General features: G+C 61.9%; 46 protein-coding genes, 1 tRNA gene and 2 pseudogenes (1 of these 49 only partly in view). 29 read left to right on the forward strand and 20 right to left on the reverse strand.

Features of this window, described 5'->3' with window-relative positions:
* Nucleotides 1-401 precede the first annotated feature (401 nt).
* The 14 genes from rpsB (at nucleotide 402) to ABGT79_RS01100 (ending at nucleotide 16330) form a co-directional block, all read left to right on the forward strand.
* The gene (gene rpsB / locus ABGT79_RS01035) at nucleotides 402-1151 is read left to right on the forward strand and encodes a 30S ribosomal protein S2 (protein WP_294488711.1); all 750 of its coding nucleotides are present in this window, start codon (nucleotides 402-404) and stop codon (nucleotides 1149-1151) included.
* Between the two features lie 27 nt (nucleotides 1152-1178).
* Nucleotides 1179-2009 carry a translation elongation factor Ts gene (gene tsf, locus ABGT79_RS01040; protein WP_346664603.1) on the forward strand — a complete coding sequence of 277 codons (831 nt, stop codon included), beginning with the start codon at nucleotides 1179-1181 and terminating at the stop codon, nucleotides 2007-2009.
* Nucleotides 2010-2134: 125 nt separating this feature from the next.
* A complete protein-coding gene (locus ABGT79_RS01045; protein ID WP_346664604.1) occupies nucleotides 2135-2965 on the forward strand; it encodes a glycosyltransferase family 2 protein in 831 nt (276 codons plus the stop codon).
* A 2-nt stretch (nucleotides 2966-2967) separates the two neighbouring features.
* Nucleotides 2968-3684, forward strand: coding sequence for a UMP kinase (pyrH, locus tag ABGT79_RS01050; RefSeq protein WP_294488701.1), 717 nt, complete (start codon nucleotides 2968-2970; stop codon nucleotides 3682-3684).
* A gap of 1 nt (nucleotide 3685) precedes the next feature.
* A complete protein-coding gene (frr, locus tag ABGT79_RS01055) occupies nucleotides 3686-4246 on the forward strand; it encodes a ribosome recycling factor (RefSeq protein WP_294488697.1) in 561 nt (186 codons plus the stop codon).
* A gap of 124 nt (nucleotides 4247-4370) precedes the next feature.
* Nucleotides 4371-5105, forward strand: a complete 735-nt coding sequence (gene uppS / locus ABGT79_RS01060; RefSeq protein WP_346664605.1) for a polyprenyl diphosphate synthase — start codon at nucleotides 4371-4373, stop codon at nucleotides 5103-5105.
* Nucleotides 5098-5919 (forward strand): phosphatidate cytidylyltransferase, encoded by an 822-nt coding sequence (locus ABGT79_RS01065; protein WP_346664606.1) that lies wholly within the window; start codon nucleotides 5098-5100, stop codon nucleotides 5917-5919. Before uppS ends, ABGT79_RS01065 begins: the two co-directional genes overlap by 8 nt.
* Nucleotides 5920-6023: 104 nt before the next feature.
* Nucleotides 6024-7280: a 1-deoxy-D-xylulose-5-phosphate reductoisomerase gene (gene dxr, locus ABGT79_RS01070; RefSeq protein ID WP_346664607.1), complete on the forward strand. Its 1257-nt coding sequence runs from the start codon at nucleotides 6024-6026 to the stop codon at nucleotides 7278-7280.
* 143 nt (nucleotides 7281-7423) lie between these two features.
* Nucleotides 7424-8518, forward strand: coding sequence for an RIP metalloprotease RseP (rseP, locus tag ABGT79_RS01075; protein ID WP_346664608.1), 1095 nt, complete (start codon nucleotides 7424-7426; stop codon nucleotides 8516-8518).
* Complete coding sequence (gene tsaB, locus ABGT79_RS01080; protein WP_346664609.1) at nucleotides 8519-9286, forward strand: tRNA (adenosine(37)-N6)-threonylcarbamoyltransferase complex dimerization subunit type 1 TsaB; 768 nt, start codon at nucleotides 8519-8521, stop codon at nucleotides 9284-9286. It begins immediately after the preceding gene.
* Nucleotides 9287-10602: 1316 nt separating this feature from the next.
* Nucleotides 10603-11823: an efflux RND transporter periplasmic adaptor subunit gene (locus ABGT79_RS01085; protein ID WP_346664610.1), complete on the forward strand. Its 1221-nt coding sequence runs from the start codon at nucleotides 10603-10605 to the stop codon at nucleotides 11821-11823.
* Nucleotides 11824-12135: 312 nt separating this feature from the next.
* Nucleotides 12136-14079: a MacB family efflux pump subunit gene (locus ABGT79_RS01090; RefSeq protein ID WP_346664611.1), complete on the forward strand. Its 1944-nt coding sequence runs from the start codon at nucleotides 12136-12138 to the stop codon at nucleotides 14077-14079.
* A 4-nt stretch (nucleotides 14080-14083) separates the two neighbouring features.
* Nucleotides 14084-15436 (forward strand): TolC family protein, encoded by a 1353-nt coding sequence (locus ABGT79_RS01095; RefSeq protein ID WP_346664612.1) that lies wholly within the window; start codon nucleotides 14084-14086, stop codon nucleotides 15434-15436.
* 123 nt (nucleotides 15437-15559) lie between these two features.
* Nucleotides 15560-16330: a hypothetical protein gene (locus tag ABGT79_RS01100; protein WP_294487997.1), complete on the forward strand. Its 771-nt coding sequence runs from the start codon at nucleotides 15560-15562 to the stop codon at nucleotides 16328-16330.
* 932 nt (nucleotides 16331-17262) lie between these two features.
* On the opposite strand, the gene ABGT79_RS01105 is transcribed toward ABGT79_RS01100, so the two are convergent.
* Nucleotides 17263-18201, reverse strand: a complete 939-nt coding sequence (locus ABGT79_RS01105; RefSeq protein ID WP_346664613.1) for a LysR family transcriptional regulator — start codon at nucleotides 18199-18201, stop codon at nucleotides 17263-17265.
* Between the two features lie 75 nt (nucleotides 18202-18276).
* On the opposite strand from ABGT79_RS01105, the gene ABGT79_RS01110 reads away from it, so the two are divergent.
* From ABGT79_RS01110 to ABGT79_RS01120, 3 genes are read left to right on the forward strand one after another with little or no spacing between them, the layout of a single operon-like run.
* Entirely contained in the window at nucleotides 18277-19074 is a 798-nt protein-coding gene (locus tag ABGT79_RS01110) for an aldo/keto reductase (protein WP_346664614.1), read from the forward strand.
* A gap of 11 nt (nucleotides 19075-19085) precedes the next feature.
* Nucleotides 19086-19595, forward strand: a complete 510-nt coding sequence (locus ABGT79_RS01115) for a flavodoxin family protein (protein WP_346664615.1) — start codon at nucleotides 19086-19088, stop codon at nucleotides 19593-19595.
* Between the two features lie 22 nt (nucleotides 19596-19617).
* On the forward strand, nucleotides 19618-20268 hold the full coding sequence (locus ABGT79_RS01120) for an SDR family NAD(P)-dependent oxidoreductase (RefSeq protein ID WP_346664616.1): 651 nt from the start codon (nucleotides 19618-19620) through the stop codon (nucleotides 20266-20268).
* A gap of 935 nt (nucleotides 20269-21203) precedes the next feature.
* Here the strand turns inward: ABGT79_RS01120 and ABGT79_RS01125 are convergent.
* The 4 genes from ABGT79_RS01125 to ABGT79_RS01140 form a co-directional block, all read right to left on the reverse strand.
* Entirely contained in the window at nucleotides 21204-22484 is a 1281-nt protein-coding gene (locus ABGT79_RS01125; protein WP_346664617.1) for a TRAP transporter large permease, read from the reverse strand.
* Between the two features lie 14 nt (nucleotides 22485-22498).
* Complete coding sequence (locus ABGT79_RS01130) at nucleotides 22499-23035, reverse strand: TRAP transporter small permease (protein ID WP_346664618.1); 537 nt, start codon at nucleotides 23033-23035, stop codon at nucleotides 22499-22501.
* An 81-nt stretch (nucleotides 23036-23116) separates the two neighbouring features.
* Nucleotides 23117-24127, reverse strand: coding sequence for a TRAP transporter substrate-binding protein (locus ABGT79_RS01135; protein WP_346664619.1), 1011 nt, complete (start codon nucleotides 24125-24127; stop codon nucleotides 23117-23119).
* Between the two features lie 166 nt (nucleotides 24128-24293).
* Entirely contained in the window at nucleotides 24294-27344 is a 3051-nt protein-coding gene (locus ABGT79_RS01140) for a hypothetical protein (protein ID WP_346664620.1), read from the reverse strand.
* Nucleotides 27345-27614: 270 nt separating this feature from the next.
* Here ABGT79_RS01140 and ABGT79_RS01145 point away from each other — a divergent pair, with 270 nt between their 5' ends.
* Nucleotides 27615-28376, forward strand: a complete 762-nt coding sequence (locus tag ABGT79_RS01145; protein WP_346664621.1) for a DeoR family transcriptional regulator — start codon at nucleotides 27615-27617, stop codon at nucleotides 28374-28376.
* A gap of 10 nt (nucleotides 28377-28386) precedes the next feature.
* On the forward strand, nucleotides 28387-29607 hold the full coding sequence (locus tag ABGT79_RS01150) for an MFS transporter (RefSeq protein ID WP_346664622.1): 1221 nt from the start codon (nucleotides 28387-28389) through the stop codon (nucleotides 29605-29607).
* 516 nt (nucleotides 29608-30123) lie between these two features.
* Here the strand turns inward: ABGT79_RS01150 and ABGT79_RS01155 are convergent.
* From ABGT79_RS01155 to ABGT79_RS01165, 3 genes are all read right to left on the reverse strand, one after another.
* Nucleotides 30124-30783 carry an alpha/beta fold hydrolase gene (locus ABGT79_RS01155; RefSeq protein ID WP_346664623.1) on the reverse strand — a complete coding sequence of 220 codons (660 nt, stop codon included), beginning with the start codon at nucleotides 30781-30783 and terminating at the stop codon, nucleotides 30124-30126.
* A gap of 359 nt (nucleotides 30784-31142) precedes the next feature.
* The gene (locus ABGT79_RS01160; protein ID WP_346664624.1) at nucleotides 31143-31598 is read right to left on the reverse strand and encodes a type III secretion system chaperone; all 456 of its coding nucleotides are present in this window, start codon (nucleotides 31596-31598) and stop codon (nucleotides 31143-31145) included.
* Between the two features lie 22 nt (nucleotides 31599-31620).
* Nucleotides 31621-33411 (reverse strand): hypothetical protein, encoded by a 1791-nt coding sequence (locus ABGT79_RS01165; protein WP_346664625.1) that lies wholly within the window; start codon nucleotides 33409-33411, stop codon nucleotides 31621-31623.
* Between ABGT79_RS01165 and ABGT79_RS01170 the strand changes: the two genes are divergently transcribed.
* Together ABGT79_RS01170 and ABGT79_RS01175 are read left to right on the forward strand one after the other, a co-directional pair.
* Nucleotides 33368-33706: a hypothetical protein gene (locus ABGT79_RS01170; RefSeq protein WP_346664626.1), complete on the forward strand. Its 339-nt coding sequence runs from the start codon at nucleotides 33368-33370 to the stop codon at nucleotides 33704-33706. The genes ABGT79_RS01165 and ABGT79_RS01170 overlap by 44 nt on opposite strands.
* A gap of 577 nt (nucleotides 33707-34283) precedes the next feature.
* Nucleotides 34284-34487 (forward strand): hypothetical protein, encoded by a 204-nt coding sequence (locus tag ABGT79_RS01175; protein WP_346664627.1) that lies wholly within the window; start codon nucleotides 34284-34286, stop codon nucleotides 34485-34487.
* Nucleotides 34488-35226: 739 nt separating this feature from the next.
* Here the strand turns inward: ABGT79_RS01175 and nrdD are convergent.
* The 5 genes and pseudogenes from nrdD to ABGT79_RS01200 form a co-directional block, all read right to left on the reverse strand.
* A complete protein-coding gene (gene nrdD / locus ABGT79_RS01180) occupies nucleotides 35227-35400 on the reverse strand; it encodes an anaerobic ribonucleoside-triphosphate reductase (RefSeq protein ID WP_346664628.1) in 174 nt (57 codons plus the stop codon).
* A 10-nt stretch (nucleotides 35401-35410) separates the two neighbouring features.
* Nucleotides 35411-35962, reverse strand: coding sequence for a glycosyl hydrolase 108 family protein (locus ABGT79_RS01185; protein ID WP_346664629.1), 552 nt, complete (start codon nucleotides 35960-35962; stop codon nucleotides 35411-35413).
* Nucleotides 35963-36482: 520 nt separating this feature from the next.
* A pseudogene (gene tnpA, locus ABGT79_RS01190) lies at nucleotides 36483-36932 on the reverse strand (IS200/IS605 family transposase); the annotation flags it as partial.
* A gap of 191 nt (nucleotides 36933-37123) precedes the next feature.
* Nucleotides 37124-38158, reverse strand: a complete 1035-nt coding sequence (locus ABGT79_RS01195) for an ADP-ribosylglycohydrolase family protein (RefSeq protein ID WP_346664630.1) — start codon at nucleotides 38156-38158, stop codon at nucleotides 37124-37126.
* 63 nt (nucleotides 38159-38221) lie between these two features.
* The gene (locus ABGT79_RS01200; RefSeq protein ID WP_346664631.1) at nucleotides 38222-38896 is read right to left on the reverse strand and encodes a hypothetical protein; all 675 of its coding nucleotides are present in this window, start codon (nucleotides 38894-38896) and stop codon (nucleotides 38222-38224) included.
* Nucleotides 38897-39049: 153 nt separating this feature from the next.
* Between ABGT79_RS01200 and ABGT79_RS01205 the strand changes: the two genes are divergently transcribed.
* Nucleotides 39050-40315 (forward strand): peptidase U32 family protein, encoded by a 1266-nt coding sequence (locus tag ABGT79_RS01205; RefSeq protein ID WP_346664632.1) that lies wholly within the window; start codon nucleotides 39050-39052, stop codon nucleotides 40313-40315.
* Here the strand turns inward: ABGT79_RS01205 and ABGT79_RS01210 are convergent.
* Complete coding sequence (locus ABGT79_RS01210) at nucleotides 40312-41124, reverse strand: ADP-ribosylglycohydrolase family protein (RefSeq protein WP_346664633.1); 813 nt, start codon at nucleotides 41122-41124, stop codon at nucleotides 40312-40314. The two genes, ABGT79_RS01205 and ABGT79_RS01210, sit on opposite strands and share 4 nt — an antisense overlap.
* Before the next feature lie 179 nt (nucleotides 41125-41303).
* Here ABGT79_RS01210 and ABGT79_RS01215 point away from each other — a divergent pair, with 179 nt between their 5' ends.
* A complete protein-coding gene (locus ABGT79_RS01215; RefSeq protein WP_346664634.1) occupies nucleotides 41304-41768 on the forward strand; it encodes a pyridoxamine 5'-phosphate oxidase family protein in 465 nt (154 codons plus the stop codon).
* A 185-nt stretch (nucleotides 41769-41953) separates the two neighbouring features.
* On the opposite strand, the gene ABGT79_RS01220 is transcribed toward ABGT79_RS01215, so the two are convergent.
* A complete protein-coding gene (locus tag ABGT79_RS01220) occupies nucleotides 41954-42493 on the reverse strand; it encodes an NAD(P)H-dependent oxidoreductase (RefSeq protein ID WP_346664635.1) in 540 nt (179 codons plus the stop codon).
* A gap of 222 nt (nucleotides 42494-42715) precedes the next feature.
* On the opposite strand from ABGT79_RS01220, the gene ABGT79_RS01225 reads away from it, so the two are divergent.
* The 4 genes from ABGT79_RS01225 (at nucleotide 42716) to ABGT79_RS01240 (ending at nucleotide 46643) form a co-directional block, all read left to right on the forward strand.
* On the forward strand, nucleotides 42716-43678 hold the full coding sequence (locus tag ABGT79_RS01225) for an NAD(P)-binding protein (RefSeq protein ID WP_346664636.1): 963 nt from the start codon (nucleotides 42716-42718) through the stop codon (nucleotides 43676-43678).
* Nucleotides 43679-43828: 150 nt separating this feature from the next.
* Nucleotides 43829-43904: transfer RNA gene (locus ABGT79_RS01230), tRNA-Ala, on the forward strand.
* 809 nt (nucleotides 43905-44713) lie between these two features.
* On the forward strand, nucleotides 44714-45811 hold the full coding sequence (locus tag ABGT79_RS01235) for an iron-containing alcohol dehydrogenase family protein (protein ID WP_346664637.1): 1098 nt from the start codon (nucleotides 44714-44716) through the stop codon (nucleotides 45809-45811).
* Between the two features lie 166 nt (nucleotides 45812-45977).
* Nucleotides 45978-46643 carry an FCD domain-containing protein gene (locus ABGT79_RS01240; RefSeq protein ID WP_346664638.1) on the forward strand — a complete coding sequence of 222 codons (666 nt, stop codon included), beginning with the start codon at nucleotides 45978-45980 and terminating at the stop codon, nucleotides 46641-46643.
* A gap of 102 nt (nucleotides 46644-46745) precedes the next feature.
* Here the strand turns inward: ABGT79_RS01240 and tnpA (ABGT79_RS01245) are convergent.
* The 4 genes and pseudogenes from tnpA (ABGT79_RS01245) to ABGT79_RS01260 form a co-directional block, all read right to left on the reverse strand.
* Nucleotides 46746-47199 (reverse strand): annotated as a pseudogene (gene tnpA / locus ABGT79_RS01245) (IS200/IS605 family transposase).
* A 189-nt stretch (nucleotides 47200-47388) separates the two neighbouring features.
* The gene (locus tag ABGT79_RS01250; RefSeq protein ID WP_346664639.1) at nucleotides 47389-51102 is read right to left on the reverse strand and encodes a hypothetical protein; all 3714 of its coding nucleotides are present in this window, start codon (nucleotides 51100-51102) and stop codon (nucleotides 47389-47391) included.
* Nucleotides 51103-51121: 19 nt separating this feature from the next.
* A complete protein-coding gene (locus ABGT79_RS01255; protein WP_346664640.1) occupies nucleotides 51122-51592 on the reverse strand; it encodes a type III secretion system chaperone in 471 nt (156 codons plus the stop codon).
* A 229-nt stretch (nucleotides 51593-51821) separates the two neighbouring features.
* The gene (locus ABGT79_RS01260; protein WP_346664641.1) at nucleotides 51822-53156 is read right to left on the reverse strand and encodes a 4Fe-4S binding protein; all 1335 of its coding nucleotides are present in this window, start codon (nucleotides 53154-53156) and stop codon (nucleotides 51822-51824) included.
* Between the two features lie 1090 nt (nucleotides 53157-54246).
* Between ABGT79_RS01260 and ABGT79_RS01265 the strand changes: the two genes are divergently transcribed.
* Nucleotides 54247-54705: a NapC/NirT family cytochrome c gene (locus ABGT79_RS01265; RefSeq protein ID WP_294487937.1), complete on the forward strand. Its 459-nt coding sequence runs from the start codon at nucleotides 54247-54249 to the stop codon at nucleotides 54703-54705.
* Nucleotides 54698-56233, forward strand: coding sequence for an ammonia-forming cytochrome c nitrite reductase subunit c552 (locus ABGT79_RS01270; RefSeq protein WP_346664642.1), 1536 nt, complete (start codon nucleotides 54698-54700; stop codon nucleotides 56231-56233). The genes ABGT79_RS01265 and ABGT79_RS01270 overlap by 8 nt, the downstream gene beginning before the upstream one ends.
* Nucleotides 56234-56855: 622 nt before the next feature.
* Here the strand turns inward: ABGT79_RS01270 and ABGT79_RS01275 are convergent.
* A protein-coding gene (locus ABGT79_RS01275; RefSeq protein WP_346664643.1) for a DUF3737 family protein crosses the window boundary here: on the reverse strand, nucleotides 56856-57533 show its 3' portion. It continues 207 nt past the right edge of the window; the window shows 678 of its 885 coding nt (coding positions 208-885); its start codon lies off the right edge, out of view — the gene reads right to left on this strand; it ends in the stop codon at nucleotides 56856-56858.

The raw sequence follows: 57533 nt of genomic DNA on the forward strand, positions 1-57533 counted from the left end.
CACGCAAAGGAACCTCCCGCCCGGCAAACGCGCCTTCTCCCCGCAAGCAGTCCCCCGCCCGCAGAGGCCGCGCGACGCCCGCCTCACGCTGCCGCCTCTTCCGCGCAACGCCTTTCCCGCCGCAGCTCCCTCTGCCGCCAAAAAATCCCCCGCGGGCAGACACTCCCCGCAACGCGCCCTGCCGACGTCTCTCCCGTCCCCGTTCCCCCGCCGCCGACACTGTCCCGCGCACGCCGCCCGGAAAACACTTGCCTTGCAGGGAAAAATAGGATAGACACCACAAGTTACACATAATGCACACATCGGCAGCGGCCAGGGTTCCCGGAGACGAAGGGCGTCAACGGGTGAAGGGCCAGGGGTCGATGTGGAAGACAAACCCTTTTTTCTCAAGGAGAATTACCATGGCTTACGTCAGCATGAAACAGATGCTGGAAACCGGCGTGCATTTCGGTCATCAGACCCGTCGCTGGAACCCCAAGATGCGCCCCTTCATCTTCGGCGCCCGCAACGGCATCCATATCATCGACCTCCAGCAGACTGTGAAGCTGTTCCGCACCGCCCATGACAAGATCGTGGAAACCGTGGCCAACGGCGGCAAGGTGCTCTTCATCGGCACCAAGCGCCAGGCTCAGGAAGCCGTGGCCGCCGAAGCCTCCCGCGCCGGTCAGCCCTACGTGACCAACCGCTGGATGGGCGGCACCCTCACCAACTTCGTGACCATTCAGAAGAGCATCGAACGTCTGAAGAAGCTCGAAGCCATGTTCGCCGACGGTTCCGTGAACCGCTATCAGAAGAAGGAAATCCTCAGCTTCCAGCGCGAGCTCGACAAGCTGAATCTGACCCTCGGCGGCATCAAGGACATGGACAGCCTTCCCCAGCTCGTGTTCATCATCGACCCGCATCGTGAAGAGATCGCCGTGAAGGAATGCCGCAAGCTCGGCATCCCGATCGTGGCCGTCACCGACACCAACTGCGATCCCGACGTCATCGACTACATCATTCCCGGCAACGACGACGCCATCCGCGCCATCAAGCTGTTCGTGAACGCCATGGCCGAAGCCTGCCTCGAAGGCGCCGCCCAGAGCAAGGAAGTGGCCGATCCCGAAGCTGCCATGCAGAAGGCCGCCGAAACGGCCGAAGCCGCTGAATAACCCCTTTTATTTGCAAGGAGCATAACAATGGCTATTACCGCTGCCATGGTGAAGGAGCTGCGCGACAAGACCGGCGCCGGCATGATGGATTGCAAGAAGGCTCTCACCGAATGTGAAGCCGACGTGGAAAAGGCGCTCGACTGGCTGCGTCAGAAGGGCCTGTCCAAGGCCGCCAAGCGCGCCGACCGCGCCACCTCCGAAGGCGTGATCGCCTCCGCCACCAGCGCCGACGGCAAGGTTTCCGCCATCGTTGAAGTGATGACCGAAACCGACTTCGTGGCCCGCGGCGAAAAGTTCCAGGACTTCGCCAAGCACGTGGCCCAGGAAGTGGCCGCGAACAACCCCGAAAACCTCGACGCCTTCCAGGACAGCATGAACGAGCTGGCCGCCTCCACCGGCGAAAAGACCGTGCTCGGCCGCTTCGTGCGCATGAGCATTGAAGGCGAAGGCGTCATCGGCACCTACGTGCACTCCAACGGCAAGCTCGCCGTACTCGTCGAAGTGGACACCGACAAGCCCGCCGACGCCGCCGTGGCCGACTTCGCCAAGAACGTGGCCATGCAGATTGCCGCTTCCAACCCCCTCGCCCTCGACGCCGACAGCCTCGATCCCGCGCTGCTCGAACGCGAACGCGAAGTGTATCGTCAGAAGGCCCTTGCCGAAGGCAAGCCCGAGAAGATCATCGACAAGATCGCCGAAGGCGCCGTGAAGAAGTACTGCAAGGAAGTCTGCCTGCTCGATCAGCCCTACATCCGCGACGACAAGATGAGCGTGCAGGACCTTCTGAAGGCCACCGCCAAGGCCGCCGGCTGCTCCATCTCGATCAGCAAGTTCGTCCGCATCCAGCTCGGCGCGTAATCGGGCCCGTGTTCGCGACTTTTATGGAAAAGTCGCGCTGCCGAGCTTGAATCCGACAAGAGTTCAGGATACAAGGGGAGAGAACATTCTCTCCCCTTTTTTATGCCCTTTTTACGGATCGCCTCATGGAAGCTCCCGTACGACTTACCGCCCTCATCATTACCCTGAACGGCGAACGCCTGCTGGGAAAGTGTCTCGAATCCCTTTCCTTCTGCGACCGCGTGCTCATTGTGGATTCCTTCAGCTCCGACAAGACGGAAGACATCGCCCGCTCTCACGGGGCCATCTTCATCCAGAACAAGTGGCCGGGCAACGCCAAACAGATACGCTACGGCATCGACTGGCTCGCCGCCAACGCTCCCACCGAATGGGTGCTCATGCTCGACTGCGACGAAATCATCTCGCCGGAGCTGAAAAAAAGCATTCTTGCCGCGCTGGAGAATCCGGGCGACAAGAGCGCCTTTTCCATGCCCCGCCGCACCTGGTACTTCGACAGATTCCTGAAACACGGCGGCTGCTATCCCGACAGGCTGTTCCGCCTGTTCCGGCCGGACGCCATCCGCATTGAGAACAGCGGCGCGCATCAGAAGTTCGTGCCCGCCGGCCCCTGGGGCGATCTCGACGGCGACATGCTGCACTACACCTATTGCAGCTTCCAAAATCAGCTCGACAAGCTCAACGACTACGCCGAACGCGGCGCGCGCGATCTCGAAGCGCAGGGCCGCAAAGGCGGCGTGCTCGTCGGCCTCGGCCACGGCCTGTGGCGCTTTGTCGACATGTATCTGCGCAAGCTCGGCGTGCTCGACGGCCGGGCGGGCTTTCTCATGGCCGCGCACACGGCGTTCTACACGTTTCTCAAATATGTCCGCATCCACGAGGGAGGCTGGGGCGCGCCCTACGATCACGGCCTGCCCAAGGCGGACGATTCCCGACACCCTGATTCCACAAGAGGATGACAATGAGCGAACTCAAATACCGGCGCGTGCTGCTCAAGCTGAGCGGCGAAGCTCTGGCCGGTGAAAAAGGCAGCGGCATAGATCCCGACACCGTACACAGCATCTGCAAGGAGATCGCCGACGTCGCCAAGCTGGGCGTGCAGCTCGCGCTTGTCATCGGCGGCGGCAACATCTTCCGGGGACTGTCCACCTCGGCCAAGGGCATGGATCGCTCCAACGCCGACTACATCGGCATGCTGGCCACCGTCATGAACGCGGTGGCGGTGCAGGACGCCCTCGAAAAAATGGACTGCCCCACGCGCGTGCTTTCGGCCATCGACATCCGCGAGCTTTGCGAACCCTACATTCATCGTCGCGCCATTCGCCACATGGAAAAGGGCCGCATCATCATCTGCGCGGCGGGCACGGGCAATCCCTATTTCACCACCGACACGGCGGCGGCCCTGCGCGGCACGGAACTCAAGTGCGACGCCATCATCAAGGCCACCAAGGTGGACGGCGTGTACGACAAGGACCCCATGAAATACAGCGACGCGGTACGCTTCGATCAGCTCTCCTACGATGAGACGCTGCGCCGCCACCTCAAGGTCATGGACGCCACGGCCATTACGCTGGCGCAGGAAAACAGCGTGCCCGTCATTGTGTGCAGCATGTTCGGCGGGCACATCAAACGCGTTGTCTGCGGCGAAGCGGCAGGCACCATTGTAAAGGGAGAATAATATGGATATCGAGACCTTGCAGCTCGACGCCGAAGAACGCATGGAAAAGGCCCTCGTCGCGCTCGACCGCGACTTCGGCAAACTGCGCACCGGCCGTGCCACCACGAGCCTTGTGGACAACATCAAGGTTGACTACTACGGCACGCTCACGCCCATTCAGCAGCTCGCCTCGGTGGCCGTGCCCGACAGCCGCACCGTCACCATTCAGCCCTGGGACCGCAATGCCTTCTCCCCGGTGGAAAAGGCCATTCTGAAGTCCGACCTCGGCCTCACCCCCATGAACGACGGCCGCATCATCCGCATCACGGTGCCGCCGCTCACGGAAGAGCGTCGCCGCGAACTCACCAAGGTGAGCAAGAAGTACACCGAAGACGCCAAAGTGGCGCTGCGCAACATCCGCCGCGACGTCAACGACGCCCTCAAGAAGCTCGAAAAGGATAAGGAAATCTCCGCCGACGAGCTCAAGAAGGCCATGGACGACGTGCAGAAGCTCACCGACGCCTTCGTGAAGAAGGCCGACGCCAAGGCTCAGGCCAAGGAAAAGGAAATCATGGAAATCTGACCCGTCAAAGTCCGCCGACGCCTCGAAGACAGGGGGCGTCGCGCGGACTTCGTCGGGCGGAAATCCTGTGCGGAAGAGCCGGGCGGCATGGTCCGGCCCGGCTTTTCGACATCATGGATGGCGCATGGAAGATCAACTGCCGCAGCACATTGCGGTCATCATGGACGGAAACGGCCGCTGGGCGAAGGAACGCGGTCTGCCCCGCTCGCAGGGACACCTCGCCGGCGTGGACGCCGTGCGCACCCTCGTGCGCGAATGTCGGAACAGGGGCATAGGCTACGTGACCGTGTACGCCTTTTCCAAGGAAAACTGGCGGCGGCCCGAAAAGGAAGTCAGCTTTCTCTTCGAGCTGTTTCTGCGCTTCATACGCGAAGAGATGCCCGAACTCATGGCGCAGGACATCCGCCTCGACTTCATAGGCGACAAAAGGGATCTGCCCTTTGCCGTGCGTCAGGCTCTCGACTACGCGCTCAGAAAAACCGCGTCCAACCGAGGCATGGTGTTCACGCTGGCCATCAGCTATTCCGGCCGGGAAGAAATTCTTCAGGCCGCGCGCCGCGCCATCGCCGACGGGCTGCGCCCCGAAGAGCTCGACGAAGCAACGTTCCGCTCCTACCTCTACGCGCCGAACACGCCCGATCCGGATCTCGTCATACGCACCAGCGGGGAAGAGCGTCTCAGCAATTTCCTGCTCTTCCAGAGCGCCTATGCCGAATTCTACTTCAGCCCCGTGCTCTGGCCGGACTTCGGTCCGGAAGAACTCAACAAGGCCCTCGGCAGCTACGCCGGACGCACCCGCCGCTTCGGCAGAACCAGCGAGCAGCTCCACTCGGCTACAGAAGGAAAATGCTATGAATGACAAGTTTCGCGCCGCGGGACTCGGCCTGCGGCTCATCACCGCCGCCGTGCTCGCCGTCGTGCTCATTGCGGCATGGGTCATGGGCGGATGGTACGTTTCCGGCCTGGTCGCGCTGCTCTCCCTCGTGGGTCTGGGCGAATTTCTCTTCCTGTTCCAGCCCTCCGGCGGATGGGGCATGAAAATCCTCGGCCTCGCGCTCGGCCTCGTCTTTCTCGCCGCAAGCGCCTTCTCTCTGCCCTCCGAGCCCGCGCTCGCCGTGTGCGCCATGCTCGCCGCCATCTACGCCCTCGTCGCATGGAGCCGCGAAAAATCGCTGGATCCGCTGCGCCGCGCCGCCGTCATGATCTGCGGCGTGTTCTACATTCCTCTGCTGCTCGCCCCGGCCATGCACTTCACCCGCTGGGAACAGCTCTTCGTCGTGCTGCTGCCCGCCGCTTCCGACATGGCCGCCTACTTTGCCGGCGTGAGCTTCGGCAAACATCCCATCTGGCCCGGCGTCAGCCCCAAGAAGAGCATGGAAGGCTCCATTGCCGGACTTCTGGCCTCCATCGTCGTGGCCTGCGGCATGGGCCTCTCCCTCGGCAGCGCCCCCCTCTGGGCCTTTGCCGCCCTCGGCGCGGGCATGGGCGTCATGGCGCAGCTTGGCGACTTCTTTGAATCCGCCCTGAAGCGCGCCGTCAACGTCAAGGATTCCAGCCACCTGCTGCCCGGTCACGGCGGCGTGCTCGACAGGCTCGACAGCATTTCCTTCTGCGTGGGAACCTACGCCGCCGCCTCGGCCCTGTATCCGTTCTTCGCCCAGGCCGCCCAGTAGTCGGCAGACGACAACTCTTTCCGGCGTTTTCCGGCCCGTTCGGAAAACGCCTGCCCTTTTTTCGGCAGCGCCTTTGCGCCGACCTTTCCAACAAGCGCTCTTTCATGAAGTACATCAGCAAGATTCCCGGCGAACTCGACGCCCTGCCCTTTCCCCGCCGCGTGGCCCTCATGGGCTGCACCGGTTCCATAGGCACCAGCACCCTGCGCGTGCTGGACGCCTGGCGCGACTCCGGCCGTTTCGAGGTGCGCGCGCTTGCCGCAGGAAGAAACATCGCCCTGCTCGCGAAGCAGGCGGAAGCCTGGCGTCCCCCCTGCCTCGCCGTGCTGGAAAAGGACGGCCCCCACGGCGTGGACGCCCTCGCCGCCCTGCTTCCTTCCTCCTACCGGCCCGAAATAGTCTGGGGTCAGGAAGGCTACGCCGCCCTCGCCGCCCTCGACGACGTGGACATGGTGCTCTCCGCCCAGGTGGGCGCGGCAGGCCTGCGCGCCACCGTGGCCGCCGCCGCGGCAGGCAAGACCATCTGCCTCGCCAACAAGGAATCGCTGGTGCTCGCGGGCGATCTCATCCGCAACATCTGCCGCCGCACCGGCGCGGTCATCCTTCCCGTGGATTCCGAACACTTCGCCCTGTTCGAGGGCATGGTCGGCCGCGGCGAAAACGACATCGCCCGCCTTGTGCTCACGGCTTCGGGCGGCCCCTTCCGCACCAAAGACGCCGCATTTCTCAAAAACGTCCGCCCCGAAGACGCCCTCAAACATCCCAACTGGTCCATGGGCGCAAAAATCACCATTGATTCCGCCACCCTCATGAACAAGGGGCTGGAAATCATCGAGGCCTGCCACCTCTACCACATGCCCGCGCGCGACGTCGTGGTGGTGGTGCATCCGCAGTCCATCGTGCATTCGCTCGTGGAACTCGCCGACGGAGCCCTCATGGGACATTTCGCCGTGCCGGACATGCGCGTGCCTATTGCCGACTGCCTTTCCTGGCCTTATCTTCCTGACGGAAGAGTTACGGGCATCCGGCCTCTCGATCTCGCCAAAATCGGCACCCTCACCTTCGAGGAGCCGCGTCTCGATCTCTTCCCCTGCCTCGATCTGGCGCGCCGCGCCCTGGCCCAGGGCCACACCGTGGAGCTCAACGCCGCCAACGAAGTGGCCGTGGCGCGCTTCCTTGCCGGAGACATCGGCTTCACCGACATTCCGGCTCTGGTGCGCGACATGCTCGACGACGCCTCCGACAGGCAGAACTTCGACCTCGACGACGGCCCCCTTGCTCCGCAGGCGGCCCGCGCCGTGGAGGCCGTGGAACAAACCGACAACGCCACCCGCCGCAAGGCGGAAGCCTGGCGGCCCTGACCTCGAGCGTTCCCCCGCAGGCGAGGCGCATACCCGCCCTGCGGCCGCGCCGGAACATCGCCTGCGGCGCAAACAGCACTGCGCTCCCGCCGCAGTCCGTTCAACCTCAACGGAGCGGACACTCTCCGCCCCATCGGGAAACCATGCAGTCACTACTCCATTATCTTTCCTACTGGGATGCCGCCCTCGCCGTGGTGCTGGTGTTCGGCGGACTCATCTTCTTTCATGAACTCGGCCATTTTCTCGCCTTCCGCGCGTTCAAGGTAGGCGTCATCACCTTTTCCATCGGCATGGGGCCGAAGCTGTGCAGCTTCAAGCGCGGCAAAACCGAATATCGCCTCTCCTGGCTGCCCTTCGGCGGCTACGTGTCGGGCGTGGGCGAGTACAGCAACGAAGTGGAAAGCCTCGGCTTCACCCAGGAAGAGGCCGTGAACAACAGACCCGCCTGGCAGCGGCTCATCATTGCCTTTGCCGGGCCGTTCATGAACCTCGTCATCGCCTGGATCATCTACTGGGGCCTCACCCTCAGTACCGGCCTCGCCATTCCGCTCCCGCAGGCCGGAGCCATCGTGCAGAACAGCGCCGCCATGCAGGCGGGCATGCTCCCCGGCGACATCATCACCGCCATCGACGGCGTCAAAATCGACCGCTGGTCCCAGGTGCCCGAAACCGTGGGCGCTTCCGGCGGCCGCACCCTCAAAGTGGACGTGCTGCGCAACGGCGAGCCCCTCTCCTTCGACATGACTCCCACCCGCAGCGAACGCGCCAACATCTTCGGCGAAAAGGAAATCGCCTGGCTCATCGGCGTGCAGGCCTCCGGCGCGGTGCGCTACGAGCCCAAGAACTTCCTTGAATCCGCGGCCCTCGGCCTGCGCCAGACCTGGAACATGATCGACGTCACCCTCACCGGCGTGAAAAAAATGATCACCGGTTCCGTGTCCGCCGATTCCGTGGGCGGCCCCATTCTCATCGCCCAGATGCTCGGCCAGCAGGCAGAAGCCGGCATCGTGCCCCTGCTGCTGCTCACCGCCCTCATCAGCGTCAACCTCGGCCTGCTCAACCTCTTCCCCATTCCCGTGCTCGACGGCGGAGCCATCCTGTTCTGCATCGTGGAAATCATCGTGCGCCGCCCCGTGCCCGAAAAAGTGCAGGAATGGTCCATGCGCGTGGGCGCAAGCCTGCTCATCGCCCTCATGATTTTCGCCACCTTCAACGACGTTATGCGCTGGTTCAAATAAATGCGTGAACTTACTCTTATTCTGAATACTGCGGAAAAGCGCGTCCAGTTCGCGCTGTGCGAAAACGGCGCTCTGCTCTGCGGGCAGAACTGGCTTGCACAGCGCGGCGGCACCGAACTGCTCGCCCCCGCCCTGCGCGAAGCCTGCTCCCGACTCGGCACGGCCCCTGCGGCCATCCGCCGCATTGCCTGCGTGGCCGGCCCCGGCAACTTCACCGGCCTGCGCATCGGCCTCACCACCGCATCCGGCCTCGCCCGCGCCCTGAACGCCAAACAGGCCGGCCTCAACTACCTCCAGTGCCTCGCCGCTTCCGCTCCCGCCCTCCCCGGCGAAGAAGTCCTCGCCCTCACCAACGCCCGCAAGGGACTCGCCTACGTCGCCCGCTTCCGCGCCGATGAAAACGGCATTCCCCAGCCCGTCGACAACACCTTCCTCATGCCCATTCCCCCGCTGCCCCAGGGCATCGACCTCGGCTCCCCCGCCTTCGTCATCGGCAGCGCCCTCACCAGCAACCCCGAGTGTCTGCGCAGCGCCCTCCCCGCCGCACGACTCCTCATCAATCAAACCGCCCCCTCCTTCGACGCCCTCGTCGCCCTGGAACAACACATCAACTGGGATACCCAGACCGACGCCGATATCCCCCCCCTCTACCTCCGCGACTGCGACGCCGTCGAAAACCTCGACGCCATCGCCCGCAGCCAGGGCCGTACCCCCGAAATCGCCCACCAGGAACTCCATCGCCTCACCCACGCCCCCCTCGCTGAGTGAAAGGAAAGGCAGAAAAGGCATCGGGGGAGATAATCTCCCCCGAACCCCCATAATTTGCGGGACGAACCCTGGCGGGTCCGTCCCGCAGATTTTTTGGGGAACGGAGAAAATTTATCCCTCCGCAAAATCCCTACGACGTTCCCCCTCCATTCCATCACTGCGGCCCTTACCATTCCATCGTCTATTCCCCCACCTTGCATCCTCTTCCTCAACATCTGGAAATCCTTCCTTAATCACGACTGTCCGGCGCAGGCCGGACAGGAGTCGGCCACCGCAGGTGGGTCCGAAAGGACACACCTGCACTGAGGCAGCAGACCGAACCGCGCACGCCAAGCACTCCCGAGCCTCGCAGCCTGCCCTGCCGGACATCGCTTCGGCAACTCTCCCTGCCCCTGAACTCCCGCCCTGCCGAACCGGCGAAGCCGGGAGGCAGAATCAGGGGGGGGCGCGGGGGGAATTATTTCTGACCTTGCAGACTTCCGAAAAACGCACAGCCCCGTTTGCACAAGACACACTGTACGGACTGCAAAACCTGCACGACGGCGGCTGCGTTAACGCCGGAAGTGAATTCCGGCTACGCTCCTGCCGTCGGCCGGGCTCCTGACGTCGCCCGGGGCCCCCGAGCGTTGAGAAGCGGCCTTCCGGCTGCCCCCCCTTCGCCCTTTGCCTCGGCCATAATCTTCCCGTTCACCCTGTCCTGCTGAAGCAGCGTTAGCTGCGAAGCAGAATCAGGGGGGTGCGGGGGGAATTATTTCTGACCTTGCAGACTTCCGAAAAGCGCACAGCCCCGTTTGCGCAAGACACACTGTACGGACTGCAAAACCTGCACGACGGCGGCTGCGTTTAACGCCGGAAGTGAATTCCGGCTACGCGCCTGCCGTCGGCCGGGCTCCTGACGTCGCCCGGGGCCCCCGAGCGTTGAGAAGCGGCCTTCCGGCTGCCCCCCCCTTCGCCCTTTGCCTCGGCCATAATCTTCCCGTTCACCCTGTCCTGCTGAAGCAGCGTTAGCTGCGAAGCAGAATCAGGGGGGTGCGGGGGGAATTATTTCCCCCGCATGCCTTTCCTGCCTTTCCTGCCTTTCCTGCCTTTTCTGCCTTTCTGAAAAAATGTTTCTGTGTGTTACAGTGTTATGGGTTGAAAACACAGGGGATTTGGCAGAGGGCCGGGGCGGCGCTGCGGGGCTGGAGCAGCCGGGCGGGGCGGGTGCAATGATTTGAAACAAAGTTTCATTTACCAGCGGCGCATTTTTTGTTTATATCCTTTTTTGCGGAGTGGTTCCGTCATTTCATGTTGAACATTGCAAAGTGAGCCTTTCCATGAACAAAAAGCTCCTCATTCCTGTTATTCTGATTGCGCTTGCGGGCGTCGGCGGCTACTGGTGGCACATGCAGCGCAGCAATGCCTCGCAGATTCACTATCTTACGGAAACCGTCGTGCGGGGCAGCATTCGCAAGACGGTCAACGCCACGGGCGAGGTGGACGCCGTGCAGCTGGTCACGGTAGGTTCGCAGGCTTCGGGCAAGATCATGGAGCTGAACGCGGTGATCGGTCAGAAGGTGAAGGAAGGCGAGCTTATTGCGCAGATTGATCCCACCACGCGGCAGAACGATCTCGACACCGCCCGCGCTTTGCTCAAGACGTATCAGGCGCAGCTTGAGTCGCGCAAGATTGCGCTCAAGGTGGCGCAGACGCAGTACGACCGCGAAGTGAAGCTGAGAAAAAGCGATTCCACCTCGCGCGCCAATCTGGAAGACGCCGAAAACACGCTGGCCGCCGCCCGCGCGAGCGTCACGGAAATGGAATCGCAGATTCTGCAGCAGGAAATTGCCGTGAACACGGCGGAAACGAATCTCGGCTACACCAAGATCGTGGCTCCGCTCGACGGCGTGATCGTGTCCGTGCCCGTGAAGGCCGGTCAGACCGTCAACGCCAATCAGACCACCCCCACCATTGCCGAAATCGCCGATCTCACCGACATGGAAATCAAAATCGAGGTCTCGGAAGGCGACATTCCTTTTATTCAGAAAGGCATGAAGGTGCGCTACACTCTGCTCGGCGCGCCCGACAAGGTATATACCACCACCATTTCCTCCATTGATCCGGGCGACACCACGCTTTCCGACGCCACGTCGTCCTCGTCGGGAGCGTCATCCTCGAGTTCGTCGAGCTCGTCGAGTTCGTCGTCGAGTTCCGCGGTGTACTACTACGCCAAGGCCCGCGTGCCCAATCCCGACGGCGTGCTCCGCCTCAGCATGACCACCCAGAACGTCATTGAAATCGCCTCCGCCGACAACGTGCTTCTCGTGCCCAGTCTGGTGCTCGAAAACGACGGCCGCGGCAATTATTCCGTGCGCGTGCTCGGCAAGAACAACAAGGTGGAAGTGCGCAAGGTGGAAATCGGCCTCACCAACAACGTGATGACCGAAATCAAATCCGGCCTCAGCGAGGGAGAGTCCGTCATCGCCACGCAGATGTCGAGCTCCGAAATTCAGGACAGTCTTGCCAATCCCCGCAGCAACCGCAGGCCGCCCCGCTGATGCAGGGCCAGGCGGGAGCGCCGACGCCAGGCTGCGACATCCGCAAGGCGCCCGCTCCCGTTGATGCGCCGCCCCGCCTGAACCGAAGCTGACGCGCCGCCGGGCTCAAAGATGCGGCGCGACATGCCCGAGGCTCCGGAATCATCGCCCCGCACGACGCCCGGCACGAAGGCCGGGGGCAAGCGCTCCGAACTTCCGCTCCGGGAGGCCGGGGCCCGACGCCCCCTTCCGGCAGCCCCGGAGAATCCCCGCACGGCGCGCAAAAACGGCGCAGAGCAAAAAGCCCCGCTTTCCCCGAACAGAGGAACTTTCATGGTCACTCTCGAAGTACGCAATATCGGCAAGCACTACGGCAGCGGCGAAAGCCGCGTCCAGGTGCTGAAAAACGTCAGCCTGAGCATCGAACGCGGCGATTTCGTCGCCATCATCGGACAGTCCGGATCGGGCAAGTCCACGCTCATGAACATTCTCGGCTGTCTCGACACCCCTTCCGAAGGCGACTACTTCGTGGACGGCGTGTCCACGCGCGGCCTTTCCCCCGACGCTCTGGCCAAACTGCGCGGCGAAAAATTCGGCTTCATCTTCCAGCGCTACAACCTGCTCGCCAGTCTGAGCGCTCAGGAAAACGTGGCCCTCCCCGCCGTGTACGCCGGCATGGACGGACAGCAGCGCAACGCCCGCGCCCATGAGCTTCTGGTCAAGCTCGGCCTCGACGGCAAAACCAGAAACAAGCCCAACGAACTTTCCGGCGGTCAGCAGCAGCGCGTTTCCATCGCCCGCGCCATGATGAACGGCGGCGACATCATCCTTGCCGACGAACCCACCGGCGCGCTCGATTCCAAAAGCGGCGAAAACGTCATGGCCCTGCTCATGCAGCTCAACGCCGAAGGCCATACCCTCATTCTCGTCACCCACGACAGGCACATCGCCGAATACGCCAACCGCATCATCGAAATCAAGGACGGCGAAGTTATCAGCGATCAGCGGAAAAAGCCCATCGCCAACGCAGAGGGCGCAAAGCCCGCCGCCGCGCCCGCCGCTTCCTGGAAATATCTGCGCGATCAGCTCGCCGAAGCCTTCCGCATGTCGGTGCAGGCCATACTCGCCCACAAAATGCGTTCGCTGCTCACCATGCTCGGCATCATCATAGGCATTGCCTCGGTGGTCTCCGTGGTCGCCCTCGGCCGCGGCTCTCAGGAAAAAATTCTGGCGGGCATCAACGCCATGGGCACCAACACCATCGACATCATGCCCGGCCGCAGCTTCGGCGACAGAAACTCCGCCCGCTACACCACCCTCACCGTGGACGACTCCGACGTGCTCGCCGAACAAAGCTACATTGCGAGCGCCACCCCCTCCGCCAGTTCCAGCGGCAGCTTCGTGTACCGCAACCTCTCCGCCAACGGCTCCCTGAGCGGCGTGGGCGAACAGTACTTCAGCGTGAAGGGACTCGAACTCGCCCGCGGCAGACTCATCAACCGCGCCGACATCGACGAGGCCCGCGCCGTCGCCGTGCTCGACGACAACACCGTGCAGGAACTCTTTCCCAACGGCGAAGATCCCATCGGGGCCGTCATCCTGTTCAACAAGCATCCCTTCGAGGTGGTGGGCGTCACCAAAAAGCCCAACGCCACCTTCGGCCCCCGCAGCAACCTCACCGTCTGGACGCCCTACACCGCCTACATGGCCCGCGTGTCCGGCAGCCGCACCATTTCTTCCATCACGGTGAAAATCGCCGACGGCGTCTCCGCCCAGATCGCCGAAAAGGAACTCACCCGCCTGCTCACCTCGCGTCACCGCGGCGTCACCGACTTTTTCACCATGAACACCGACAGCATCCGGCAAACCATGGAAAGCACCACGACCACCATGCGCCTGCTCATTTCCTGCATCGCCTTCATCTCCCTGCTCGTGGGCGGCATCGGCGTGATGAACATCATGCTCGTTTCCGTCACCGAACGCACCAGAGAAATCGGCGTGCGCATGGCCATCGGCGCACGGCAGTTCAACGTGCTCCAGCAGTTCCTCATCGAAGCCGTGCTCATCTGCGTCATCGGCGGCGTCACGGGCGTGCTGCTCTCCGCAGGCATCGTTCTGCTGTTCAACTCCTTCATCTCGGACTTCCCCATGTCGTTCTCGTCGGGGTCCATCGTGCTGGCCATCACCTGTTCCACCTTCATCGGCATTATTTTCGGCTACATGCCCGCCCGCCGCGCCGCCACGCTCAATCCCGTGGACGCGCTCGCCCAGGAGTGATTCCATGAAACACACCGCTCTTTTGTGCGCCGCCCTGCTTCTTCTTTCCGGCTGCGCCACCCGCGACGCTCAGATTCCCGACGAAGGCATCCTGTCCGAAGCCCAGATGCAGCAGCACTACCAGATCGACCGCCAATGGTGGACGCAGTACAACGATCCCTCCCTCAACAAGCTCGTGGACATGGCCCTCGAACGCAACATTGATCTCGCCCGCAGCGCCATCACCGTGAACCGCGCCCTGTATCAGGCCCGTCAGCTCGGCGCCGAGCTCGTGCCCTGGTTCTCCGGCTCCGGCGACGCCGGTTCCCGCACCGCGCTCGACAGCGGTCATGCCACGCGCAGCTTCGACGCCTCGTTCGGCCTCTCCTACGAACTCGATCTGTGGGGCCGCCTGCGCGACGCCGCTTCGGCGCAGTCCTGGGAATTCCACGCCACCGAACAGGACAGGGAAGCCACAAAGCTCGCCCTCGTCAACAGCGTGGTGAACACCTGGTACAGCATGGCCTACACCTCGCGCGCGCTGGAACTCAGCCGCCAGAGCCTCGCCTACTACGAACAGCTCCTCACCATCATGCGGAACAAGTTCCAGGCCGGTCAGACCGACGGCCTTGATCCCGCCCAGACCGAACAAAGCCTGCTCGCCCAGAAAACCACCGTGCTCACGCTGGAAGAACAGCTCCGCGAAGAGCGGCAGACCCTGCGCGATCTGCTCAACCTGCGCCCGCAGGAAGAACTGAACCTGCCCCTGCCCGATCTGCTCGCGGTCAACGTGCCTGCCGTGGATCTCAACGTGCCTATCGAAGCGCTCGGCGCACGGCCCGACGTGAACGCCGCCAGCTTCCGCCTGCTCTCCGCGTTCCGGAATCAGCGCGCCGCCCGCGCCGATCTCTTTCCCACCGTCAGCATCGGCGGAACCCTGGGAGCCACGGCGACTTCGGCTTCCGATCTGTTCAGTTCCTCGTTCCTCAGCGGACTTGTCAACTTCACGCTGCCCTTCCTCGACTGGAATCGTGTAAAATGGAACGTGAAAATCGCCGAGGCCGACTACGAAGACGCAAAGCTCGCCTTCACCAAGAGCGTGACCACTGCCCTCAATGAGGTGTCGCTCTACTACAGTGCCCTGGGCAATGCTGAACAACAGTTTGAAAACATTAAGAAAAAATATGACGCCGATCTGCGAGTGGAAGCGTACCGCAAAGCACGATACGATCAGGGAGCCGACGAACTCAAGGACTGGCTTGAAGCGCTGAAGGCCTGCAACGACTCCCGACTCTCCGTTCTGGAGCGCAAATACGGCGTTATTTCCGCCTCAAACGCCATCTGGCAGGCCATGGGAGGACGAATTTTGTCCCGATAAAGAAATTCTTCATGAGATTGACCTTTCTCTTTTTTCAGCAGAGAATCGCCCCATCTGTTCCTATGTCAGGTGAGGCGCTTCTTTCCGTCCATGCTGAGATATTGAGATATAAGGAAATTGCCCATGAGTACCTTCCGTAATCTTTCCTATGCGCTGTTCTTCCTCTCCCTGCTGTCGCTCGCGATGATCTTTCCTTTCTCCCGTGCGACCTACGGCATGACCACGTTCACCTTCCTCGGCGTGTTCGTGGCCGTGTTCTCCGTCAGCCTGGTCGCCCTCATCGCCTCGCTCACCATGTATTTCCATTCCAAGAACACGGCCATCACCGTGCTCAAGCGCCGCGGCGGCCGCGTGTACGCCGAACTGCTGCATCACAAGATTCTGCTCATCAGCGCCATCGACGGCGACAAGCATGTTTCCGACTGGGATCACTACCTCTATAATCCCGACGAGTTCCCCCGCATCAAGAAGTTCCTCGGCGAGGAATACTTCCTCCTGCTCTCCTGCGATTCCTTCTTCTGCAACTCCGAAGCCGCCGCAGCCTACAACGCCTTCAAAACCCTCCACGACGACTTCGCCACCTTCATCCGCTCCGTGTCCTACGACCGCATCGAATGCGCGAAATTCAAAAAGCTCTACCTGCTCAAAACCGGCCACGAAATGACTTCCCATACCCCGGTCGAAGAGTTCCACAGCGAACAGTTCAGCGAAGCCTATGAAGCCCTGCTCGCCGCTAATGAACAGGCCCTCAATACCGTCGAAGGCCTCCTTACCAAAATCGAAAACTTTGAACTCAAACTCGACAAATTCTATACCGCCGGCATCTCCTGGACCACTACTAAAAAAAGCCTGAACGCACGTTACCAGGTCTGGCTCCACGCCACAGAAGTGTAAGCAAGAGAGAGAGGGAAGAGAGTTTGCGGGGGAAGGAGAAAACCCTTTTGTAAAAGGGCTTTTCTCCTTTCCCCGCACCCCTATCCTCTTTCCTAAAACTTTTATTATTTCAGGCTGATCTCTCTCTTTTCAAGGGCACACGGCGAAGATTTCTTCACTGTGCTGCCCTTTTTTGTGCCTGAGCGGCGCACACGATATCGCAGAGAGCAAACGTTCTCCCAGCGCTTCAATACTCGGCACTGAGATTTTCGGGGGCGTCGAGATGATAAAGAGTTGGCGGGGAAAGGGGAAAACCCTTTTGAAAAAGGGCTTTTCCCCTTTCCCCGCACCCCTATCCTCTTTCCTAAAACTTTTATTATTTCAGGCTGATCTCTCTCTTTTCAAGGGCACACGGCGAAACTTTCTTCACTATGCTGCTTTTTTTGTGCCTGAGCGGCGCACACGTTACCGCAAAGCGCAAGACCTCCCCGCCGCTTCAACAACCGTCATCGAAGTTTACCGTCGGCCGGGGGGCCTGATGTCGTCCGAGACCCCAGAGCGTGGAAAAGCAGCCTTCCGGCCTGCTTTTGCAGCCCGGCCCTCGGTGATCCCTCCAAAATATCCGGAAATCTCTTCCTTACTCACGACTGTCCGACTTTTGTCGGACAGGAGTCGGCCACCGCAGGTGGGCGCGACAGCGCACACCTGCACTGCGTCCGCAGACCGAACAGCGCCCCGCAGCCTCGCAACCGCTGCCGTTTCCCCTCTCCCGCGAGTCTTCGGCTACGCGCCCTGCTCCCGCGCTCCCGCCCCGCCGAACGGCAACACCGTCGGCGGAATCAGGGGGGCCCGGGGGGGGAATTATTTCCCCCGGCGGGGGCCGGGGCAGAGCCCCGCTGCTCCGGCTAGTCCACCTTCCTATCCTTCTCCGATGCTCCGGTCTGTCCGTCTTCCTATTCTGCCTTTCTTGAGGAGAGGTGTTTTTGAATTTTCTCTATGAATTGCCGCATGGCGTCGGAGGGGCGTTTTGCGTAAACGATGCCGTAGGGCATGTGATAGTTCCAGGCGACGGGCAGGGTTTTCATGGCGGGGTGGACGCCCTTCCAGATATCCAGCGTTTCCATGAGGCATCCGCGCTGTTCGCACTCATTGAATATGCCGACGTCGTAGAAATGCGGCGCATCGATGAGTGCTATATCTGGGTGATTTCTTTCAATATCGTCGCGCATGCTATTCAGCACGAGGGATTCTCCGCGGCGGACGAGGATAAGCGTTTCTCCGCTGAGGTCGTTCCAGGTCAGGGCGCATTTTTCTGCCAGCCGATGATTTTTCGGCACGGCGATGCAGCAGTTCACCGGCTCCAGCAGGAGCATGTTGTATCGCTGCTTCCAGGTGAGCGAGTCGCAGGGGCCGACGAAGCAGTCGATGTCTCTGCCCAGGGAGTCCAGCATAAGTTCCATGCTGTTCGGGCTGTCGTCGAACGGAACGATCTGCACGGAAAAGGCAATTTCGCCGTCATCAATTTCCGACCACAGATCCACCAGCGTTCTGCATGGGCGCAGTATCGACGTGCCCACGCGAACCGTCTGTCGGGCGTCGCCGGCAATGCGACGGGCACGGGCCATAGCCTGTTCCGACAACCTGATAATATTTTTGGCGTCCGTGTATATGGAGCGTCCTGCCGGGGTCAGGCGCACGCCCTGGTTGGTGCGCTCAAGCAACGCGACTCCGACTTCCGACTCCAGTTTGTTGATCTGATTCATGACGGAAGCAGGCGTCGTGTACAACGTTCTGGACGCCTTCAGAAAGCTCCCCTGCTCCGCCGCCGCAATAAACGTGGTCAGTTCCCGACTATACACAGCGACCTCGTTTTCAGATTTTCTAAAAACCATTTTAATATTTTGGTATCTTCTCTGTCAATTTTTTCTCCGCTACAACAGCATCATAACACCAGGCGGAGGAAAAGCATGAAAACAACCATTCTGAACAACGGCGTGTCCATGCCCGTTGTCGGCTACGGCACGTATCAAACGCCGCCGCGCCTGACGGAAGCATGCGTGGCCGCCGCGCTTTCCGCGGGATACCTTTCCATAGACACGGCGCAATGCTACGGCAACGAACGGGAAGTCGGTCTTGCCTGCCGGCGATCCGGAATTGCGCGCGAGCGGCTGTTCATCACCACCAAGCTGTGGGGCTGCCGCGGCTATTCGGACACGCTCCGCTCCATCGACGCCTCTCTGAACGCCCTGGATCTCGGCTATATTGATCTTCTGCTGATTCACGAGCCCTCGGGAGACACGCACGAAATTTATCGCGCCATGGAAACCGCCTATGGAAAAGGTCTGCTTCGAGCCATCGGCGTTTCCAACTTTCTGGAAGAGCGCTATTTGGATCTGACGCGTCACTGCACGGTGATTCCGGCCGTCAATCAGGTGGAAACCCACGTTTTCCGCCAGCAGAAGAAGCTCCGGGAGCTGGAACAGCAACTGGGCACTATCCATGAAAGCTGGTCGCCGCTGGCCTGCGGGCGTCACGGCATACATCAGCAGCCCGAGCTGCTCGACATGGCCGCGCGATATGAGAAAACCGTTGCACAGATTGCGCTGCGCTTTCTCACGCAGCAGGGAATCGTGGTCATTCCCAAGAGCACCGATCCGCGGCACATGCGGGAAAATCTGGATTCCCTGAACTTTGATATGAGCACGGAAGACATGCAGACCATCGAAGGACTCGACGAAGGTCGGAGTCTGTTCGGCTGGTGGTAGGAGAAGAAGTCATGCCCAAAAACATTCTGATTTTAAACGGCGCGGCCAGAAAAAACGGACGCACAGCCGGACTGATTCAAGCCTTTGCGGAAGGCGCACGCCGCGCAGGACACCGGGTTCGCGAGTTTTATCTGACCGACATGAACATACACGGATGCCTGGGATGTCTGCACGCAGGACGGAACGCCCACAATCCCTGCGTGCAGAAAGACGACATGGAACAGATTTACGCCGCGTTTGCGGAATGCCATGTGGTGGCGTTTGCATCTCCCGTGTATTTCTGGACGGTGACCGGACCGCTGAAGACGGCGGCGGATCGCCTGTATGCGGAACTGGAATGTCTGGGATACGCGGGTTTTGCGCGGGAAAGCGTGCTGCTCATGACGGCCGGAGGTTCGGACTATTCGCAGGCGGTCACATGGTACCGCACCTATGAGCGGAATCTGGGCTGGAAGAACCGGGGCGAAATTCTGGGAAGCGGAAAAACGGACGCCGCCCGACGGCTCGGCGCTTCCCTCTAAGCTTCAAAAAAAGGAACATCACATGAAAAAGACACTGCTTGTGGTAGGTGCAGGCAAGGGGCTGGGCAACGCCGTTGCCCGGATGTTTGCGGAACACGATTTTCGCGTGGTACTGATGTGCCGCAACGCGGAACGTCTGATCGAATACCGGAACGCTTTGCGCGCGCAAGGCATGGACGTGGAAACGCAGGTCGCCGACGCCGCGGATCAAAGCGCTCTTGCCGCGTCTCTGCGGGAAGCCGTGCAGCGGTACGGCGTGCCGGACGTTCTGTTCTATAACGTCGGCACGACGACGGCAGACGCCGACCTTGCCGAGAACATGAACGCGGAAATCATGCGGCAGCGCTATGCCGGCGACGTGCTCGGCGCATACACCTGCATTCAGGAAATGAACTGCGAGGCCTTCCGCCAAAAGCAGGGAGCCGTTCTCATTACCGGCGGCGGCTTGTCGCTGTATCCCAGCGCGGATTATCTCCCCCTTTCCATGGACAAGGCCGCACTGCGCGCCATGGTGCTGGCACTGCATCCGGTCCTGAAGGAACAGGGAATCTACCTCGGTTCCGTTCAGGTCTGCGGCTTGATCGGTGGATCCGAAAAATACATGCCGAACAACATCGCCGAACTGTTCTGGAACCTCTATCAGGGCCGCTCGGAAATCGAAATCGTGTACTGATGAAGAGAGAAAGAGATGGCGGGGAAAGGGGAAAACCCTTTTGAAAAAGGGCTTTTCCCCTTTCCCCGCACCCCTATCCCCTTTCCTAAAACTTTTATTATTTTCAGGCTGATCTCTCTCTTTTCAAGGGCGCACAGCGAAACATTCTTCAACCGTGCCGCCCTCTTTGGAAAATGAAAAGGAAAAAAAGGAAGAGAGCTTGCGGGGGAAGAAGAAAACCCTTTTGTAAAAGGGCTTTTCTCCTTCCCCCGCGCCCCCATCCTCTTTCCTAAAACTTTTATTATTTCAGGCTGACTCTCTGTTTTCAAGGGCACACGGCGAAGCTTTCTTCACTGTGCTGCCCTTTTTTGTGCCTGAGCGGCGCACACGTTACCGCTGAGCGCAAACTCTCTCCCAATGCTTCAACAGCCGTCATCGAAGTTTGTCGTCGGCCGCAGTTCCTGATGTCGCCCGGAGACCCATGAGCGTTGAGAAGCAGCCTTCCGGTCTGCTTTTGCAGCCCGGCCTCGGTGATCCCTCCAAAATATCCGGAAATCTCTTCCTTACTCACGACTGTCCGACTTTTGTCGGACAGGAGTCGGCCACCGCAGGTGGGCGCGACAGCGCACACCTGCACTGCGTCCGCAGACCGAACAACGCCCGCAGCCTCGCAACCGCTGCCGTTTCCCCTCTCCCGCGAGTCTTCGGCAACGCGCCCTGCTCCCGCGCTCCCGCCCCGCCGAACGGCAACGCCTTCGGCGGAATCAGGGGGGCCCGGGGGGAATTATTTCCCCCGGCGGGGTCCGGGGCAGAGCCCCGAGTGCTCTTGCCTGGTCTCCCTTCCACTCAATCCCGGGGCAGCGCCCCGCTGCTCTGGCCTGTCCTTCTTCCTCTTTAAACGCCAAGGGGCGACCCCGTGAAGGAGTCGCCCCGAGAGTTCATCCAAGGTCAGGCCGTCAGATAAGCCAGCCCATGGGGATAAGGGACAGCTTGGGGAAGACCGTAAGCAGGAGGAGCATGACGACTTCCACAAACAGGAAGGGGAGCAGGTTCTTGACCAGGGCCGGCAGCTTGAGGTTGCCGATGCCGCACACCACATAGAGAACCGTGCCGACGGGGGGCGTGATGACGCCGATGCCGAGGTTCAGGATGAAGATGAGGCCGAAGTGGTAAGGATCGATACCGGCGTCCAGGATCAGCGGATAGAACACAGGCGCGAAGATGAGGACGTTGGGGGTAAGGTCCATGACCATGCCGATCAGGAACAGGAACACGTTGATGAGCAGCAGCAGGATGATCGGGGAATCCTTGAACGGAGCGAACAGGGAGATGATCTGCTGCGGGATGTCGGCGAGGGTGATGAAGTAGCCGATGGCGGTAGCGGTGGCCACGATCATCATAACGGCGGCGGTGGTACGGGCGGAAGAGGCGCTGACCTTGAGCAGGTCCTTGAGGCCGATTTCACGGTACCAGAGCAGGCACACCAGGATGGCGTACACAGCGGCGAAGGCGCCGCCTTCGGTGGGGGTGAACACGCCGAAGCGGATGCCGCCGAGCAGGAGCACGGGCATCATGAAGGCGGGGGTGGCGTCGATAAGAATCTTCTTCTTCTCTTCGCGGGTGAACTTGATGGTTTCATGGTAGCCGTCGAGGCGAACGATGAAGAACCACATGATCATCAGGGCGAGGCCGATGAAGAGACCGGGGAAAAGACCGATCATGAACAGCTTGGTGATGGACAGGCCGCTCACGCAGGAGCCGAGGATGATGAAGTTGGTGCTGGGCGGGATGATGGGGCCGAGGATGGCGCCCGAAGAGATGATGGCGCCCGCGCGGCCGGGACGATAGCCGACCTGCTTCATCATGGGCAGCAGCAGGCCGCCGAGGGCGGCGGCTTCGCCGACGGAGCTACCCATGAGGCCTGCGAAGATGACAGAAGCCACGATGGCGGCGTAGCCGAGGCCGCCGCGCACGCCGCCGATGAGAAGCTGGGCGAACTGCACGACGCGTTTCGACAGGCCGCCGGCAGCCATGATTTCACCGGCGAAAACGAAGAAGGGAATGGCCATCAGCGGATAGTTGTTGGCGCCGTCGAGCATGCAGGAAGCGATGGTCATGGGGTCCCACATGTCGGCGTGGAACATGAGGACCATGGCGCAGAGCACGAGCACCATGGCGATCGGAATGCCGAAGCACAGGAAAACGAAGAGAGATCCAAGAAAAAGAAAAAGTTCCATACTCTCTCCTCTTATTAGTGCTGAAGCTCGGACAGATCCATACCCTCGCTCTTCTTGAATTCAGAGGCGGGGGTGCGGATGACGGTGATGAGATCGCGCAGCTGCAGAACGATGGCTGCGGCGGCCATGATGGGAAGCGTGGAGTTGATGATGGACATATTGACGTACGTGGCGATGGCGTAGGTGTCAAGGGTCATCAGCACATAGGAGACGCCGCCCTGAAGCAGCACGACGAGGGCCGCGATGGACAGCAGAATGGCGATGATGTTCACCACCTTGCGGCAGTTGCCCTGCAGAAGATCCACCACCATTTCCACGGCGATGTGCTTCTTGCGGTAGAAGGCTTCGATGGCGCCGAAGAAGGTGATGTAGATGAAGAGGAAGCGCGCCCATTCCTCGCTCGGCGGATAGCCGGAGTTGAAGCAGTAGCGCAGAACGGCGTTAAGGAACACCAGGCCGATCATGCCAAGGAAGATGCAGGCGCAGAAGATCTGGAACGCGACTGCGCCGGCCTGGTTGGCCTTATTCCTGGTAGAAGAAGATTCACTCATAGAGACCTCAGAGAACCAGCCAGAGATTCAGAGACAAAAAGGGAGCCTGCCTCAAGACAGGCTCCCGGTTACAGGCAAAGACTACTTGAAGCTGGCGGCCTTGTCGAAGATGGCCTGAGCGTTGGGCACGTAGGTCTTTTCGTTGGAAGCGTCGGTGAACATGGTCCAGGTGCGCTTGGCGGCTTCGGTCATGAAGTCCTTCATGGCCTGAGTGGGTTCGGAAACGGTGCCGCCGTGGCTTTCGATTTCGGCGATGGACTTCTTGTCCATATCCTGCACGAGCTTCCAGATGTCTTCAGCGGCCATCTTGGCGGCTTCGTTGAACCAGGCCTTGTCCTGATCGGGCAGGGACTGATACAGCTTTTCATTGATGAAGAGGCTGTGGATGACGAGGATGTGACCGGTCAGAGTGATCTGGGGGCACTTTTCGTAAACCTTGGTGGAGGTGATGTCGGAGAGCGGGCTGTCGCCGCCGTCGATGACGCCCTGGTCAACGGAGCTCATGACTTCGGCGAAGGGCATGGCCTGGCCGTTGATGCCGCATTCCTTGGCGAAGGTGGTGTACAGGGTGATGTTCGGCACGCGGAGCTTGAGGCCCTTGATGTCGTCAATGCTGTGGACGGGCTTCTTGGTGTAGAAGTGGCGGAAGCCCAGAGGGAACATGTTGAGGGTGCGCAGGCCGGACTTTTCGGTAAATCCGTCGGTGAGGAGGTCGAAGATGCCGCCGTTGATGGCCTTGTAGGCGTGCTCATAGCTGTCGTAGAGCATGGGAGTTTCCATCATGGCCATGGCGGGATGGAACGAGGCAACCTGAGTGCCGGTGGCGCACATTTCAATGGTGCCGCGACGGGTGTCGGCGATATACTTGTCTTCCTTTCCGAGAGAGCTGTTGGGGTACACCTTGACCTTGTACTTGCCGTTGGAAAGCTTTTCAAGATATTCGCCGAACTTGTGCATGCCGATGGTTTCCGGTTCGCCTTCGGCCTTCATGCCGGCAATCTTGATGACTTTGGCGGCCTGGGCGGTGCCGACCATGGCGGTGGCGCCGATCATCAGACCCATGATCAGGGAAAGAGCAACAAAGCGTTTCATAAGTCCTCCTCAGAACTTGTTCGGATATGCCGCCTTGGCATATTGTGTTGCGCCGCCGACGTGAACCAACGCCGACGGCTCTCCCGCATGCGGCTTGTCCGCATATGCGAGTCTGTCTTTTGTGTACTATACTTCCGTGAGTTATGCAATATGAAGTCCTGTCTTTTTATGCCTGCGCGGAAGAAGGTTCCTTGGCCGAAGCGTTCGACGAGGGCTCTTCAAAGACAATGGAAGGCAGCGGCTGAACAGTTCTGCGGCCGGGTCGGCAGAGCTTCATCATGGCGTTGAGGTAGTCGCGGCGCTTGTCGAGATAGAAGGCCAGGGGCTGGGAGAAGTTGCGTCCCACAAGGCCGTCCACGAAAAGCTGACTGATGTCGCGTTCGCGCAGGAGCACGAGCTGCGCGCGTGCGAACACGGTTCTGTCGGCCTGACTCATGTTCTTCACCAGTCGGCGGAAGGCGTCCTGGGCGCGGGGCTGGTAGTACCAGAAGTACATGAGGTCGAGAGCGTTGATGATGAGCGCGAGCTCAAGCTTGCGGGCCTCGCCGGAAAGTTCGTCCACGCGGCCTTCGGAGCGGGCCAGCTTGATGAGGATGTCCTCTTCGGGGAAGAGGAGCTCAAGTCTGGTGTAGCAGGCGAACACGCGGGAGATCTTGCCGTCGTAGTCCCAGCGGCGCATGCGGCGGTTGTTCTGACTGTCGGCGTAGCCCTCGATGACGGCGGCCACGGTGTCGGAGGCGAGCTTGGAAATGATGGCCGCGCTCGGCACGGTGTAGAACAGCGGATCGGCCACGCCGGACAGCAGCAGGATGGCCACGAACGCCTGATTGTACCACGACGACACCGGAATGGCGAGCGCGCTGCGGAACAGGTTGCCGATGGCCGCCTCGCGGGGGAAGCCGCGATAGATGTTGTGGGCGCAGATGTAGATGGCGTTCACGAAGTTGAGCACGGCGAACACGATGCCGGGATGCTCTCGCACGCTGAGACCGCAGAGGTTTTCGAGGAACCAGACGCGCACGATGACCTCAAGCAGCGCCACGGATATGCCGGTGTACATGAGCGAATCGCAGATGCGGCTGATGCTCACGTGATCCTTCCATCGCAGCAGGGTGTTGCGCGTGGTGCCGTTGCCGGCGACGACCATCTGAATGATGTTGCGTATGCCCGTGATGCCGAACCATATGAACGTGCCGAACCAGGCGAGGAACCACCAGTCCTGGGTGTAGAGGAAGGAGGCCACCGAGGGAATGAAGCCCGCCATGACCTTGATCCAGTTGGTCACGGTGGTGCTGAGATAGGCGGAACCGGGCTTGTCGTCCCTGCGGGGCTCCCTGTCTTCGAGCAGGGCGTTGGCCGGAGGCGTGTTGATGCCGCCGAGGCTCACCACGTTGCCCGGACGCTGAATTTCGCTGTTGTCGTCGGGGAGCCAGGCGCGATGTCTGGCCTGCCGGAAGTGGCGAAGCCCCGGCACGTGACGGATGGCGCGGGTGAGACCGGAAACGTTTTCCCTGTCGTCCTCGTAGCTTACGCGTTCCTCGATGCGGGTGTGAACGGGAATTTCGCCCATGTACTCGCTATTTTCGCGCAGGGTTTTCTTGGCGCGGGAAGGCAGGGTTTCGGTATAGACGAAGCCCATGCCGAAGGAACGGCCGTTGTTGTCGCGCACGGAATTGGAACCGATGCGGCTTTTCAGCGGATTCTTGCGGTAGTATTCCCAGAGCGTGGGAATGTTGCTCTGAATGCTGCGGAACTTGGCGGCCCGTTCGACTTCGCCGCTTTCTTCCAGATTGTCGAGAATCTCGTGCACCATCTGCTTGATGCGGGGGCCGCGGCCTTCGTTGAGCACGCGCTGCAGCTCGTTGATGGCGGGCAGATCGTTGAGCAGACCTTCGTGCCAGTCCTTAAGATTAAAGAGCTCCAGATGCGTGATGCAGCAGTCGCAGTCGTAGAGCAGTTCGAGCACGTCGCGCACGTTGAGTCCGGCGAGGTTCAGAATGAGGCGGTAGCCGGTGTGCAGGGTGGAGAGCTCCTCCACCATCTGCGCGGGCGAGCGCGTGAACATCACGGGCACGTCCTTCTGATCCGCGCCGATTTCGGGCAGATCCGAACCCTCAAGCCAGTCTCTGGCAATGACCGTGCTCGTGAGATTCTCCAGTTCCAGAATCTCGCGTTCGGCGGCGCCGTCGTCGTCCTGACCGGCAACCACGCGTTCCTTGAGCTCTTGGGCCCGAATCTTCGCAAAGGGCAGCACGTGACCGTGCATGCACTCGGCCAGATGCTCGAACGAAGGCTGACCGAGGCCCACGCAGGCCATGAGGCGTCCGGCCTTGATTTCGGGTATTTCCGTGCCCCACGCCCGGGAAAGTTCCCTGCGCTTGCCCTCGTTCCAGCGATCGAGGGCGTCGAGCGTGCGGGCCTTGCGCCATTCCACGGCCTCGCGGCCCTGCGCGGTGAGGGCCTGCATCTTGTCCGACTCCAGAAATTCGAGGAAGTCTCCGGACGCGCTGAAGCCGCGCGGTACCCACACCATGCTCACGTAGCGCCCGCGGAACGGACAGCGCACCTCAAGACCCACGCGCACGTGAATGCCCATGATGGCCGCGGCGTCGAGAATTTCCCTGGCGGCCGCGTAGTCTATGTAGTTGGAATATACCACCGTGAGATAGCGCAATCCCTTGATCCAGGCGTCCATGATGAGATGCGTGGGCGTCTTGCGACCGCGCGAATGGGCGTCGTACACATGATCGTCGAAGGAAAGCTGATTCCATTCCTCCGGCATTTCCGGCAGATGATAGCGCGCGAGCATCTTGCGCACCACGCGCGGCGTGCCCTGCGCGGCCTTGCGGAAATCGTGCGCCAGCTTGAGCTGCGTGAGCGGAGAATCCTGCGCGCGCACGAGATCCTTCATGATCTGGAGAAGCACGCGGGCCGTGTTGCGCCGCAGCATGGAGTGCGCGCTGCTCATCACTTCGTCGTACAGGGCCTGAAGCGCCATGATGCGGTCGTCCGCCTGGCCGACTTCCAGATTGGTGAGCAGGTTGATGACGGCATAGGCCACCCGCGAAACGCGGGAAATCACCAGTCCCTTGATGCCGTGCGGATGCAGATTGGCGTCGAAAACGCGGCTCTGCGCCTTGTCCGGGCATTCCAGTATTCTGTTGACCAGAGTCAGGATTTCTCTGTCCTGCCTGTCAAAATAGAAACTTACCGACATGCTCCTCTCCATGTGTCGCTGTCGCGCCTGAGCGCGTATCTTCACCGGCGGCAAGTCCGCCGGGACGAATGCGCGGATTCTCCGGCAAAAGCTCTGCCCTGCCGAGAAACCGGACGCTTCTTCTACAATAAGACAGTGAGTGTAGTCTTTGTTACGTCAATGTGTCAATAGTGTTTTTTTTTCACACAATCATTTTCCGCAATATTCTTTTCTGCTTGCGGAAGCGTTCCGATGCTTTTATACTCCGGGCACTTCCCCGCAGGACCGCCTATGAACAAAGCAGACAGCCGCAAGAAAAATCTTCTGGAATTCCTCAACAAGCGCGGCTACGCGACCATTGAGGAACTCGCGCAGAATTTTTCCGTCACGCCGCAGACCATGCGCCGGGACATCAATCAGCTCGCCGACGAAGGACGGGTGCAGCGTTTTCACGGCGGCGTGGGCATGCCCCTCAGCACGGAAAACATCATTTACGATCAGCGCAAGCTGCTCTTCACCGACGAAAAGCGCCGCATTGCCGAGCTTGCCGCCCGGCACATTCCCGACGGGGCGTCGCTGTGCATCAACATCGGCACCACCACCGAGGCGGTGGCCTTCGCCCTGCTCGATCACAAGAATCTGCGCATTCTCACCAACAATCTTAACGTGGCGCGCATCTGCGCGGGCAACGAAACGTTCGAGGTCATCATTGCGGGCGGCACGGTGCGTTCCCACGATCTCGGCGTCATCGGCCCCGAAACCGAACAGTTCATCCAGGAATTCCGCATGGATTTCGGCATCATCGGCATTTCCGGCATCGACGGGGAAGGGAATCTGCTCGATTACGACTATCGGGAAGTTTCGGTGGCGCGCGCCATCATTGCGCATTCGCGGCGGGTGTTTCTCGTGTGCGACAAATCCAAGTTCGGGCGTCCGGCCATGGTGCGGGTCGGACATGTGAGCCAGCTCGAAGCCGTGTTTTCCGACGGGCCCCTGCCCTCCCGCTGGCAGAGTCTCATTCGGGATTCCGGCGCTCACCTCTATCTCGCCTGAGGAGGCCGTCATGCCGGAAGCGTGCGGGACGTCCCGCCGGGAAGTGCTGATTTTTGCGCTGCTCACCGCAGCCTGCGTGGCCGCCGACGCCATGCTCTACGTGACGCTCCCCGTGTTCTGGCGCGAAGCCGGTCTTGATTCGCTCTGGGAAGTGGGCGTGGTGCTGGCTCTGAACCGGCTGGCCCGGCTGCCGCTCAATCCGCTCATCGGCTGGGCGTACACGCGCCTGAACACGAAAACCTGCGCCGCGTTTGCCGCGCTGCTTTCCGCGCTCATTCCCGTGGGATACGCCTTCGCGTCCTCGCTGGCGGCGTGGGCTGCGCTGCGCGTGCTGTGGGGGCTGGCCTGGTCGCTTCTCAAGCTGGGCGGCCTGTTCACGGTCATGGCCGCGGCGGGTCAGAAGAACCGGGGCTACTTCATGGGCCTGTTCACCGGAACCTACCGCCTCGGCAATCTGGCAGGCATGCTGGGCGGCGGTCTTCTGGCCGACCTTGCAGGACTGCGCGTCGCCCTGCTCGCCGGCGCGGCTGCGGCCGCCCTAGCCCTGCCCGCGGCGCTTTTTCTGCTGAGGGGCGTGCCACCCTCTCCGCGCAAAAGCAAAAACGCCGCCGTTTCTCCCAAAGCCCTGCTGCACTCGCCGGAAATTTTCTGGGTGCTTGTCACCTGCATGGCGGTCACGCTCATCATCGAGGGGTTTTTCATGTCCACGCTGTCCGCGCTCATGGCCCATCACTGGGGCGAAAGCATCACCGTGCTCGGCGTCACGGCGGGATGCGCCACGGCCGCGGGCGTGATGCAGTCGCTGCGCTGGGGCTGGGATCCGCTGCTCTCGCCGCTCGTGGGACGCCTCTCCGACGGCCGCCTCGGCCGCGTGACCATGTTTGCCGCCGGATGCTGGACAGCCGCCGGACTGTTTCTGCTCATCGGCCTTTCGCTGCCCCTCGGCCCGTGGCTTGCCGCGATTGCGGCCGTGGAGCTGTGCTGCACCGCCATGACCACCCTTTCGGACGCCCTGGCCGCAGACGCGGCTTCGCGCTCAAACGCGGTGTTCGTCATGACCGCCTACACGCTGGCCATCGACCTCGGCGCGGCGCTCGGCCCTCTCGGCGGATTCGCCGCCATCTCCCTCTGGGGCATGAACGCCGCCTACGCGCTGGCCGCCGCCGTGCTCGCGCTCTTTGCCCTCAAGTGGACCTTCCGCCCGCCGGTCGGAACCTCGACGCCGTCCTGACCCCGACGCCCGCGCCAGCCGCGTCCGCCGGGCGCCTCTCCCCCGCCCCGCAACATCCCGACGCCGCAGTGCCGCCGCAGCTCCGTTCCGTCCGACATTCCTGCGCCCGCGAGGCGACGCTCATTGTCTGCGATGAAGGGAACGTCTTCGATGCCGGCATTCCTGCGCCGCGCCGGGCAACGCCCCGGAGCACAGTCCCTGCGCCGTACCAGCGCACTCGCCCCGCCCGCCCCGGCAAACACCCCGCGCAATTCGCAACGTGCTGTTCCACCGCCACGCAGACGGACGACCACTCCGGACGCCCTGCCCACTCTTTCCAGAACGCCCCCAAGGTCTCCCCGCGCCTTTCGCAACACACGTTTCCCCATTGCCCTCCGACACGCCCCGCGCGCTTCGCAACGCCCGCCCCCCCTTCTTCTGCCCCACCAAACAAAAGTTTTAGGAAGGAGGATGGGGGCGCGGGGGAAGGAGGAAAGCCCTTTTTCAAAAGGGTTTCCTCCTTCCCCCGCCTCTCTCCTATCTCTCCAGCAGCACGAGTCTGATGAAGCCTTCGCCGAAGGCGCGGAACATGCCGCGGGCGTCGGCGTGTCGGAGGGGCGGGAAGATGCGGTTGACGCCGGCCTGCCGCACGAATTCCCAGGGTCTGCCGAGTCTGGCGATATTGTTTTCACGGGACCAGGCGGCCTTGTCGTAGGGAACATAGACGTTCAGCCAGCGGCGGACCTGCGGCAGGAAGAGCGGGCCGCGCACGCCCACGGGGTCCAGGGTGACGAGGGCATCCACGCGAACGCTGCGGCAGGCGGGCACGACGTCCCGGGCGAGGGAGCTTGCGCCCCAGCTGTGTCCGATGAGCACCAGGCGGCGCGGGAGTCCGCCGTAGCGGCGAAGAAGGCGGCGGGCGGCGGCAATTTCATCGTATTCGCGGTAATAGATGTCGAAATCTTCGCCGAGGAGCGCGGGCAGGTCGCCGAGAATGGCGTAGGCCCGACCGAAAAAGGCGTCGGTAAAGCCGCCCATGACCAGGCAGAAATTGCCGAGTTCGTTGTCGGGCGCGGCATCCAGGCGGTCAAGAAAACGCTTTTCCTCGCGCGACGAGCGCACGCGCGCCCCCATGCCCCACGATCGGAGCAGTCGTTCGGGGTTCCTTCGCCATCGGTATGAAAGCACCACGGCCATGATGTTTCCTCGCTTTGCGTTGACGTTTGCGTTCGGCGCGCGAAAAACGCGTGTTTTTCAGTGAGCCACGGCAGCGGCGCGTTCGTCAAGTATGTTTCGCGAGCGACCCTCTGCATGCAGAAACGTTGCGGCCATCCGCGTTCAGAGAAGTTGCGCCCCTCTGCGGCAGGAGAGAAGCAGCGCCGAGGCGCGCGGAGTCGGGCTCTGCGGGAAAAGCGCTCATCCGCCCGGGGAAGATGCACTTCTTCATATTCAACAGCATGCACAAAAAAAGGCTGCCCGAAGGCGGCCTTTCTTTTTCCGGCACAGACGGTTGCAGGCGCTCCCTGCTCTTCGCCCGGCCGACGGATCAGTGCGCTCTACACCCGCAGCATGTCCTGCGGGAACACGGTCTGCGGCTCCGGCTGCGCGTCGGGCTGCGGCTCCTTCAGGCAGACGGCCTGCCACTCCGAAGCCACGTCCACAAAGTTCTGCACCCACTGCGCCACGTTCGAGCCGTCGAGCAGGCGCATGGACATCACGCCCTGAAGCGTCACTCCCGTGTCTTCCCGCGCGGCCAGCGTAAAGCCCTGCGTGCCGTGGAAAAACGTGTTGGCGTCCAAAAGCTCGGCGTAGAGCGCTTCCCGCCCCTCCAAGGGCAGCGGCGCCACCACGGTGAACATCATCACCATGTCGGCTTCCGGCAGCCAGCGCAGGCTGACTTCAAAATCGTCGATGACCAGAAGGCAGGAAGGGTCGTCCTCGCGCACGGTGATTTCCGGCAGTCCCAGCGCGGGAGCCAGCGCCGACAAAAGAGAAGTAAAGGCATCAGGCATGATTCATATCCTCAAATGAAGTTCAATTCCCCGCCGCGGCGGCCTGAGGCGCACGGGCCTGAATCCGGCAGGCCGTCAGCGTGCCGCGCCCGTCCGGCGTGATGGTGTAGGTATAGTCCATATCCAGCGGCGAGGCCGCAGGCTTGTAAAAGCGCATGGTGACGTTGCCGTTTTCCTCGCGGCGCACGTCGATGTCCAGCGGAGAATGTTCGGACTGGTAAATGCCGGTGAAATGACTGTTGGACCGCACCAGAAACGCGCCGCTCTGCCCCATGCTCAGAATGACCTGCCGAGCCTGCACGTCGTTGCCGTTGCAAAGCGCCACCGCGCGCCGCGCAAGTTCCGCGCTGACCGGCGACGTCGAACCCGCGTTGAAGCGCGCAAGTTCCTCTTCGGTGAGCGCCGAGGTGTCGTGAATATCCACGGTGTCCACAGGGCCGCCCGGAAGGCCGAAGGTCACGGCGGGGCTGTAGTCCGGCAGCGCGCCGTGCGTGCCGCGACGCTTGATGTCCTTGGCGAGGGAGGCTTCCACCTCGTCCAGCGTGCCCAGACTCCCGGGAGGCGTGAGCGACGGACGATTCACGAAGTCGTCGATGGACAGGGATACCGGGCCGCGCAGACCGGCCGCCGCCTTTTCCAGGGTCACGCCCGAAGAAAGCGAGGTCATGCCCGTCATGGCCGCCGTGGGATCGCCGGGCTTCGCCTGCTCGAACACGGCGGCAAGCCGCGCAAACATGGCGTCGTTGAAATCGCGCAGGCTTTCGTACTTTCGTTCGGCGGGCATGGATTCGTGGAAGCAGCCCTGCCAGATGGTTTCACGGGTGAGGGGGCCGTCGGGCTGGAGGGCCCGCATTTCTCCGAGACGCTGCGAAATCAGCGCCACGCAGCCCACGCCGCTGCCCGAAAAACGGCTGGTCACCACCGCCATGTCCGCCGCCGTGGCGGGCGTGGTCCAGGCCATGGCGTCCTGCGCCATGTGCGACACATCCACGTTTCTGCCGCAGGCGAAGGCGAAATTCCTCAATTCTTCAAGGGAGCCGTCGGCAATGCCGCGCAACATCGCCTGATCGTCGAACACGCGGTTGCCGTCGGCGGCAAGTTCCGCCTCGTGATGCACGGTCATGTTCACCGCGCGGCCGAGCTGCTGACGCTGCGCCGCATCGAGATTCAGGGAATCGGCGAGCGCGGAAACCGCGGCGTGCGTTGCGGGAGAGGCAAGAAAGGCTCCGGCCCGCACTTCGTTCCAGGCTCTCTTCAAATCGGGCGTGGAGGCCGTGCGCACCATGGCGCTCAAATCCTCGTAGCTCATCACCCTGCCGTTTTCGGCCGAGGCCGCCCGGATGACCGCCTCGCCGAACGCGGCCATGAGCGGCTGATGCGCCGCCGGATCCATGCCTTTCGCCGCGCAGAAATCGTTGAAGGCGTGCGAGATGTTGCGGGTGTCGCCCGGGCCGGTGTTGCCGAGCACGAAGTGACGGGCCATGTCGGCATTGATGCGGGAAAGGCCGTCGGCCATGTCGGCGGCGCTGTGGAGCACATCGCGCACGAGTCTCGCGCTGAGCGGACGCCCCTCTTCGCGCACGCTGCGCAGGCGGGGAGCCAGCGCGTCGGCCACGGTGTTGCCGTACTTCTGCCGCACCACGCTGAAGAGCGCGTCGCCGGCCTGTCTGTTGGTGGACTTGAGTGTGAAGAACGTGCCGACCTTGCCCTGCGCGGCAAAACCTCCGTTCTTCACAACAAGACTGGAATTATCGCTCAGCGAATCGGCCATGCTGCTGAACGCCGTGAAATTAAACGAAATGGATCTCGGCATGGTGCTGCTCCGTAGATTTTGGCAAAGGATGTCACGAAAGCGCCCGGCAGGCAAGAATGACGCAGGAAGCGGGCGGATTCCCCCTGCGTCTTTCATCATGCAAGAAGCATGCCATGCGCTTTCCCCCGCCCTGCCGTTCCAAAAGTCGGACGCAGACGGACAAATGCCCTGTGCCGGAAAAGTTTTGGACAGCGACGGCACGAACGACGCCCCGCAGAGTGCCAACTTTTATGGCGCTCTATCGAGTTTTATGCCAAAAATCGACCAATTCTTTTTCCAAAGAGAACAATGTTGACTTATCCGAAGCGACACGCGCAGAACGAAACACGCGCGCAGGCGGACGCTGCTGAAAAAACACGCAGTCCCCGCAGAACAGGCAACGAACGCGCTGGATTGACTGCCGAACTGCCGCTGCCCGTCCTGCACAGATTCCAGAGCCGCCGACGCGCAGGCGGGCGCTCGACGGATGAGAACGTTGCAACAGCAGGTTGGGAGCGCGCCCCCGCGAGAGTCGGACACTTTTCATCCGTCAAGCCCGAAAATCGCAACAGACGACCGCGCACAGGACTGACGCCCCGGCTTTGCCGAAGCGCCCGGCGCATCGGCGCTTTGGCGCTTTGGCCCTGTCTGCGGCGGGAGCAGTCGCGACGGCGGGGCCGTGCTGGCGCTCCGGGCCTTTTTGTGCCATGCTGCGCCTGCACAGGAGCGCGACGCAAAGGGGGAACGCCCGGCCTGTCGCAAGCGCCGGGTCGCACACACGAGGACCTCTCAGCGAAACTTCCGGCGTGACGTCTGCTCCCGAAGCCCCGCGCCTGCGCCGGCAACGCCCGCCCCCGAAGCGGCGGACAAAGCATGTTCGACAGGACGAAATCATGGAAGAAAACAAGAAGAAATATCCCTGCCCGCACGGCGAGCGTTCCAACCTTGTGGTGCTGTGCAAAATGCCCTGCGAGGAAACGGGCTGCCGCCCCACGGATCTGACCTACGAAAAGGACGCCTTTATCGTTACCGAATACTGGTGCCGGGAATCCTGCCTCTGGTGGAAGGCCAACGGGCACGAATGGGACAAGAAGTAGCCCACAAAAAAAGCCGGAAGCCCGCTGTGCTGCGGGCCCCGGCGATTCCTCCCCCGTCCTTTTCCCTCTTTTTCTCTCTTCTCCCTGCCTTCTTTCCGCCTCCCCGGCTCTTCCGAAGCGAAGCGTCGAAGGGCCTCTGAAAAAAGTTTTTTTCCACGTCCCGGAAACTCCTCAGCGGGCCCGGCGGAACGCGGATTGACCATCTCGGTGACGGCATCAGAAACAGGCTCTCCCAGCACGCCGTGCCCCCCCGCCTGCGCCGCCTCCATGCTGCTGGCCTGCCCAGACTCTCCCGCGCTGACCGCCTCCCCCAAAACTGCGTCGTCATGTCCCCAACCGGCCCAGACTCTTCCCCCGCCGGGAAAACTGCCATGAATACGGGAGAGCAGTACCCGCCGCAGAGTTCTCCCTGCACGCAAGATTCCCGAACATCGCCCGTTCCCGCCCATTCCGCCAAGCTCTCCCCCAACTCGCGGGAACCGCGGAAGAAAAATCGCCGAAACTGCGCTTCCGCGGCGAATCCCCCTCGCCCCGGAAACTCCACAACGCCGCCTGCCGACTCATCGACGTAAAGGCGCTCTTCCCCACGCGCCGGCCTCCCTGAAATCGTGAGGGACTCGGGGCCCGACTTGTCGGGGAAAACTTCCTCCCGACGGCGTTCGGGCAGGGCCCCGAGTCTCCGGCCCGTCATCCTTCTCCCTCCATCGGGGCAGCGCTCCGAGACTCCTCCCCTTTCTCTCTATTCCCTTTCTGCGGAGGAGTTCACGGGTTCGAGGGTGCAGTGTTTCACGCGGTCGCTCTCTTCTGCTCGTTTGGCGTTGTTGAATCTGTCCGTCGTGCCGACGAGGTAGCCGGTGATGCGGCGGATGCGCTCAAACGGCACGCCGCGGCCGATGCATGCAGCGTCATTCATGGCGTCTCCTTCAGCCGTTGGCGGCTTCCACGGTTTTTTCAAGGGAATCCACGCGACGGAGCCACCCGTCGAGAAAGGGTTTCAGGCTGCCGTTGCCGTTGACGAGTTCGTGGTAGCGGGCCCGGCGCAGGTGACAGACGGCCACGGCGGTCTTGCGGTCGCTGCAGGTGCGCAGCGCGGCAAGGGTCACGGGCCCCCATACGCCGTCCGCGCGCAGGCCGAGAGCCTTCTGCACAAGGCGACAGGCGCAGTCGGCCCCCATGTTCACGGCGGTGTCGTACATCACCACGGCGCAGAGCGGCTTCACGTCGTCGAGGCTCAGGGCGTCCCAGAACCTGCGGCGCATGCTCCTGACGGCGCCTTCCGGCGTGAGGGCAGACTCGTCGGCGTCGATATCGCCTTCAATGTTGTTGTCTTCGCCAGTATCGCCCTGATCTTCCTGCCCATGGAGAGCGGCCAGACAGCCGCCGTCATGTGCGGAGCCGCCGGAATCGGCAACATGCCCGACGCGTCCGCCTTCCCACAACGATGTGAAGTCATGTGCTTTTTCAAAATTTCCCATAAACAAGCTCCCTTTTTCCAGAGAACCTATCCGCCGCCGTCACTGCGGCACAGGGAAAAGAGAAAAAAGGAAGCCGCCGCATCGCAGAAGGAGCACGGAGGTCGCAGGCGTTCCCCCGGACGGGGCGCATCGTCGCCCGATGCCGCAGCATTGCCTGCGGCATGCAGACTCGCGCTGCCGAGGTGACGCCGCTGCACGATGGCCCGATGTCTGCCGAGAGGCGCAACAGGCCGCAACGTTCCGCGATGCATGCCGCCCGGCAAGCGGCGTCTCCGCCTCTGAAAGAACGACGCGCGCGGCCTCTCCAGCTGCGCTCCTCTTTTTGAAAAACTTAAAGCACTGCTTTAAAAATTCCAGCGGAATGCCTGTTTCGCGCCCTTCCGCCTCTGCCTTCCCCTCCCCCGAATGGGGCCCCACCGGCATAGCCGATGGTTCCTCTTGTGCGCCTGTAAGGCTTTCTTACCAGCCGCGCCCTAGAGGCGCATGTACGCTCTGACATCTGCATTTCTGTTGCCGACGGCCCGTAAAACGGGCTTCCGGCGTACGAGATGCTCAGCTGATCTTCAGTTTTATCCTCGGCCAGTTGATCCCTGATGTACTCGGCCATCTTTGCCTTATTCTTGCCCACCGTGTCGACATAGTAACCGCGGCACCAGAACTCCCGATTACGATATTTGAACTTCAGCTCACCGAACAGCTTATATATCATCTGGCTGCTCTTGTCTTTCAAATATCCGGCAAACGCCGATACACTCATCTTGGGCGGCATCTCAAGCAACATATGGATATGGTCGGGGCAGCATTCCGCTTCTACTATGCTCACGCTCTTCCACTCACATAATTTCCGCAAGATTTCTCCTATGGCCCTTTTCTTCTCACCATAGAAACTCTGTCGGCGATATTTTGGTACAAAAACCATGTGATATTTGCCGTTCCATTTCGTATGCGCTAACTTCTTTGCGTCACCCATTGTGACATCCTTTTGATTTGCTCATGGGCGCAGTCGCCAGACCGCACCCCTTTCTTGCCGAATCAAGAGGAGTGTTTATAACATATTCATAACTATAGGTTTTCGGAGGCCCCCAGCCTAGCTGGGGGTTTTCTTTTAACCAAAAAAGCGGAACCGCAGGGTCCCGCCTTTTCACGCTTTCATGCCGCGCGTCATCCCAGAAGTTTTTCCGCCAGAGGCATGAAGTCCAGCGGCCAGAACATTTCCGGCCTGGGCTGAGGCACGTCGGCGCGATCAGCCGTCGGACGACAGGCCAGCACGGCATCCGCCCACTGCGGCGGAAAAGAATCAATGTCCAGAGCCGCGCCGAGCAGCGCTCCGGCCACAGCGCCGTTGGCTGCGGCGTCGCCGCCCTTCATCACGGTGTCGCGCACGCCCTGCCCGGCGTCGGAAGCATGGAGAAGCTGCCAGAATCCGTTCTGCAGCGTGGTCAGCACGTGACTCATGTCGTTCTGATACTCGGCAGGGCGCTCAAACGCCGCGCGTTCCAGGCAGTCCAGTACGCGGGAGAGTTCTGCCTGCGGCATGTCGTCGTTCCAGCGGGAAAGAGCCGCCGTCGCCGTCAGCGCCGCACGATGCATGTCCTTCGGAGATCCGCTCCGCACGCCGTAGGCCAGCGCCGTCACGTATGCGACGTTCGCCGCCCGGCACAAAGGATGCGGACAGGTCAGCGCCGCTTCCTCCATGGCCCAGCGGGCAAGCGTTCTCATGCCGGCATCCTCGTTGAGCACGGCCATGTCGGGTTCTCCGCCGTCGTCGCAGGGAAGAGACGTTTCAGGAATGAACCTCGCGCCGAACACGCCCAGAGGACTGACGCGCATGAGCGCGCAGTTGGCCTCGCTTCGGGCATCCGGCTTGCCGTGAAGCGCCCGGAACACCGAATGCGCAAAATCCACGGGATGACTGCCGAGCCAGGATTTATAGGCCGCAAAAATCCGCCCGGCGTTGAACGTGCCCTCCTCGGCAAGCGTGCGGGCCAGCGCCAGCGCCATTTCCGAGTCGTCCGTAGGCTGTCCGGGCAGCGTGCGGTACAGGGCGCTGCCTTCCAGCTCGTCCATCCCGGCGGGATACATGGCCCTGACCTTTTCCTCGTCCTTGAATTCCACCTGACTGCCCAGAGAATCTCCGGCAATCTGCCCGAGCAGACATCCCCATGCGCGGCGCACGACGTCAGCGCTTCTTTCCATAGCTTTTCCTCGCACTCTGCGGACGGCCGCCGCTTCGACCTGGCGACCGCGCTCCGCGTCTCGTTATTCGGCCTGATTGTCGACGGCTTCTTCCTGCTGATCCTCGTCCATCTCTTCGAGCTGCTGATCGTCCCCGCCGTCGTTCTGCTGATTTTCCATCTGCCCCGCCTGATCGCTGAGCGCGGGATATTCCGGGCTCTCCAGATACAGCGTGCAGTAGGTCGCCTGAGCGCCTTTTTCGGTCTCGGAACCGGCCAGAAACACATACACCGCTCCCGGCCTGTCCGCCTTCTTTTCCGCGCCGGCGAAATTCCATTCCAGCACTTCCAGACCGCCTTCATCCGCAAGATATCCGCGCAGATCGTCTCCGGCGTCCTCCACGTCGTCCAGGCTGAGCGAGGGCTCGCCGTAGCGGCGCTCCAGTTCCTGCTTCAGGCCTTCAAGCACGTTCAGCGTGGAAGCGCCGTCCACACTGGCGTCGTCGGGCGACGAAGCCATGATGCGGATGATCCTGCCCTGATACGTGTCCACGGCATAGGTGTCGAATCTGGAATCCGGGGACGGAGGCGTTATCTCGTACATCTTGAGCTGCCAGCGCTCGGAAACGGGCTGACTGCCGTGCGCATACTGCGCCACGTCGGCGCCGAGCTCTATGCCGAAGGCTCCCGCAGCCAGCGCCCGGGCCGCGCCGGAAAAAACAAACAGCGCCAAAAACAGAACCGTTCGAATATATTTCATGAAAATCTCCTGTGCCGACCATGCGGCACCGGCCATAAGTAAGCACAGGCACAACTTTTGTCCAGCGCGCGGCGCTTGTCTTTCCCGGCAAGGGAGGCTAACTATCGGCAAGCGGCTCTTCCGCGTTTGTTCACTTCTTACCTTGTTAGCGCCATGACTCATTCCCTCCCGGAACTACTCGCCCCGGCCGGAGGTCGCGAACAGCTTGAGGCCGCCGTGCTCTACGGCGCCGACGCCGTCTATCTCGGCGGCAGCGCCCTTTCCCTGCGGGCAAAATGCCGCGGCTTCGACGGCCCGGAACTTGCCGACGCCATCGCCTTCGCCCATCGCTCCGGCGTGCGCGTCTATTACTGCCTGAACGCCCTGCCCTTCGACGAGCATCTGCCCGCCGTGGAAGAACAGCTTGAACGGCTGCCGGAACTCGGCGCGGACGGCCTCATTGCCGCCGATCCCGGCGTCATCCGTCTCGCCGGACGCCTCTGCCCCTCCGTCGAACTGCACCTCTCCACCCAGGCGCATTCCGTCAATGCCGCCGCCGTGGAATTCTGGAAGGAAGTCGGCGTCCGACGCATCAATCTCGCCCGCGAACTCGGCAAGGACGCCATGACGGCTCTCATACGCCGCTTTCCCGACATGGACTTTGAAGTGTTCGTCCACGGAGCCATGTGCCTTTCGCTTTCCGGGCACTGCCTCATTTCGGCATGGGTCAATAATCGTCCTGCCAATCTCGGCCTCTGCACCCAGCCCTGCCGCTTCGACTACCGCGGCATACGGCTCACCGTGGAAGAAGCCGTGCGCCGCGACGGGCCTTTTCTCGACGTCACGCAGGAAGAGGACTTCAGCGCCGTCTGGGCGCCCATGGATCTTTGCCTTGTTCGCTGGATGCGCGACATCGTCCGCATGGGGCCCTCCGCGCTCAAGCTGGAAGGCAGGACCAAAAGCGGCGGATACGTGGCGCAGGTGACCGACGCATACCGCACGGCCCTGAATCTTGCTTCATCCGAACAGGAAGAAATCTCTGCCGACGACTTCGTGACGGAGCTCTTTCACACGGCCTCGCGCCCGCTCTGCTCGGGCTTCTTTCTCCCGGAACGCCGGGTGGAACGGCCGCCCCGCAACTTCACGGCGCATCCCGTCGTCGCCCGAGTTCTGGCCCCCGCCGGAAACGACGGCTGGCGCATTCAGGCGCGCTCCCCCTGGAACGCCGACAGCGACGCCGAACTGCTGCTGCCCGGCATGAAGCGCCCCGTGCTTCGGGCAGGCTCCTACGCGCTGGAAAATCACCGCGGCGAAAAAACGGACAGGCTCAATCCCGGCATGGAAGGCGTCGTGCATCTCGACGCTCCCGATCTTCGCCCTGGCATGTACATCCGGCTCCGCCCCGAAAGCGCGCCCCACTCGCCGGAAGCCGAAGCCTAAACGCTCGGCGCTGCCGGAAACGACACGGGAAAACGCCGCTCGAAGCGCTCCAGCACGTCCACGAGCGGCGCGTCCAGATACGAGAGCGCCTGCGCCCGAAGGTCGGCAGGCACGCCGAACCTCGCTTCCGCCATGCTGCCCGCCATGGCGGCGATGGTGTCGCTGTCTCCGCCGAGGGAAACGGCGTTGCGCACCGCGTCCTCCACGCTTTCCGCTTCCAGGAACGCCTCAATGGCCTGCGGCACGGAGCCCTGACAGCTGACGTCGAATCCATAGTCATCCCGAATCTCGTCCAGAGTGAAATCGAGCCTGTACCAGGATTCCTCCACTATTTTGCGAATGGCCCCGGAACTTTCGCCCTTTCCGGCATACCAGATGACCGCCGTCACGGCCTCGGCTCCGCGCAGGCCCTCCGGATGATCGTGCGTCACGCGGGTAACCCGATCGGCCATGTCCAGCGCGTCCTCCAGCGAAGCGGCCGCCCACGCGCACGGGCTCACCCTCATGCCCGAACCGTTGCCGAAGCTCCCGTAGGGCTGCGGATGTTCGCTCATGAGCCAGCGGGAAAAGCGACCGCCGTAACAGCCGCGAGCCCAGCGTCTGCCGAAGGCCTGCATGGACTCCACGGCATGACGCGAAAGACTTTCCCTGTCTCCGTCGCTTTTCAGCAAGGCGTCGGCCACGGCCAGCGTCATCACGCTGTCGTCCGTCACGCGGCATTCCGGCGTCAGAAGCTGAAAATGCTTGCTCTTGCAGTTGCGCCATTCAAAACGGGATCCCGCAATATCGCCGATAATCGCTCCGATCATGTTTTCGTGCTCCTTGTTTCCGGCAAAACACCCCTCACAAACAACGCAGACGCCGCCGACAATCCCGCGGCGCGCCATCTCTCCGACCTTCGCCGCATCCGGCAGGCGCGGACGATTGACAAGGCGCGCGCCTTCTTTCAGAACAGACTCCATCCACAACCCTGTTTCAGGAGAACGCCATGCGACGCCACGACAGAGAATGCTGCGAACAGAGTTTTTTCACCGATCTGCTTGGTCGGGCCGACGTCATGACTCTGGCCTTTCACGCCGGAGAATTTCCGTACGTCATTCCGGTCAACTTCGTGTACATGAACAACGCCGTCTATGTTCACTGCGCCACGGAAGGCCGCAAGCTGGACTGCCTCACAAAGAACCCCTGCACGGGGTTTTCCGTGCATGAAGTTCTCGGCATCGACAGGGAACAGGCGACGACCCGATATCTGAGCCTTTACGGCGAAGGCCGCGCCGCCCTTGTTGAAGACGACGAGGAAAAACAGGCTGCTCTGGCGGCTCTGGCCAAAAAATACCGGAGCCGCTGCACGCTGCCCGTTCCCGCAGACATGCTGTCGCGCACCGCCGTGATCAGAATCAGCATCGTTTCCATGAACGGCAAGAAAAATCTTCCCCCGGAACACGCCGACTGAACGCATCAGACAGCGATTTTTGCAAAACGAACGTCGATGATTCGTGCGTCCGATTTGCAAAAATCGTCATGAAAACAACGCGTTGCTACAGGCAGGCGTTTCCGGCAGGCCGCGTCTCACGCGACCTGAGACAAAGAAACGCCGCCTGCCCCATCCTTGTGCCGCAACGGCAGCGGCGCCGCACTCTACGCCTGACCGCACAGCGCCTGCATGAGCTCGGTCACCTTGGCGCGAAGCGCCCGGCCGGCTTCCGTGTCGGCCACGGAGCCGTCCTGCGCAAAGGCGTCGGAATAGGCGTTGGAAAAAATTTCCGGCTTGTTCAGCACGCGCAGATCAAGATACACGCACGTCTGACGCAGATGATACTGCGCCCGGGACGTGCCCATGCCGCCGCCGGCTCCCATCAGGGCCGCCTTTTTCCCGGCCATGATGTTCCCCTTCTCCCGGGAAGCCCAGTCCAGCGCGTTCTTCAGCGCCGGAGCCACGGAATAGTTGTATTCCGGCACGGCCAGCACAAAGCCGTCCGCCAGCTTCACCTGGTCGAGGAACGCATTGACGGCCGGAGTTTTTTCCCTGTCTTCCGCATAAAAGGGAAGCTCTGAAATATCGGCAATCTCCAGCGTTGCGCCTTCCGGCATGACCTGCGCCGCACAGCGCAGCAGGCCCATGTTGCGGGAAGACGCCCGGAGGCTTCCGCAGATACCGAGAAATCTTTTTTCAGACATAGGTTCCTCCTGAAAAGTTCTGCTTTCATATAGCTCCGAAAAAAGCAGAAAAGCAATGATCTCCGCCGAGCGCCGACATGCTCCGGCATCTCTGCCCGCCCAGCGGCGTCTTGACGGAAACAGGATTATGGCTCTATGTGCAAATCATGCTGCGCCATGCACGCCCGGCCAAGAGACGCGCGTCCGAGGCCGCGCCACCTGAACTCAGAGGAATTCGCCTTCATGAACGCTCCCGAACCGCACGACTCTCTTTTCTCCGACGCCTGTGAACAAAAACGTCCGGAACCGATGCCGCCCTGCCTGCGCGGCTCCCTGCTCGGCATCAACTACGGCATGCCTGCCCGTCTCATGGCGGCAGGGCAAGAGCGGGAAGCCGCGCTTGCCCTGCGAAAAGAAACGCCGTTCGGAGGCATCCTCGCCGCGCTCGGCGATCCCGGAGCCCAGGCGACATGTCCCAAGGGAAGCGCTCACCCGTTCATCTCCCGCATGCTGAAGCATCTTTCGGAACACTACGGCGACATGCTGTTCCAGCCTCTCTCCCTGCCCTTTTCCGGAAAGCGCGCCGTCGTCATAGGCTCCGGCCCCGCAGGTCTTCAGGCCGCCTGGACTCTGCGCGAACAGGGATGCGCCGTCGTCGTGCTCGAAGCCGCGTCTTCGGCCGGAGTCACGCTGCTCCACGCGCCCGTGCAGGAATCAAGCTCGGCTCCGGCTGCGCCTTCTCCCGCGGTTCCCGCAGAAATCGTGGAGCGCACCCTGGCCATGCTCTCCCGCTCGGGCATTGAATTTCGCTGCGCCTCCCCTGTGGGACAGGCCGAACTCCACAAGCTCCGCAGCAGCTTCGACCTCGTTTTCTGCGCCTGCGGCAAGGGAGCGGTGCTGCCCGCAGACGCCGAAGGCCGTGTTGAAGGAAATCTTTTTGCCGCAGGAACCTGCGTAAAAAATCAGAAGGGCATGGGCGCGCTGCAGTCCATGGCTGCGGCCAGAAAGGCCGCGCTGGCCGCAGGCTCCGCGATAGGAGAAAATGCAGCGCCGTCCGGTCGGCCCAAAGATTCGACACCGTCACTCGCCAAGGAAGCCCTTTTCCCGAAAGACGCCCCCGCACAGGAGCTCCGGTTCCGGGAAGAGGCAGAGTTCTCTCTCCGCCGCGAGGCGCAGCAATGCCTCTCCTGCCTTCAAACAGTATGACACTTCGCCCTGCCCGTGACGCCCAGTTCCCGGCAGAGAACTTTCGGTCCACAGGCGCGCCTTTGTCTTTTTACGCAAAGTTTCAATTAACGCTTGACAATCCCGGCCGGCTTTTCTAGAGTCTGTCCCGTTGGCGCGAGGCCAGCATGTGGGGATGTAGCTCAGCTGGGAGAGCATTGCCTTCGCAAGGCAGGGGTCGAGAGTTCAAATCTCTTCATCTCCACCACCATGACGATCAGCGGTCGGACGTTGTCCGGCCGCTTTTTTATTTCCTGTTTTTCGTGCTTCCTTCACCCCTGCCCCTGGGAACGATTACCCCGCGGCGCATCCGCAAACTCCATTCGTCCGTCGCCAGACCCGCACCAGAAGAAACAACGCCCCCGTCCTGCGGACGCCAGCGCGCCAACGAGACGCCGGAACGCATGTCCGGCTGCCTCCGCGCTTCGCGTCTTCGTCAGCCCTCCTCTCGCCGACGCCCGGCCGCACACGCTCAACATGGCCGGGACCATCCGATCCCGTCGCATCCTCCCTCCGCCCATGCCGGAAGTCCACGCGGCAAGCCTTTTCTGCTCCCTGCCCCCTCCGACGCGCGTCTTTCAACCGACATGCCCCGACAGACGGCCATTTTCCCCGCATCTCCCCGACCTGCTTCCGTCTTCGCCGAGCCTGCCGCACTGCGTCGAAGCTTCCAGATACGCCCCGTTCGGAACATTTCCGTTTCATTGCTTTCCCCTCCAGAGACAAATTTCACTCTCCGAAGAAAGTGTCGCAAAAAATTTTTCTGCTGAATCTTCCCACCAGAACAGGTCGGCAGACCACAGACGTCTTTTCTCAAAAAGCCCTGCCGCACAAGCGATGTCAGACGTTTCAGGACAAAGCCCGCCGCAGAAAAGGACACGGAACATGGAAGAATATCCCCGGGTTAAAAAATGAAAACAGACAACAAATATTGACATCAGACATCAGGGCGGTTACATCAGAACCGTTCCGGGAACGCCGTTCCCCGGAACGAAAATGAAAACACAGGAGAAGGTCATGTCTCATTACAATATGTTTCTTCCGAACTACTCCATCGGTTCCGACTGCTACAACGAAATAGCTCACGTCACCCGCCATTACGGCAACACCGCCGTGGTCATCGGCGGCAAAACGGCCATGTCCAAGGCACACGACGCCCTGCTGAAGGCCGTGGAAGGAACCCATGTGACCATTACCGACTTTGTCTGGTTCGGCGGCGACTCCACCTACGAGAACGGCAAAATGCTCATGGAAACCGAATCCGTCAAAAACGCCGATATGATCTTTGCCGTCGGCGGCGGCCGCGCCTGCGATACCGGCAAATACGTGGCCAACGAACTCGACAAGCCGCTCTTCTGCTTCCCCACCGTGGCCAGCAACTGCGCCTCCGTCACGTCCATCTGCGTGATCTACAATCCCGACGGAAGCTTCCGTGAATACTACTATCCCAAGATGGCGAATCACACCTTCATCAATTCCGACATCATCGCCGATTCGCCCTATCAGCTTCTCTGGGCCGGCATCGGCGACGCGCTTTCCAAGGAATGCGAAGCCGTGTTCTCCAGCAAGGGCGTGGAACTGAGCCATACGCCGCTCATGGGCGTGCAGCTCTCCCATGTCTGCACGAGCCCGCTGATCCGCTTCGGCGCCAAGGCCCTCGAGGCCTGCCGCAACAAGAAGCCTTCCCACGAACTGGAACAGGTAACGCTGGACATCATCATTTCCACGGGTATAGTTTCCAACATGACCACGCATACGCCCGAGTACTATTACAACTCTTCTCTGGCGCATTGCGTCTATTACGGCGCCACCGTAACGAAGAACGGACACAAGCACCTGCACGGCGAAATCGTCGCTCTGGGCGTTCTGTGCCTGCTCACCTTTGACAAGAAGTATGAAGAGCGCGACGCCATCATGGCCTTCAACGCCAGCATGGGCTTCCCGGTGTGCTTCGACGACGTGGAAATCGACGAAAGCGAATTTGAAGCCATGGGTGAAAAGGTGGTGACTTCCACCGAATGGGCCTATCGTCCGAAGGGCGTGACGCTGGAAGCCTTCATCGAAAGCATGAGGGAACAGAACCGCTGCGGCCGGGAGTACAAGAAGAATCACTGATACCCCGGCAGCCTCCGCCTGCCCCTCATGAACACGCGCCTCGCGGCGCAGGCGAAAACGACCGGAGACGGAATCATGCCGTCCGTCCGGCCGTTTTCGCAAAGACCGAGCGGAAACGCTCTTGCCGGAGCTTATCTTGAAAAAAACAGAACGACTGTCCGACAGAGTGGCTGAAAGCATTCTGTCCATGATTACCGTGGACAGAACCCTCAAGCCGGGCGACAAGCTGCCCAATGAACTGGAACTCGCCAGCCAACTCGGCGTGAGCCGCATCACTCTGCGGGAGGGCATACGCATGCTCGCCGCCCGCAACGTTCTGGAAATACGACGAGGCCGAGGCACCTACGTGCGCGAAGACTTCAAGGAACGCTCGTTCCGCGAACTGCACGACGTGCCGACCGCCGAAGGCAGCGCCGAATCCGTGTATGAAATGCGCATGATCTTTGAACCCGAGGTCGCCTACTACGCCACGCTCCGCGCCACGGAAAGCGAAATGATGCATATCTGCGAGCTCGCCAAGCGCATCGCCTCCGGCGATCCCGAGGATCCGCGCCTGCTGGAGGACGAAAAAACCTTCCATCGCGCCATCGCCCGGGCCACGCACAACGAATTCATGAACCGGCTCATGCCCGTGCTCCAGGAAGCCTTCGAGCAGGCCATGGACCTCGCGCCCCGTCATCCCGAAGCCCTGCACCGCAGCCGCTACGATCATCAGCTCATTCTCGACTTCATGGTCAGCAGAAACGCCGAAGGCGCGAGGAGCGCCATGAAGATACACATTCTGCACATCATGGACGCCCTGAACCTGACGCCGGCAAGAATCGGCGAATAACCAGAACCGCCCCTTGAAGGGGCGGTTCTGGTTTGTCCCTGTAAAGGGTCTGTTACTCGGCGGCCCTCTTGGGAGGGCCCGGTCTCGGCTCCTGCCGCAGCGTTATTTCCTGCTGCTTGCAAACAAGCTGACGGGCCGTTCCACCAAACTATACTGATCAGTTGTCTCGCTCTTCCTGCCCCCGTACATATTGATGATCTCGCCTCATTTACTCCCACCGTGCTGAAAAAACAGCCGGTGCACCAGAAATGACGATTGCCGAACTTATGGCGCAGATGCGGAAAACTCTCGAATATCATCAGAGAGCTCTTCCTTTTCAAATCCCCCATTACCTGCGCCACGCTATACTCTGGTGGAATCTTGATGCGCATATGGTATGGTCCATACACGCATTTGCTTCTACTCTCTCTATTTCTTTGCATTCACAAAGTTTTCTCAGAATTTCTCCTTTCGTTCCGCGATACTTTCCGTATATCGGCTTGCGTCTGAATTTCGGAGCGAAAAGTATATGATACTTGCAGGTCCAACGGGTATGATTTAAACCCTGGTCATTCATTGCTGGGTTCCTTTGTGCATGGATTTCGAGTCGAGACAACTTGTTATCTCACAAAGGAACCCTCTTTTTAACTTATTTAAAGGCTTCGCCTTTTTGGAACTCCCCGCATAGAGGGGAGTTTTCGGGCTTAAAAAGCAGGACGCCCCTATTCGGGGCGTCCGTTTCAGCATGCTCCTGCGCTGCGCCTTGTCACGCCTGCCGGTCGTTCAGCGCCGGACGGCTCATTTCGAACGCCGTGCAGACGTGCGAGCCGTCGGGCCGGATGAGGAACTGTTCATGGAACTGCAGAGGAAGCGTCGGGTCGCCGTTGATGTCCATGACTATGGAGCCGTCCGCCTGCTCCACCGCGCTCATCATGAACGCGCCGTGCTCGTTGTACTGCAGGCCCGGAAACACGCCGCTCATGAACCTCGCCGCAATGAGCGGCGTCTGCGAAAACGCCTGCGCCACCCGCAGGAACTGCGTTTCGGAATGCGTCATGCCCCGCCAGAAATCCAGAATCGGACGCAGCACCGGGTGATCCTCGGAAATCTCATGCCTCGGAATCTTCACCGGATGCACGCTCAGAGACGTGCCGTCCGCCTTCGTGAAGCGCAACGTCGCGCTCTGGCCCTGCCGCACGAAATCCTCGCCGAGCCGGTACACGCTCTCCGGCGTGACGTCGCGCATGGACGTCATTTCCAGACTCATGCGGACATCGTTGAGCGAAAGGGAACTGCCGGGTTCGATCAGTTCCAGCAGCTTCCGCGGCGGCACGCCCAGACCGCTGTTGTGGAACAGCTTCCACTCGTTGCTCCCCGGAAACGCCTCTCCCTCCACAAGCTTCACCCGCTCATGATACGCCGTGTCCACGGCGTCCAGCATGCGGGCCACGGCGTCCATGCCCTTCGCCGAGGCCGGCATGGGCCCCAGACGTCCTCCAGTAAAGATGTCCCACAGACGCGGCAGCGACAGCGGCCCTCCGCCGTCATGCATGGCCGCCAGAATCTCTTCCGCGGAAGAGGCCACCCATTCCCGCAGCATGTCCTTGCGCGGCGACGACTTCGCCGACTCCATGAGCGGCGACAGCACCGCGGCCAGCGTGTCCCAGTCTCCCCGCGAAAGCGGCGGGTTGTGTCCGGCAAAGCTCAAATAATAGTCGGGAATGCTGTCTCTGCCGCCCAGCGTCTTGAGCTCCGTCATGATGCCGTTGTGCCCGCCAGGAATCTCGCTCGGATGCGTCGCACGCGCGTCGTACCAGCGGGAAAAGCGCGCCGCGTCTCCCCGTCCGCCGACGGCTTCCATTTCTCCGCGCACGGCGTTCATCATGTCGAACATCGCGGTCGTCATGCGCTCGTCCTTCGGCTTGAGGCCGCGCTCCCGCAGCCAGAGCAGCGCGCCCGCCGTGCTCTCTGCCGCCGCAGAGCGCATGGCATCGGCAAGCGCCCCCGCCTGCGCCGGGGAAAGATGCGACGCGCCGATGAGAAGCGCCGCCCGCAGCGCGTTTTCCACGCCTTCCGCGTCGCCGGGCAGCGCGTCGCGCATGGCGAGATATTTGCCCACCAGAGCATGCGTTTCCATAAACACCTGTCGCGCCGTGACGCCGGGAGTGCCCAGCGAAACCAGATCGCGCACGAACGATGCGCTGCAGGCCGCCGAGGCGATGGAGGCAAGCACGTTCGCGTCGCGCAGGCCGAAAAGCTGCGCGGCCTCCTTCATGGCCGCCTTTTCCGCCGCGGTAAATCCCGCAGCCACGCCGTTCGTCACCGCTCGTGCCGCAAGCGCGTCCACGGCGGCCATCGTCCGGTGCAGGCGCTCCATTTCCTGAACGAGCGCCCCTTCCGCCGCCGCGCGCACCGCCGCAGGATCCACGGCCCGGCCCGCATCCACGGCAGCCTTCGTCACGTCGGCAGCCGCCCGCCGCACCGCTTCGCGCATGGGTTCGAGATTCACGCGCTCCATGTCGATGCCGGATAAGTCCCGCTTTGCCGCAGCCTCGGCCATCAGCGCCCGAAATTCCCCCGTGTGCGGAACAACGCCGCGCGTCCCTTCGGGAATCAGCGTGGAGAGCACCGCCTCCATCATGGAAAGATTGTCCGCGGCCAGACGTCCGGCCCGCTCGTCCGCAAGACCGGCCGCCACGGCGGGATCCATCGCCGGAAGACGCACGCCCGCCGCGCCCACGAAGTCGCGCACCGTATCGGAAAGCCGGTTCAGCGGAACATCCCTCTGAAACGTGCTCTCGGTAAACGCCGCTCCCCGCCGACGCATCTCCCGCACGTCGGCTCCCGGCGCGGGCGCGTTGAACATGTCGAGCTTCATGCCGCTGCGCTGCTCGTCGCTCATGGCGGAAATGAGCTGCTGACCGAATATCTGAAGCGCTCCCGCCATGGGCAGCATTCTTGCCGAAATCATCATGGCGTCCCGTCCGTAGGCCCCGCTGCGCATCGCGGCCGCCGCAGAATTGAGTTCCGAGGCCAGGCGTCCGAACTTCGTCACCGCGCGCGACACCATTTCCGGCAGCATCTGCTGCGGCACGCCGCGACGCGCCAGAATCAGCGAAAGGGCGTTTTCCAGCACGGCGTTCCTGTCGCGGGCGCCGAAATCTCCTTCCATCGCGTGGGTTGCGGCATCCAGCGACAGCGTGAGCCCCACCAGACGGTCGAGAAAAAACTCGTCGAGCGGCGCGCCGTCGTGCAGCAGCGGCTCCAGCAGCACGTCGCCGAACATCATGGCGTTGATGTAGCGCGGCATGGTTTCCGGCGTGAGCGGCGGATCCAGCTTCACGGGCGGGTTCTGCGCCATCACGGCCAGTTCCTGAAGCAGCGGCAGATGCTCTTCCAGCAGTTTCTCCACCGCCTCGGAAAGCGCGTCGAATACCTCCCTGCCGTCGGGAATGTGCATCGGCGAGACGCTCCCGAGCCTTTCCCGCGCAAGCGCCTCCACCTCGGGATGATGCCCCACGGCCACGGCAAAGCTCGCAGGCAGACCGTGACGCTGCATGGCCACGCCCGCCGCCAGCTTGCCCATCATCTCCACCTGACAGGCCCTGATTTCCGAGGCGCGCTCCTCGCGCGTGGACAGCGGCCCCGAACGCACGATGAGCTTGTTGCAGAGCGCGCTCATGCCGTCCGCCCCGAGCTCGCTCTGCGCTTCGTGAAGCGCCGCCAGAATGTCCGCGGGCTTCTCTTCCGCCGCAACGGCCTCCAGCTCCTCGGCGCTCAGAGAGCGCGCCAGATCCATGTCCTGCGCGCAGGCGTCGGCAAAGGCCCGCTCAAAATCCCGAAAGTCAAACACCTGCAGGCCGCGGGCAAGTTCGCGGTCGAGCTCGCGGGCGAAAAAGCCGTTCCGGCCTTCCAGCGGACCGCGCATCCGCAGCATGAGCGCCCGCGCGGCCCGGTTCTTCTCGTCGTCGCAAAGATCCGGCAGACGGCTCAGCATGCCCTCAAACTTCGGACACATTTCCGAAAGAACGTACGACTTCAGCGCCGCCGCCTGCTGCGCTTCGTCGCCGAGCGGCAGGCCGCGCGAGGCCGCAAACCACGCAAACGACGAGGCGTGTCCCGCCGGAAGGTTGCCGCGGCGGACAAGCTCCGCGCCCGCAATGGACGCAAGCTGCATGTTCAGCGCAAGCTGCGTCTGCCGCACCGCCCCCGCCGTGAGCGGCTTGCCGCTCTGCATGAGCTCGTCGAGCGGAGCGCGCACCGCGCCGAGCTGCGCCGCGTAGGCCGGATGCTGAGAAATGGCCGTCATGAACGCCTGCACCGCCGCCCGATTCTCCTCGGCGCGGGCCGACTCGAAATGCTTCTTCAGGCCGTGCAGCGCGCTGCCCTGCCGCAGATCGTCGGCGGCGGGGGCATGAAACTGCACATTGTCGTCAAGAACGGAAACGTTCTGAAACAGCGTGTTCAGATCAACAGGCATGGCAGCCTCCTCTTCGGGGTCAGACCCGCATCATGTTCTGCATGGCGGCAAGGGTGTCGTCTTCCGGGGGCTCTCCTCCGGCAAGTCTTTCCTGCTCCGCGCACAGGCGGCGCAGCTCTTCTCTCCACTCTTCCGTCAGCGTCAGCACGGCGTCGAGCTTCTTCACAAAGTCTTCCGGCGAAAGACCGTACACGGGAAGCGCATAGTTCATGCCAACCATGTTGGCGGAGGCATCGTAGCTGAGCGCCCCGCCCCGGGTCTGCATGAAAAGAAAGTTGGCGGCCAGAAGCCGACGCAGCACTTCGCCGTCGCGCCAGCCCGCAAGGGGCCCCACTTCCGCGTAGATCACGAACATCTGCTGCGCCTCCAGCCACTGGATCAGCAGTCCGCGGCCGTCGAGCATCAGATACGCGGCCCCGGCGTCGGAAAGCCGAATATCCAGTCCGGTTTCCCTGTTCAGCGCTTCAATGTAGGAAAGGCTCTGATCCATGATGACGCTCCTTTCACGCTTTTCCATGCAAAATCCGTGCCGTGGACAACGCCGCCCGCGAGGAACAAAGAACGGACGCTCCGCGAAAGAGCATACGAAGATTCCGCCTTCCGCCGAACGCGGCAAGGCGCGGAAGCGTCCGAACTTCGGCGCGCAGGCTCCCGGCACTCTTTTTCAGTATGGCACAGGGGCAAACAGCGCACAAGAACAAAAGACGCCCGCCGCGCCGTCACACCATGGCGGAGAAAAGAAAGAGCGCGTGCAGCGCGCACGCCAGAACAACGAACGCCTTCTCCGCGCGGCCTCCTGCACCATGCCCGGCGCAGGTCATGGTCAGGCCGCCGCGGGGGCAGACGTTCAGGCAGTCGCGGCACAATGTGCAGGAGAGTCCGGGGCCTCCGGCTTCGAGACGTTCTTTCGTGAGCGCGCCGTAGCGGCAGACGCGCGTACACGCGCCGCAGAGCGTACACGCGGAGGAACGCCGCACGCGCCAGGGGGAAAGACGGCCCGCAAGGCAGGAGAGCAGCCCCAGCGGACAAATCAGAGTGCAGTAGGCGGCCCAGCCTCTGCGGCGGCTGACGAAGAAGGCTGCGGGAATCATGACGAGCCCCAGCGCCGCGCCGCAGGCCACGGCCGCAGGCAGCGACGCAACATGGCGAAGCGCCAGCGCCGCCAAGCAGACCAGCAGAAGCGAAAGCGCGCGCCAGCGCAGCGGTCCGGGATGCGGCGAAGGCTTTGCGCGGGACGCGGCCCATGCGTCCCACGAGCCGAAGTAGCACAAATGACTGCACCACGCGGCCCCGAGCACGAGCACCGACACGGCAAACAAAAGAGGCATGAATCCGGCCGCGCCGCGGTACAGCGCTCCGGCCACGATGACGCCCGGCACGGGAATGTGCCATTCGCCGGTCATGGAAAACAGCGACCAGCCCGCAAGCGAAAGAAAAAACTGCGCGAAGAACACCACGGAAAACAGCCGCCACGCAAAGAGGCGCGTCCGGCCCGCCTGTTTTGCGTCGGCCAGTCGGGCGCACAGCCACGCGCTCCAGCATCCGGCCGCGAGCGCCTGCATCACGCCGAAGCCCGGAACAAGTCTGTGAACGAGCATGAGCTGCGGAGCCACGCGCGCCATGCAGAAGAGCGGCGCAAAAGCGAGCAGAAAGGCCGCCGCCTGCATGAATTCCCGCTCACGGCCGCGGCAAAACCACGCACGGCCCGCCTTCGCCGAGGTCGGCAGGGCCGCGCCCGCGGTGAAGGCCGTCACCGCCAGCATGATGACGGCAAGACGCGTCCAGGGTCTGCCCAGGGCCACGCGCATTTCCATGAGACTCTGCGTGGTGACCAGCCACTCCCCCGCAAGCAGCAGAAGCAGGGCCGCCGCGAGCGGACGCATCCAGGCGCGCCGCGTCAGGCACATGAGCGCCCAGACGATGAGCGCCGCGGCCTCGCCCGTCTGCCCTGCGCGCCACACATGCGCCGCCGCCAGCGCGAGCGCGGGCACAAAAAACACGGGTGCAATCCAGGCGCGCGCAGCCTTTTCTCCGCTTCCGCCGTTCTGATGCATGATCTTCCCTCCAGATGATTCCGTCGCCCCGCATTTTGCCGGACGAGCTGATGCTGCGTCGCAGCGCCCGACGCGCCGCACTCCGCAGATGCGCAAAACAATGCCGCCACGCGCGGCGCAATTTCAACGGCGTGCCTCCGCCGCAAGCCGTCATGTCTCCGGGCGTGCCTCCGACGCACATCCGAAACGCCGTCTCCGCCCGCGCCTTTGCCCGTGCCCGCCCGCCGCCGATGCCCGCGCTCTCCCGGCATCCCGCCGACGAACAGACGACGCCCGGGAAAGCGCCGTTCCGGCACGCTGCGCAGCTCGCACTATTCCGAGGCTCCCCGCCGCCTGCGGGATTCCGCGCCCTTGCTTTTCCCGCAAGCCCGCAAGTTCGACTTCCGCATTCCCCGGATGGTCAACGCCCTTTCCGGCGCGCCCTTCATCCGAGTACGTGTCCGCCGGGCCCCGGGTCGGGTTACACCGGCGTCCGCCCGTTCCCCGCCTGCGCAACATCTCAGCTACCCGCTGCCCGCAGGACCTCCACGCTGCATTCCCCCGACGCTCGTCCGCCAAACTCCGGGCCGACCTCGGCGCACATTCGAGACGCCCGTCTCCGCCCGCGCATGGTTCTGTTTCCCGCGCGGGTTCTGCCGTCTCCCCGAGATTCGCTCTCCCCTGTTCCCCGCATTCGATCCCACACTCCTTTTCCTGCGCTTTCCCCGCACTTCTGCCTAACTCCGCATCGCCTTTTTGCGCCTCATTTGTGAAAAATCGTTACAATTTTCGCACTCGCTGCGCAACATATCTGCAGCGCCGCGCATCTCCGCCCCCCGCGTTCCGGCCGACGCCGCAACTGCGCCGCAACGTCTCCCGCCGATCACAGTGCGCCAATATAAAACAACATCTTCTCTCCCGCCGTGACTGCGATCATGCTTTCGTTTCCGTCCGTTCCCTTTTCACAATACCCCAAAGCCGGACCCGTCAACGATTTCTTCCCGATTTTTTTGTCAAGAAGCCCTCTTTTGTGATTTAAATCACAGTTATTTTTCCTCCGGCACGCTATACCGGAAGCGCCGTGTGTTTTCATAAACCAGGGAGGAGAGCCATGAAAGCGTCCAGACACGGTCCATGGAAAATGCTGCTGGGGGGCACCGCGCTGGGAGCTGTGCTGGTGCTTCTTGCAGCCGCCGGAATGCAATTTTCCGACTCAAGACCATTCTGTTCCACCTGTCACGTCATGCGCGAAGCCGCGCTCACGCACAGCCTCTCGCCGCATGCCGACCTCGCGTGCAACGAATGTCACGCGCCCCACAATCTGCTCGCCAAGCTGCCGTTCAAGGCGCAGGAAGGTCTGCGCGACGTCGTCGCCAACCTGCAGGGCAAGGAAGCGCCGCTCCTCGCGCGGCTGGAAACCCGGGAAGTGGTCAACGCCAATTGTCGCGCCTGTCACCGGGTCACCAATGAAGACGTCATGATGGCCAAGCCCTACTGCGTGGACTGCCACCGGGCCATGGCGCATCAGAAGAAAACCCCCGTCAGCTACAGGGAGGCGGCAGATGAATAAGATGAACATGCTCATGACAGGCGTTATCGTTGCCTGTTCCATCGTCAGCGCGGGCTGTCAGGACGATCCCCCCGTGGTGAAGACCCCCATTTACAATAGCGGCCTTCCCGCGAACACGCTCGACGCCTCGGCCTTTGAAAAGGCCTTCCCCCGCCAGTACGCCACCTATCGCCAGAACGACGAAAGTTCCGTCATGACGGAATACAAGGGTTCGGTGAACTTCCGCAAGAACGACGGCGTGAATCCGCTGCCCAAGGGCTTCCGGGCGGCGCAGCCGTATCTGAAGAATCTGTGGCTGGGCTATCCTTTCATGTACGAATACAACGAGGCGCGCGGTCATACCTACGCGGTCAAGGACATTCTCGAAATAGACCGCATCAACCGCTACTCGCCCGACGGCAAGGGCAACATGCCCACCACCTGCTGGAACTGCAAGGTTCCGGCCATATCGCAGTGGGTGGCCGCCGACGGCGACGCGGTGTGGAGCCGCGATTTCAACGACTACCGCACCAAGGTGGACGTCATGAACGGAAGCATCAGCTGCGCCACCTGCCACGACACCACCACCATGGAACTGCAGCTCTACTCCATTCCGCTCAAGGACTGGCTCGCCAGAAGCGGCAAGGACTGGGCCACCCTCTCGCGCAACGAAAAGCGCAGTCTGGTGTGCGGTCAGTGCCACGTGGAATACTACTTCACCCACAAGGACAACGGCCCGGCCGGCAAGCCCGTGTTCCCGTGGGACAACGGCTTCGATCCCGAAAACATGTATGAATACTACAACACCCACGGCCCCAAGAACGGACCGTTCACCGACTTCGTGCATGCGGTTTCGGGCGTGAACATCATCAAGGCCCAGCACCCCGAATACGAAACCTGGCAGAACGGACCGCACGGCGCGGCGGGCGTTTCCTGCGCGGACTGCCACATGCCCTATCAGAAGCAGGACGGCAAGAAGTTCTCGAGTCACTGGTGGACCTCGCCCCTCAAGGATCCCGAACTGACGGCCTGCCGCACCTGTCATTCCGACAAGACTCCGGAATTCCTGCGCGCCCGCGTGCACGACATTCAGGAAAAGACGTTCCGTCAGCTTCTCAAGGCGCAGGAAACCAGCGTGAAGGCGCATGAAGCCGTGCGGCTCGCCAATGAATTTACGGGCGAACGCAACGCCTCCTACGACAAGCTCATGGCCGACGCCCGCGAAAACGTGCGCAAGGGACAGTTCTTCTGGGATCTCATTTCCGCGGAAAACAGCGTGGGCTTCCACAATCCGGCCAAGGCGCTCGACACGCTCATGAGCTCCATGGAATACAGCCAGAAGGCCATTGATCTGTGCATCGAGGCCACGAACGCCGGCATTGCCGCGAACCTCGCCGGCGACATCAAGGACATCGTGCCGCCCATTCTGGAATTCAGCCGCAAGCTCCAGCAGGATCCGGAATACATGAAGAGTCACAAGTGGCTCACCTACCTGCCCGTGCTGCCCGAAGCCGACCTCGTGTGGGAAGGCAACAAGCGCATCCGCTGACCCTCTTCCGCTCCCGCGGCGGACACCGTTCCGCCGCGGAGCGCACGGCAAAAAGCCCGCCTCCCCCTGCCGGGAAGCGGGCTTTCCTGCGTCTTCCGGTTGGAAGCGGAACTTGTCGGGGCTTCCGAGCCGAAGCGAAACCTGTTTCGTCTTCCGAAGGGAAACGGGTGCTGCTGCCTCTTCCGGGCCCGGGAAGCGGAATTTGCCGGGGAGTTCCGGCGAAAGCGGCTTCTGTGTCGTCTACCGAACCCGGAAACGTTTTTGCTGCGACTTCCGAGCGGAAGCGGAACTTGTTTCGTTTTCCGCGCGCAGCCGTTGCTGTCTCTTCCGGGCCGGAGGCCGACGGCCTTCTGCGCAGGCGTGTTTTACGCAGAAAAGCGTTGTTTTGCGCATGCTACGCCGAAAGCAGAGGTTGCCCGCCTTTTGAGCGGAGCGGGGAGTGTTCCGCGCCTTTCCGGGCCGGAACATGGAACGCGGGGGGGCGCGCCTGCCGGTACGGAACACGGAGCGCCCTGCCCTTTTCCGGGCCGGGACGCGCGCTGCACCCTCCGGATCGAGGGGCGGACTGTTTGCCCCTGCGGCGTTTGCCGCGCTTTTGCCGCGTTTTCCCGAAGGCGGGGGATCAGTCGGCGGAGGCTTCGCCCTTCTGCGCTTCGTCGGACGCCTGCGAAGGCCGTTCCGTGAAGATGATTTCGGCGTGGGAATCGTCGTCGCGGATCAGCTCGTCCACGCCGGGAAGCACGATCACGCCCGAGCGCGGATTCTTGATGCTGTCCACGCGCGTGGTGATGACGGCGTGAATGTCGGACTTTTCAAAGCAGAGATCGGAATCCACCACTTCGCAGTCCACGAGCCTGAGATTGGTGCAGTAGCACAGCGGCTGCGAACTGATGATGCGGCAGCGCTCCAGCGTGAGATGATCGGAATACCAGCCGAGGAATTCTCCCTTCAGCACGCAGTCGCGCACCGTGACGTTGCGCGCATGCCAGAAGGCGTCGCGACTGGTGATGTCGCAGCGCTCGAACACGCAGTCGTGCATGTACTGGAGCGCGTACTTGCCCGTGAACTTTACATCGGCGCATTCCACGTTGCGCGCGTGCAGCATGAAATAGTCGCTCTTCGCCGTGCAGTCACGCATGGAGAAGTTGCGGGAAAACCATCCGAATTCGTTGGAAACAATGTCGCAGTTGCGCACGGAGACGTCGCTGCATTCGCGCAGGGCCTTGATGCCGTGCAGCTTCGTGTCTTCAATGTCTATGTGTTCCGAATACCACAGCGCGGCGCGACCGTTTTCCGTAAT

Source organism: uncultured Mailhella sp. (assembly GCF_963931295.1).
Lineage (GTDB): Bacteria > Desulfobacterota > Desulfovibrionia > Desulfovibrionales > Desulfovibrionaceae > Mailhella.

What these genes read in the sequence shown, in the direction of transcription:
- rpsB (WP_294488711.1), top strand. Translation starts at nt 402, where the DNA reads ATGGCTTACGTCAGCATGAAACAGATGCTGGAAACCGGCGTGCATTTC.
- tsf (WP_346664603.1), top strand. Translation starts at nt 1,179, where the DNA reads ATGGCTATTACCGCTGCCATGGTGAAGGAGCTGCGCGACAAGACCGGC.
- ABGT79_RS01045 (WP_346664604.1), top strand. Translation starts at nt 2,135, where the DNA reads ATGGAAGCTCCCGTACGACTTACCGCCCTCATCATTACCCTGAACGGC.
- pyrH (WP_294488701.1), top strand. Translation starts at nt 2,968, where the DNA reads ATGAGCGAACTCAAATACCGGCGCGTGCTGCTCAAGCTGAGCGGCGAA.
- frr (WP_294488697.1), top strand. Translation starts at nt 3,686, where the DNA reads ATGGATATCGAGACCTTGCAGCTCGACGCCGAAGAACGCATGGAAAAG.
- uppS (WP_346664605.1), top strand. Translation starts at nt 4,371, where the DNA reads ATGGAAGATCAACTGCCGCAGCACATTGCGGTCATCATGGACGGAAAC.
- ABGT79_RS01065 (WP_346664606.1), top strand. Translation starts at nt 5,098, where the DNA reads ATGAATGACAAGTTTCGCGCCGCGGGACTCGGCCTGCGGCTCATCACC.
- dxr (WP_346664607.1), top strand. Translation starts at nt 6,024, where the DNA reads ATGAAGTACATCAGCAAGATTCCCGGCGAACTCGACGCCCTGCCCTTT.
- rseP (WP_346664608.1), top strand. Translation starts at nt 7,424, where the DNA reads ATGCAGTCACTACTCCATTATCTTTCCTACTGGGATGCCGCCCTCGCC.
- tsaB (WP_346664609.1), top strand. Translation starts at nt 8,519, where the DNA reads ATGCGTGAACTTACTCTTATTCTGAATACTGCGGAAAAGCGCGTCCAG.
- ABGT79_RS01085 (WP_346664610.1), top strand. Translation starts at nt 10,603, where the DNA reads ATGAACAAAAAGCTCCTCATTCCTGTTATTCTGATTGCGCTTGCGGGC.
- ABGT79_RS01090 (WP_346664611.1), top strand. Translation starts at nt 12,136, where the DNA reads ATGGTCACTCTCGAAGTACGCAATATCGGCAAGCACTACGGCAGCGGC.
- ABGT79_RS01095 (WP_346664612.1), top strand. Translation starts at nt 14,084, where the DNA reads ATGAAACACACCGCTCTTTTGTGCGCCGCCCTGCTTCTTCTTTCCGGC.
- ABGT79_RS01100 (WP_294487997.1), top strand. Translation starts at nt 15,560, where the DNA reads ATGAGTACCTTCCGTAATCTTTCCTATGCGCTGTTCTTCCTCTCCCTG.
- ABGT79_RS01105 (WP_346664613.1), bottom strand. Translation starts at nt 18,201, where the DNA reads ATGGTTTTTAGAAAATCTGAAAACGAGGTCGCTGTGTATAGTCGGGAA.
- ABGT79_RS01110 (WP_346664614.1), top strand. Translation starts at nt 18,277, where the DNA reads ATGAAAACAACCATTCTGAACAACGGCGTGTCCATGCCCGTTGTCGGC.
- ABGT79_RS01115 (WP_346664615.1), top strand. Translation starts at nt 19,086, where the DNA reads ATGCCCAAAAACATTCTGATTTTAAACGGCGCGGCCAGAAAAAACGGA.
- ABGT79_RS01120 (WP_346664616.1), top strand. Translation starts at nt 19,618, where the DNA reads ATGAAAAAGACACTGCTTGTGGTAGGTGCAGGCAAGGGGCTGGGCAAC.
- ABGT79_RS01125 (WP_346664617.1), bottom strand. Translation starts at nt 22,484, where the DNA reads ATGGAACTTTTTCTTTTTCTTGGATCTCTCTTCGTTTTCCTGTGCTTC.
- ABGT79_RS01130 (WP_346664618.1), bottom strand. Translation starts at nt 23,035, where the DNA reads ATGAGTGAATCTTCTTCTACCAGGAATAAGGCCAACCAGGCCGGCGCA.
- ABGT79_RS01135 (WP_346664619.1), bottom strand. Translation starts at nt 24,127, where the DNA reads ATGAAACGCTTTGTTGCTCTTTCCCTGATCATGGGTCTGATGATCGGC.
- ABGT79_RS01140 (WP_346664620.1), bottom strand. Translation starts at nt 27,344, where the DNA reads ATGTCGGTAAGTTTCTATTTTGACAGGCAGGACAGAGAAATCCTGACT.
- ABGT79_RS01145 (WP_346664621.1), top strand. Translation starts at nt 27,615, where the DNA reads ATGAACAAAGCAGACAGCCGCAAGAAAAATCTTCTGGAATTCCTCAAC.
- ABGT79_RS01150 (WP_346664622.1), top strand. Translation starts at nt 28,387, where the DNA reads ATGCCGGAAGCGTGCGGGACGTCCCGCCGGGAAGTGCTGATTTTTGCG.
- ABGT79_RS01155 (WP_346664623.1), bottom strand. Translation starts at nt 30,783, where the DNA reads ATGGCCGTGGTGCTTTCATACCGATGGCGAAGGAACCCCGAACGACTG.
- ABGT79_RS01160 (WP_346664624.1), bottom strand. Translation starts at nt 31,598, where the DNA reads ATGCCTGATGCCTTTACTTCTCTTTTGTCGGCGCTGGCTCCCGCGCTG.
- ABGT79_RS01170 (WP_346664626.1), top strand. Translation starts at nt 33,368, where the DNA reads ATGCTGCTGAACGCCGTGAAATTAAACGAAATGGATCTCGGCATGGTG.
- ABGT79_RS01165 (WP_346664625.1), bottom strand. Translation starts at nt 33,411, where the DNA reads ATGCCGAGATCCATTTCGTTTAATTTCACGGCGTTCAGCAGCATGGCC.
- ABGT79_RS01175 (WP_346664627.1), top strand. Translation starts at nt 34,284, where the DNA reads ATGGAAGAAAACAAGAAGAAATATCCCTGCCCGCACGGCGAGCGTTCC.
- nrdD (WP_346664628.1), bottom strand. Translation starts at nt 35,400, where the DNA reads ATGAATGACGCTGCATGCATCGGCCGCGGCGTGCCGTTTGAGCGCATC.
- ABGT79_RS01185 (WP_346664629.1), bottom strand. Translation starts at nt 35,962, where the DNA reads ATGGGAAATTTTGAAAAAGCACATGACTTCACATCGTTGTGGGAAGGC.
- ABGT79_RS01195 (WP_346664630.1), bottom strand. Translation starts at nt 38,158, where the DNA reads ATGGAAAGAAGCGCTGACGTCGTGCGCCGCGCATGGGGATGTCTGCTC.
- ABGT79_RS01200 (WP_346664631.1), bottom strand. Translation starts at nt 38,896, where the DNA reads ATGAAATATATTCGAACGGTTCTGTTTTTGGCGCTGTTTGTTTTTTCC.
- ABGT79_RS01205 (WP_346664632.1), top strand. Translation starts at nt 39,050, where the DNA reads ATGACTCATTCCCTCCCGGAACTACTCGCCCCGGCCGGAGGTCGCGAA.
- ABGT79_RS01210 (WP_346664633.1), bottom strand. Translation starts at nt 41,124, where the DNA reads ATGATCGGAGCGATTATCGGCGATATTGCGGGATCCCGTTTTGAATGG.
- ABGT79_RS01215 (WP_346664634.1), top strand. Translation starts at nt 41,304, where the DNA reads ATGCGACGCCACGACAGAGAATGCTGCGAACAGAGTTTTTTCACCGAT.
- ABGT79_RS01220 (WP_346664635.1), bottom strand. Translation starts at nt 42,493, where the DNA reads ATGTCTGAAAAAAGATTTCTCGGTATCTGCGGAAGCCTCCGGGCGTCT.
- ABGT79_RS01225 (WP_346664636.1), top strand. Translation starts at nt 42,716, where the DNA reads ATGAACGCTCCCGAACCGCACGACTCTCTTTTCTCCGACGCCTGTGAA.
- ABGT79_RS01235 (WP_346664637.1), top strand. Translation starts at nt 44,714, where the DNA reads ATGTCTCATTACAATATGTTTCTTCCGAACTACTCCATCGGTTCCGAC.
- ABGT79_RS01250 (WP_346664639.1), bottom strand. Translation starts at nt 51,102, where the DNA reads ATGCCTGTTGATCTGAACACGCTGTTTCAGAACGTTTCCGTTCTTGAC.
- ABGT79_RS01255 (WP_346664640.1), bottom strand. Translation starts at nt 51,592, where the DNA reads ATGGATCAGAGCCTTTCCTACATTGAAGCGCTGAACAGGGAAACCGGA.
- ABGT79_RS01260 (WP_346664641.1), bottom strand. Translation starts at nt 53,156, where the DNA reads ATGCATCAGAACGGCGGAAGCGGAGAAAAGGCTGCGCGCGCCTGGATT.
- ABGT79_RS01265 (WP_294487937.1), top strand. Translation starts at nt 54,247, where the DNA reads ATGAAAGCGTCCAGACACGGTCCATGGAAAATGCTGCTGGGGGGCACC.
- ABGT79_RS01270 (WP_346664642.1), top strand. Translation starts at nt 54,698, where the DNA reads ATGAATAAGATGAACATGCTCATGACAGGCGTTATCGTTGCCTGTTCC.